52 protein-coding genes (2 of these 52 cut by a window edge) are annotated in these 57450 nt (G+C 63.2%); 30 read left to right on the top strand and 22 right to left on the bottom strand.

Going from position 1 to position 57450, the window contains the following annotated elements; translation table 11 throughout:
- Nucleotides 1-877, top strand: the 3' portion of a protein-coding gene (bla, locus tag ACH79_RS21860) for a subclass B3 metallo-beta-lactamase (protein WP_161852839.1). It extends 14 nt beyond the left edge of the window; only the last 877 of its 891 coding nucleotides appear in the window; its start codon lies beyond the left edge, outside the window; the stop codon is at nt 875-877.
- Between the two features lie 22 nt (nt 878-899).
- Here the strand turns inward: bla and ACH79_RS21865 are convergent, their stop codons facing one another.
- Complete coding sequence (locus ACH79_RS21865; protein WP_161852840.1) at nt 900-1868, bottom strand: SMP-30/gluconolactonase/LRE family protein; 969 nt, start codon at nt 1866-1868, stop codon at nt 900-902.
- Nucleotides 1869-1962: 94 nt separating this feature from the next.
- On the opposite strand from ACH79_RS21865, the gene ACH79_RS21870 reads away from it, so the two are divergent.
- The gene (locus ACH79_RS21870; protein ID WP_161852841.1) at nt 1963-2787 is read left to right on the top strand and encodes an NAD(P)-dependent oxidoreductase; all 825 of its coding nucleotides are present in this window, start codon (nt 1963-1965) and stop codon (nt 2785-2787) included.
- Here the strand turns inward: ACH79_RS21870 and ACH79_RS21875 are convergent.
- Both ACH79_RS21875 and ACH79_RS21880 read right to left on the bottom strand, forming a co-directional pair.
- On the bottom strand, nt 2784-3476 hold the full coding sequence (locus ACH79_RS21875) for a GntR family transcriptional regulator (protein ID WP_161852842.1): 693 nt from the start codon (nt 3474-3476) through the stop codon (nt 2784-2786). The genes ACH79_RS21870 and ACH79_RS21875 overlap by 4 nt on opposite strands.
- A complete protein-coding gene (locus ACH79_RS21880; protein ID WP_161852843.1) occupies nt 3473-3655 on the bottom strand; it encodes a hypothetical protein in 183 nt (60 codons plus the stop codon). Before ACH79_RS21880 ends, ACH79_RS21875 begins: the two co-directional genes overlap by 4 nt.
- A 164-nt stretch (nt 3656-3819) precedes the next feature.
- On the opposite strand from ACH79_RS21880, the gene ACH79_RS21885 reads away from it, so the two are divergent.
- The gene (locus tag ACH79_RS21885) at nt 3820-5526 is read left to right on the top strand and encodes an IlvD/Edd family dehydratase (RefSeq protein WP_161852844.1); all 1707 of its coding nucleotides are present in this window, start codon (nt 3820-3822) and stop codon (nt 5524-5526) included.
- Nucleotides 5527-5658: 132 nt separating this feature from the next.
- Here the strand turns inward: ACH79_RS21885 and ACH79_RS21890 are convergent, their stop codons facing one another.
- Nucleotides 5659-6450, bottom strand: coding sequence for an enoyl-CoA hydratase/isomerase family protein (locus tag ACH79_RS21890; protein ID WP_161852845.1), 792 nt, complete (start codon nt 6448-6450; stop codon nt 5659-5661).
- 271 nt (nt 6451-6721) lie between these two features.
- On the opposite strand from ACH79_RS21890, the gene ACH79_RS21895 reads away from it, so the two are divergent.
- On the top strand, nt 6722-7942 hold the full coding sequence (locus ACH79_RS21895; RefSeq protein ID WP_161852846.1) for an NAD(P)/FAD-dependent oxidoreductase: 1221 nt from the start codon (nt 6722-6724) through the stop codon (nt 7940-7942).
- A 101-nt stretch (nt 7943-8043) separates the two neighbouring features.
- On the opposite strand, the gene ACH79_RS21900 is transcribed toward ACH79_RS21895, so the two are convergent.
- Nucleotides 8044-8964 carry a ribokinase gene (locus tag ACH79_RS21900; RefSeq protein ID WP_161852847.1) on the bottom strand — a complete coding sequence of 307 codons (921 nt, stop codon included), beginning with the start codon at nt 8962-8964 and terminating at the stop codon, nt 8044-8046.
- Between the two features lie 2 nt (nt 8965-8966).
- Nucleotides 8967-9878 (bottom strand): sugar kinase, encoded by a 912-nt coding sequence (locus ACH79_RS21905; protein WP_161852848.1) that lies wholly within the window; start codon nt 9876-9878, stop codon nt 8967-8969.
- Between the two features lie 224 nt (nt 9879-10102).
- Between ACH79_RS21905 and ACH79_RS21910 the strand changes: the two genes are divergently transcribed.
- The 12 genes from ACH79_RS21910 (at nt 10103) to ACH79_RS21965 (ending at nt 21960) form a co-directional block, all read left to right on the top strand.
- Nucleotides 10103-11362, top strand: coding sequence for a Glu/Leu/Phe/Val dehydrogenase (locus ACH79_RS21910; RefSeq protein ID WP_161852849.1), 1260 nt, complete (start codon nt 10103-10105; stop codon nt 11360-11362).
- Nucleotides 11359-12204 (top strand): VOC family protein, encoded by an 846-nt coding sequence (locus tag ACH79_RS21915; RefSeq protein ID WP_161852850.1) that lies wholly within the window; start codon nt 11359-11361, stop codon nt 12202-12204. The genes ACH79_RS21910 and ACH79_RS21915 overlap by 4 nt, the downstream gene beginning before the upstream one ends.
- A 294-nt stretch (nt 12205-12498) precedes the next feature.
- Complete coding sequence (locus ACH79_RS21920; protein ID WP_161852851.1) at nt 12499-13158, top strand: TetR/AcrR family transcriptional regulator; 660 nt, start codon at nt 12499-12501, stop codon at nt 13156-13158.
- 221 nt (nt 13159-13379) lie between these two features.
- Nucleotides 13380-14189 (top strand): ABC transporter permease, encoded by an 810-nt coding sequence (locus tag ACH79_RS21925; RefSeq protein ID WP_161852852.1) that lies wholly within the window; start codon nt 13380-13382, stop codon nt 14187-14189.
- 53 nt (nt 14190-14242) lie between these two features.
- The gene (locus ACH79_RS21930) at nt 14243-15241 is read left to right on the top strand and encodes an ABC transporter substrate-binding protein (protein WP_161852853.1); all 999 of its coding nucleotides are present in this window, start codon (nt 14243-14245) and stop codon (nt 15239-15241) included.
- 167 nt (nt 15242-15408) lie between these two features.
- Entirely contained in the window at nt 15409-16257 is an 849-nt protein-coding gene (locus ACH79_RS21935) for an ABC transporter ATP-binding protein (protein WP_161852854.1), read from the top strand.
- A gap of 11 nt (nt 16258-16268) precedes the next feature.
- The gene (locus ACH79_RS21940; protein WP_161852855.1) at nt 16269-17672 is read left to right on the top strand and encodes a hypothetical protein; all 1404 of its coding nucleotides are present in this window, start codon (nt 16269-16271) and stop codon (nt 17670-17672) included.
- Nucleotides 17669-18820: a Gfo/Idh/MocA family protein gene (locus tag ACH79_RS21945; RefSeq protein WP_161852856.1), complete on the top strand. Its 1152-nt coding sequence runs from the start codon at nt 17669-17671 to the stop codon at nt 18818-18820. The genes ACH79_RS21940 and ACH79_RS21945 overlap by 4 nt, the downstream gene beginning before the upstream one ends.
- Nucleotides 18821-18832: 12 nt before the next feature.
- Nucleotides 18833-20026 (top strand): dihydrodipicolinate synthase family protein, encoded by a 1194-nt coding sequence (locus ACH79_RS21950; protein ID WP_161852857.1) that lies wholly within the window; start codon nt 18833-18835, stop codon nt 20024-20026.
- Nucleotides 20026-20889: a sugar phosphate isomerase/epimerase gene (locus ACH79_RS21955; RefSeq protein WP_161852858.1), complete on the top strand. Its 864-nt coding sequence runs from the start codon at nt 20026-20028 to the stop codon at nt 20887-20889. Before ACH79_RS21950 ends, ACH79_RS21955 begins: the two co-directional genes overlap by 1 nt.
- A gap of 221 nt (nt 20890-21110) precedes the next feature.
- Entirely contained in the window at nt 21111-21413 is a 303-nt protein-coding gene (locus ACH79_RS21960) for a hypothetical protein (protein WP_161852859.1), read from the top strand.
- A gap of 196 nt (nt 21414-21609) precedes the next feature.
- Nucleotides 21610-21960: a hypothetical protein gene (locus ACH79_RS21965; RefSeq protein WP_161852860.1), complete on the top strand. Its 351-nt coding sequence runs from the start codon at nt 21610-21612 to the stop codon at nt 21958-21960.
- 41 nt (nt 21961-22001) lie between these two features.
- Here the strand turns inward: ACH79_RS21965 and ACH79_RS21970 are convergent, their stop codons facing one another.
- Both ACH79_RS21970 and ACH79_RS21975 read right to left on the bottom strand, forming a co-directional pair.
- Nucleotides 22002-22352 (bottom strand): cytochrome c family protein, encoded by a 351-nt coding sequence (locus ACH79_RS21970; RefSeq protein WP_246738061.1) that lies wholly within the window; start codon nt 22350-22352, stop codon nt 22002-22004.
- Nucleotides 22353-22514: 162 nt separating this feature from the next.
- Nucleotides 22515-23858 carry a Spy/CpxP family protein refolding chaperone gene (locus ACH79_RS21975; protein ID WP_246738062.1) on the bottom strand — a complete coding sequence of 448 codons (1344 nt, stop codon included), beginning with the start codon at nt 23856-23858 and terminating at the stop codon, nt 22515-22517.
- 32 nt (nt 23859-23890) lie between these two features.
- Between ACH79_RS21975 and ACH79_RS44090 the strand changes: the two genes are divergently transcribed.
- A complete protein-coding gene (locus ACH79_RS44090) occupies nt 23891-24217 on the top strand; it encodes a hypothetical protein (protein WP_246738063.1) in 327 nt (108 codons plus the stop codon).
- 294 nt (nt 24218-24511) lie between these two features.
- Here ACH79_RS44090 and ACH79_RS21980 read toward each other — a convergent pair whose 3' ends face one another.
- On the bottom strand, nt 24512-25732 hold the full coding sequence (locus tag ACH79_RS21980; RefSeq protein ID WP_161852863.1) for a cytochrome P450: 1221 nt from the start codon (nt 25730-25732) through the stop codon (nt 24512-24514).
- A 303-nt stretch (nt 25733-26035) separates the two neighbouring features.
- Between ACH79_RS21980 and ACH79_RS21985 the strand changes: the two genes are divergently transcribed.
- The 4 genes from ACH79_RS21985 (at nt 26036) to ACH79_RS22000 (ending at nt 32021) form a co-directional block, all read left to right on the top strand.
- Nucleotides 26036-26737: a TetR/AcrR family transcriptional regulator gene (locus ACH79_RS21985; RefSeq protein WP_161852864.1), complete on the top strand. Its 702-nt coding sequence runs from the start codon at nt 26036-26038 to the stop codon at nt 26735-26737.
- 1 nt (nt 26738) lies between these two features.
- Nucleotides 26739-27932 (top strand): efflux RND transporter periplasmic adaptor subunit, encoded by a 1194-nt coding sequence (locus ACH79_RS21990; protein ID WP_161852865.1) that lies wholly within the window; start codon nt 26739-26741, stop codon nt 27930-27932.
- A 118-nt stretch (nt 27933-28050) separates the two neighbouring features.
- A complete protein-coding gene (locus ACH79_RS21995; RefSeq protein WP_161852866.1) occupies nt 28051-31146 on the top strand; it encodes a MexW/MexI family multidrug efflux RND transporter permease subunit in 3096 nt (1031 codons plus the stop codon).
- Nucleotides 31147-31277: 131 nt separating this feature from the next.
- The gene (locus tag ACH79_RS22000) at nt 31278-32021 is read left to right on the top strand and encodes a hypothetical protein (protein WP_161852867.1); all 744 of its coding nucleotides are present in this window, start codon (nt 31278-31280) and stop codon (nt 32019-32021) included.
- 175 nt (nt 32022-32196) lie between these two features.
- Here ACH79_RS22000 and ACH79_RS22005 read toward each other — a convergent pair whose 3' ends face one another.
- The 12 genes from ACH79_RS22005 to ACH79_RS22060 form a co-directional block, all read right to left on the bottom strand.
- Complete coding sequence (locus ACH79_RS22005; protein ID WP_161852868.1) at nt 32197-33084, bottom strand: ABC transporter permease; 888 nt, start codon at nt 33082-33084, stop codon at nt 32197-32199.
- A gap of 3 nt (nt 33085-33087) precedes the next feature.
- A complete protein-coding gene (locus ACH79_RS22010) occupies nt 33088-34029 on the bottom strand; it encodes an ABC transporter permease (protein ID WP_161852869.1) in 942 nt (313 codons plus the stop codon).
- A 28-nt stretch (nt 34030-34057) separates the two neighbouring features.
- Nucleotides 34058-35569 carry an ABC transporter substrate-binding protein gene (locus tag ACH79_RS22015; protein WP_161852870.1) on the bottom strand — a complete coding sequence of 504 codons (1512 nt, stop codon included), beginning with the start codon at nt 35567-35569 and terminating at the stop codon, nt 34058-34060.
- A gap of 23 nt (nt 35570-35592) precedes the next feature.
- Nucleotides 35593-36699, bottom strand: a complete 1107-nt coding sequence (locus tag ACH79_RS22020; RefSeq protein ID WP_161852871.1) for an ABC transporter ATP-binding protein — start codon at nt 36697-36699, stop codon at nt 35593-35595.
- Nucleotides 36696-37685 (bottom strand): ABC transporter ATP-binding protein, encoded by a 990-nt coding sequence (locus ACH79_RS22025; RefSeq protein ID WP_161852872.1) that lies wholly within the window; start codon nt 37683-37685, stop codon nt 36696-36698. The genes ACH79_RS22020 and ACH79_RS22025 overlap by 4 nt, the downstream gene beginning before the upstream one ends.
- Entirely contained in the window at nt 37682-38392 is a 711-nt protein-coding gene (locus ACH79_RS22030) for a DUF1028 domain-containing protein (RefSeq protein WP_161852873.1), read from the bottom strand. The genes ACH79_RS22025 and ACH79_RS22030 overlap by 4 nt, the downstream gene beginning before the upstream one ends.
- A 16-nt stretch (nt 38393-38408) precedes the next feature.
- Nucleotides 38409-40214, bottom strand: coding sequence for a gamma-glutamyltransferase family protein (locus tag ACH79_RS22035; protein ID WP_161852874.1), 1806 nt, complete (start codon nt 40212-40214; stop codon nt 38409-38411).
- 103 nt (nt 40215-40317) lie between these two features.
- On the bottom strand, nt 40318-41316 hold the full coding sequence (locus ACH79_RS22040; RefSeq protein WP_161852875.1) for an ABC transporter ATP-binding protein: 999 nt from the start codon (nt 41314-41316) through the stop codon (nt 40318-40320).
- The gene (locus ACH79_RS22045; protein WP_161852876.1) at nt 41313-42311 is read right to left on the bottom strand and encodes an ABC transporter ATP-binding protein; all 999 of its coding nucleotides are present in this window, start codon (nt 42309-42311) and stop codon (nt 41313-41315) included. Before ACH79_RS22045 ends, ACH79_RS22040 begins: the two co-directional genes overlap by 4 nt.
- Complete coding sequence (locus tag ACH79_RS22050) at nt 42308-43279, bottom strand: ABC transporter permease (RefSeq protein ID WP_161852877.1); 972 nt, start codon at nt 43277-43279, stop codon at nt 42308-42310. Before ACH79_RS22050 ends, ACH79_RS22045 begins: the two co-directional genes overlap by 4 nt.
- A 12-nt stretch (nt 43280-43291) precedes the next feature.
- Nucleotides 43292-44272 carry an ABC transporter permease gene (locus ACH79_RS22055; protein ID WP_057854029.1) on the bottom strand — a complete coding sequence of 327 codons (981 nt, stop codon included), beginning with the start codon at nt 44270-44272 and terminating at the stop codon, nt 43292-43294.
- A gap of 105 nt (nt 44273-44377) precedes the next feature.
- Nucleotides 44378-45973: an ABC transporter substrate-binding protein gene (locus ACH79_RS22060; RefSeq protein WP_161852878.1), complete on the bottom strand. Its 1596-nt coding sequence runs from the start codon at nt 45971-45973 to the stop codon at nt 44378-44380.
- A 196-nt stretch (nt 45974-46169) separates the two neighbouring features.
- Between ACH79_RS22060 and ACH79_RS22065 the strand changes: the two genes are divergently transcribed.
- The 7 genes from ACH79_RS22065 to ACH79_RS22095 all read left to right on the top strand — a co-directional run bounded on the left by ACH79_RS22065 (nt 46170) and on the right by ACH79_RS22095 (nt 55498).
- Nucleotides 46170-47423, top strand: coding sequence for an FAD-binding oxidoreductase (locus ACH79_RS22065; RefSeq protein WP_161852879.1), 1254 nt, complete (start codon nt 46170-46172; stop codon nt 47421-47423).
- 97 nt (nt 47424-47520) lie between these two features.
- Nucleotides 47521-47772 carry a DUF6489 family protein gene (locus ACH79_RS22070; protein WP_057839511.1) on the top strand — a complete coding sequence of 84 codons (252 nt, stop codon included), beginning with the start codon at nt 47521-47523 and terminating at the stop codon, nt 47770-47772.
- Nucleotides 47773-47838: 66 nt separating this feature from the next.
- The gene (locus ACH79_RS22075; RefSeq protein ID WP_246738703.1) at nt 47839-48573 is read left to right on the top strand and encodes a triacylglycerol lipase; all 735 of its coding nucleotides are present in this window, start codon (nt 47839-47841) and stop codon (nt 48571-48573) included.
- A 155-nt stretch (nt 48574-48728) separates the two neighbouring features.
- On the top strand, nt 48729-50273 hold the full coding sequence (locus ACH79_RS22080; protein ID WP_161852881.1) for a wax ester/triacylglycerol synthase family O-acyltransferase: 1545 nt from the start codon (nt 48729-48731) through the stop codon (nt 50271-50273).
- Between the two features lie 9 nt (nt 50274-50282).
- Nucleotides 50283-51278 (top strand): alpha/beta fold hydrolase, encoded by a 996-nt coding sequence (locus ACH79_RS22085; protein WP_161852882.1) that lies wholly within the window; start codon nt 50283-50285, stop codon nt 51276-51278.
- A gap of 161 nt (nt 51279-51439) precedes the next feature.
- Complete coding sequence (locus ACH79_RS22090) at nt 51440-54679, top strand: bifunctional cytochrome P450/NADPH--P450 reductase (RefSeq protein WP_161852883.1); 3240 nt, start codon at nt 51440-51442, stop codon at nt 54677-54679.
- A 144-nt stretch (nt 54680-54823) separates the two neighbouring features.
- Nucleotides 54824-55498 (top strand): spermidine synthase, encoded by a 675-nt coding sequence (locus ACH79_RS22095; RefSeq protein ID WP_161852884.1) that lies wholly within the window; start codon nt 54824-54826, stop codon nt 55496-55498.
- An 85-nt stretch (nt 55499-55583) separates the two neighbouring features.
- Here the strand turns inward: ACH79_RS22095 and ACH79_RS22100 are convergent, their stop codons facing one another.
- Nucleotides 55584-56498, bottom strand: coding sequence for an alpha/beta fold hydrolase (locus tag ACH79_RS22100; protein WP_161852885.1), 915 nt, complete (start codon nt 56496-56498; stop codon nt 55584-55586).
- A gap of 165 nt (nt 56499-56663) precedes the next feature.
- Between ACH79_RS22100 and ACH79_RS22105 the strand changes: the two genes are divergently transcribed.
- Both ACH79_RS22105 and ACH79_RS22110 read left to right on the top strand, forming a co-directional pair.
- The gene (locus tag ACH79_RS22105) at nt 56664-57044 is read left to right on the top strand and encodes a poly(R)-hydroxyalkanoic acid synthase subunit PhaE (RefSeq protein ID WP_161852886.1); all 381 of its coding nucleotides are present in this window, start codon (nt 56664-56666) and stop codon (nt 57042-57044) included.
- On the top strand, nt 57041-57450 hold the start of the coding sequence (locus ACH79_RS22110) for an alpha/beta fold hydrolase (protein WP_161852887.1). 673 nt of this gene lie beyond the right edge of the window; the window shows 410 of its 1083 coding nt (coding positions 1-410); it begins with the start codon at nt 57041-57043; its stop codon lies off the right edge, out of view. The genes ACH79_RS22105 and ACH79_RS22110 overlap by 4 nt, the downstream gene beginning before the upstream one ends.

Raw genomic sequence — 57450 nt, forward strand, 5'->3', positions numbered from 1 at the left:
CGTTGCGCTGATCGCGCTATTGCCGCTTGCCGGGACAGTGCAGGCTCAGACCGTCAAGGATCTGCTCGAAACCCTCAAGGTCAAGTGGAACACGCCGACCGAGCCGTTCAAGATGATCGGTAACGTCTATTACGTCGGAACCGACGGCCTGGCGTCCTACCTGATCACGTCGCCGCAGGGCCACATCCTGGTCGATACGGTGATGCCGGACGCAACCTCGCAGATCAAGGCGAGCATCGAAAAACTCGGCTTCAAGATCACCGACATCAAATACCTCCTCAACACCCACGCCCATATTGACCACACCGGCGGCCTTGCCGAAATGAAGCAGGCCAGCGGCGCGCAGATGATCGCGGGCGAAGCCGACAAGCCGTTGCTCGAAGGTGGCTACTATCCGGGCGCGCAGGAAGAGACGGTGCTCAATTTCCCGCCGGTGAAGGTGGACCGCACGGTACGCGAGGGCGATAAGGTCACGGTCGGTGATGTCACGCTGACCGCCCGCGAAACTCCCGGCCATTCACCGGGCTGCACGAGCTGGGAATTCTCGGTGAAGGACGGCGATGCGACGCGCTCGGTGCTCATCTTCTGCAGCGGCACCGTGGCGCTGAACCGCCTCGCCCCCAATCCGACCTATTCCGGGATCGTCGCCGATTACCGGAGGACGTTCGCGCGGGCCAAGGACATGAAGGTGGATGTGCTGCTCGCGCCGCATCCGGAAATGTACAGGATGCAGGACAAGCGTGCCATGATTTCGGATGGCGCGCCCAGTCCGTTCGTCAATCCAGGCGAGTTCAACGCCTACGCGGCGACGCTGGAGAAGGCGTTTGAAGACGCGCTCGCGAAGCAAACCGCCGCCGCACAGGAAAAGAAGGGCTGAATTGACGCTGGGGCGCGCGAGCCTATCCGCCCGGCGCGCCCTGCGTGTTCACATAGAGCGCGTAGATCGACTGGCTCGCGGCCATGAAAAGGCGGTTGCGTTTCACGCCGCCGAAACAGAGGTTGGCGCAGCGCTCGGGCAGCGCGATGCGGCCGATCATGACGCCGTCGGGGGCGAACACCACGACGCCATCGAGCTCGGGATCGCCCATGCCCCAGCCGCACCAGAGATTGCCGTCGATATCTATTCGAAAACCGTCGGGCGTGCCCGGGCCGGCATCGACAAACACGCGCTTGCTGGAAAGCTTGTCGCCGGATGGCGAGACGTCATAGGCAAGGATCTTGCGGTTGGGCACGCCGCGGGATTCGATGATGTAGAGAATCTTCTCGTCCGGCGAGAAGGCGAGCCCGTTCGGCCCCAGCACGCCTTCGGCGACGATGCTGGCCTTGCCGGTCGCGGCATCGAGACGAAAGACATTGGCGTCGATTTCGGGCTCGGCCTTGTAGCCCTCGTAATTGCCGAGCAGACCGAAAGTCGGATCGGTGAACCAGATCGAGCCGTCGGATTTGACGACGACGTCGTTGGGCGAGTTCAGCCGCTTGCCGTCGAAGGAATCGATCAGCACCGTGATCGAGCCGTCATATTCGGTGCGGGTCACGCGGCGGCCGCCATGCTCGCAGGTGACGAGCCGTCCCTGCCGATCGCGGGTATTGCCGTTGGCGAAGTTCGACGGCTTGCGGAAGATGCTGACCGCGCCGGTCTCCTCCTCCCACTTGATGATGCGCTGGTTCGGGATGTCGCTACACAAGAGATAGCGCCCGTCACCGAACCACACCGGGCCTTCGGCCCAGCGCAGGCCGGTGGTCAGCCGTTCCACGGACGAGAGCTTCAACCAATACTTCTCGAAGCGCGGATCGAGTGCACGGATGGCCGGATCAGGGTAATAGGTAGCCGGGCGCCAGCCGGCTGAATGCGATGCTGCATCGGACATTTGCTGTTCTCGTTGGTGCGTTCCCAGAGCGTTTGGGTTAGCTATCATTACCTGCTAATGACCGCAAATCGGTTGCGAGACCAAGAGGAAACAAATGCCACGCATATTGATGACTGGCGCTGCCGGCGGGATCGGCACATCCCTGCGCAAGCTGTTGCCGCCGATCTATCCCGACCTGCTGCTGAGCGATTTGAAGGCGCCAGCCGATCTCGGCAAGGACGAAAAGTTCAAGGCGGCCGATCTCGCCGATATGGCGCAAGTCGAGGCGATCTGCGAAGGCGTCGACGGCATCCTGCATTTTGGCGGCTACTCGGTCGAAGGTCCCTGGGATTCGATCCTGCAGTCCAACATCATCGGCGGCTACAACCTGTTCGAGGCCGCGCGGAAAAAGGGCGTCAAGCGCGTGGTGTTCGCCTCGTCGAACCACGCGGTCGGCTTCTATCCCCGCCATCACCGGATCGGCACCGACGTCACCGCGCGCCCCGACAGCCGCTACGGTGTCAGCAAGGTGTTCGGCGAAGCGGTAGGCGCGCTCTATGCCGACAAGCACGGGCTCGGCGTCACCTGCTTGCGGATCGGCAATTTCGGCGAGATGCCGCTCGACCATCGCCGGCTGTCGATATGGCTGAAGCCGGAGGACCTGGTGCAGCTTTGCCGCATCGGGCTCGATCATCCCGACATCCATTTCGAGATCTTCTACGGCGCCTCCTATAACGAGCGCGCCTGGTGGGACAATCACCGCGCCTATGAATTGGGCTATCGCCCGACCGGCAGGGCTGAGGATTTCCGCGAACATGCGATGGCCGAGCAGGCCAAGCTGAAGCCGGACCCGGTCGGCGATTACTACCAGGGTGGCACGTTCTGCAGCATGGAGTTCGACGGGGACAGGGATCGGATCGTGGATTGGAGCAAACGCTAGCGCTTGCTCTCATCCGCGGCGATCCGCCCGAGATAATCCGACTTGCTGAACTGCATGTGATCGACACAGAGCTGCGCCAGCGCCCAGCTGTCGCGGCCCTTCAACAGCTCGATCATCAATTCGTGCTGGCGGCGCGACAGCGCCAGGCCGTCACGGTCGGCGAGATTCTTGGCGCGCATCGGCAGCGTCAGGTTCATGTAGTCCTGCAGCGAGCGCACCAGATAGGGGTTGCCGCAGGCGGAAAACAGCGCGACGTGAAAGGCATCATTGGTCTCGTGGATGCCGCGCAGATCCTGCGCGTCGGCCTTGGCGCAATATTGCCGCTGCAGTTCGTTCAACTGCTCGATCAGGCCGGCGGGGGTGGGCAGGGTGATCATCAGCGCCGCCTGCCGCGTCAGCATTTCCCGCACCTCGTAGATCTGGCGAACCTCCTCGGCCGAATAGAACCGCACCGTGGCGCCGATGTTTTTCTCGCGCAGCACGATGCCCTGGCGTTCGAGCTGGAACAGCGCCTGGCGGACAAAATGCCGGCTGGCGCCGTAGCGCTGCATCAGCGTGTCCTCGACCAGCCGCAAACCCGGCGCGAAGCGGCCGAAGATGATGTCCTCTTCCAGCCGGCGGATGACCTCCGCCTGCTCCTCCTCGCGCGTCGGCGCGGAAGTCTCGGTCAATGATTCCTGCGGCTTCATCGCGAGGCCTCCCAGCCCGACAGCCGATAGCAATCCTCGACCCGCCGCAAGGTCTCGAGATTATCCTGCGGCGCCGTCTCGAAGGGCGAGTCGTCGCGAAGCGCGGTCACGAAATGCGCGATCGTCCGGCTATTCGAACCTTGATACTCGACTGCGAGATCGCGCAATGGTTGGATCATGAGCGCGTTTCCAGTTTGGACCGGAAATCAGCATGCACGCGCATTATTGTCAATAATGCTGCTGTTTATCGACGATATGCTCGCCTCGAAGGGTCGAGTGATCGAATATTGACAATAATCCGCCAGGCTCCTTAAGTGTCCCAGGAAACGACAGGAAGAAAAAAATGGCCGACGGACTTCGCAAGGGACTGACGAGTTATGGCGACGCTGGCTTCTCGCTGTTCCTGCGCAAGGCCTTCATCAAGGCCATGGGCTATTCCGACGATGCGCTCAATCGGCCGATCGTCGGTATCATCAATACCTACAGCGACTACAATCCCTGTCACGGCAACGTTCCGCAGATCATCGAAGCCGTGAAGCGCGGCGTGATGTTATCGGGCGCGATGCCGATGGTGTTCCCGACGATTTCGATTGCTGAGAGCTTTGCGCATCCGACCTCGATGTATCTGCGCAATCTGATGGCGATGGATACCGAGGAGATGATCCGCGCCCAGCCGATGGACGCGGTGGTGGTGATCGGCGGGTGCGACAAGACCCTGCCGGCGCAGATTATGGCCGCGGTGTCCGCCGATCTGCCGACCGTCGTCATTCCCGTGGGACCGATGGTGGTCGGGCATCACAGGGGCGAGGTACTGGGCGCTTGCACCGATTGCCGGCGGCTGTGGGCAAAATATCGGGCCGGCGAAATTGATGATATCGAGATCGAAGATGTCAACGGCCGGCTCGCGCCATCGGTCGGCACCTGTATGGTGATGGGCACCGCCAGCACCATGGCGTGTGTTACCGAGGCGCTGGGGCTGTCGCTGCCGATGAGCGCAACGATTCCTGCACCGCATGCCGAGCGATTTCGTTCGGCGGAAGCAAGCGGCAGGGTGGCGGCCGCGCTGGCCAAGGCAAAGGGGCCAAAGCCCAGCGAATTGCTGACGCCCGCGTCGTTCCGCAATGCGCAGGTGGTGCTGCAGGCGATCGGTGGCTCGACCAATGGCCTGATCCATCTCACCGCGATCGCCCATCGCTCGCCGCACAAGATCGACCTCGAAACATTCGACAAGCTCGGCCGCGAGGTGCCCGTGCTCGTCGATCTGAAGCCGTCGGGCGAGCATTACATGGAGCACTTCCATCATGCCGGCGGCGTGCCGAAATTGATGGCGCAACTCGGCGACCTCATCGATCTCGACGCAAAGACAATTACGGGGCAGACGCTGCGCGAGGTTGTGGCTGAAGCGGAAGATGTTCCGGGACAGGACGCGATCCGTCCGCGCGACAATCCGATCAAGGCTGAAGGCGCAATGGCGGTGCTGCACGGCAACCTTGCGCCGCGCGGGGCCGTCATCAAGCAATCAGCGGCGAGCCCGAAACTGCTGCAGCATACCGGCCGCGCCGTGGTGTTCGAATCCGTCGAGGATATGACGCTGCGGGTCGACGATCCCGATCTCGACGTCAACGCCGACGACGTGCTGGTGCTGCGCAATGCCGGCCCCAAGGGCGCGCCGGGCATGCCAGAAGCCGGCTATCTGCCGATTCCGAAGAAACTCGCACGCGGCGGCACCAAGGACATGGTGCGCATATCGGACGCGCGCATGAGCGGCACGGCGTTCGGCACCATCGTGCTGCATATCACCCCGGAATCGGCCGTCGGCGGCCCGCTCGCGCTGGTGAAGAACGGTGACATGATCCGCCTCGACGTCGCCAAGCGCAGCATCGACCTGCTTATCGATGATGCCGAACTTGAGAAGCGCCGCGCGGCGCTCGCGCCGGCCGCGACGCCCGATTGGGCGAGGCGCGGCTATGCGCATTTGTTCAACGAGACCATTTTGCAAGCCGACGAGGGCTGCGACTTCGACTTCATGCGCGGGCAGGGGAAGGACTAGCTCGGTGGCGTCATGCCCCGCGAAGGCGGGGCATCCAGTACGCCGAGGCGCTGTTGAATTGAGAGAGCGCAGCGTACTGGATCATCCGCTTTCGCGGATGATGACAGTTGAGCGGACGGCATCAATGCGCCGCTACTTCCCCTTGCTGGTGAACTTCTTCACGGCGACGCGGAAGTCTTCGGTCAGCATGGCGTCGATGATCTTCGCTTCCTCGGCATCGAGCTGCTGCTTTACCGGCGTCACCGCGGCCTGATAGACCAGCGACTTGGTGCCGGCGATCGCCGCGGGCGGGTTCTGCGCCAGCCGCTCGGCGAATTTGCGTGTTTCCGCTCTTAACTCCGCCGCCGGTACGACGCGGGCGACCAGGCCCCATTCATAGGCCTGCTGCGCGGTAAAGCTGTCCTCGGCCAGAAGTATCTGCAGCGCGCGGCGGGTGCCGACGGTGCCGACCATGCCGACTGTGCTGCCGCCATCAGGCGAGACGCCGATCTTGGCATAGGCCGGCGTGAAGCGGGCGTCGTCGGCGGCGATGCAGAGGTCGGTGACGAAGGCGAGCCCCATGCCGGCGCCGGCGGCGGAGCCGTTGACGCTGGAGAGAACGATCTTCGGCATCCGCCGCAGCGTCTCGATGAAGGCATGGTAGTGCTTCAATAGCTCGCCGACCACGGGCGCCACTGTATCGTTGGCGGCGGCGGCGCCAATGGTCTGCAAATCGCCGCCGGCCGAGAAGGCGCGGCCTTCGCCCTCGATCACCAGCACGCGGACAGCGTCATTGCCCTCGACCTCCGCGCCGAGCTGTTCGAGCTTCTGTGCGATCGACAGATTGATCGAATTGAAGGCCGCGGGGCGGTTGAGGGTAATGGTCGCAATCGGGCCCTCGATCCTGAGCAGGGCAGGGGCGGCGGTATCATCGGAAGTCGACATGGCAAGGCCTCGGGGCGCGAGGGTGGGCCGGCATTTAAATAGAGAAGTCAGGAGGTGACAATCCCCGGGCTGGACCGGCAAAAATGCGGCAAAGGCCGCCCTCAGGGCCACCGACGCCCTTGCGTCTCCTCGTGCCATGAGGTCAGATAGCATCTGTCATCGTTCGGGACGGACACGAGCGCCGCGCCCAGGGGACGAGACAGGCAAGCCAAAATCACTGGAGAGGAAACGACATGGGTCATTCCCGTGTGCTCGAACGTAGGATGTCCCTATGACGGCAGGAACAATTGTCATCATTGGCGCGGGCCACGCCGGCTATCAGCTTGCGGCCTCGCTGCGCCAGCACGGCTTTTCCGAACGCATCGCGTTGTTGAACGATGAGGGCCATCTGCCGTACCAGCGGCCCCCGCTATCCAAGGCCTATCTGAAAGGAACCGGCGGGCCCGACAGCCTGATGTTCCGACCGGAAAAATTCTATTCTGATCAGAACATCGACCTGATCTCCGATCGTGCGGTATCGATCGACCGCGCGGCACGCAAGGTGGCGCTCGCCTCCGGCACATCGCTCGACTATGGCCATCTGGTACTGGCGACCGGCGCCCGCAATCGCCTGCTCGATATTCCCAACGCCAATCTCGACAGCGTGCGCTATTTGCGGACGCTCGACGAAAGCCAGTCCCTGCGTGACTACATCACGGAAGGCCAGCGCGTCGTTGTCATCGGTGCCGGCTTTATCGGGCTGGAGTTCGCAGCGACGGCCCGGGCCAAGGGTCTCGAAGTCGACGTCGTCGAGCTTGCCCCGCGCGTGATGGCGCGCGCGGTGACGGCCGAGATCTCGGAGTTCTTCCAGTTGCGGCATACCGCGGCCGGCATTCACATTCATCTGGGTGTGCAGGTCACCAGTATCGAGAGCGACGGCCACAAGGTCACCGGCGTCAGCCTCAGCGATGGCCGGCACCTGAAAGCCGACCTGATCGTGGTCGGCGTCGGCGTGTTGCCCAATGTCGAGCTGGCGGCGCAGGCCGGCCTGCCGGTGGCGTCGGGGATCATCGTCGACGAGCATCTGCTCACCGCCGATCCCGATATTTCGGCGATCGGCGATTGCGCGCTCTATGAAAGCCCGCGCTTCGGCGGCTCGCTGCGGCTGGAGTCGGTGCAGAACGCCACCGACCACGCGCGCTGCGTCGCGGCCCGGCTGACCGGCGATGCCAAACCCTATGATGGCGTGCCGTGGTTCTGGAGCGATCAGGGTCCCGACAAGCTGCAGATGGTGGGACTGACCACCGGCTACGACCGCGTGGTGGTGCGCGGCGATCAGGCCCAGGCCGCGTTCTCCGCCTTTTGCTACAGGGATGGACGTCTAGTCGGCATCGAATCCGTCAACCGCGCGGGCGATCACATGTTCGGACGACGTCTGTTTGCCGTGAACGGATCAATCACGCCGGAGCAGGCGGCGGACACTGGCTTCGACCTGAAGAGTGCGCTGACTTAAGCCGGATTTGTCGGGTGGGCAAAGGCGCATTTGCGCCGTGCCCACCATCACGCGCTTCGCAAGAGTGGTGGGCACGCTTCGCTTTGCCCCACCCTACGAAGTCAGGTGCGCTTTGCGAGTAGTTCATCCACTTCGGCCGCCGCCGGCATCGACGGCGCGGCGCCCATTCGCTGCACGCAGATCGACGCGGCGGCATTGGCGTATGCGAGCGCGTCGCGGATCGGCGTTCCATTGGCAAGCTGCGCGGCGAGGGCGCCGACGAAGCAATCGCCGGCGCCGGTGGTATCCACGGCCTTAACAGCGCGTCCCGCAATCAGCGAAGGCTCGCCGCCGATCAACGCCAGCACGCCGCGCTTGCCCAGCGTAACGCAGATGATGGTGTCCGGGCCGGTTGGAAGGCGCCGCGCTGCCTCAATGAAGCGGGCAGGCTCGTCAGTGTCGTGAAGCACGCTCTGCGCAAGAAGCCCAAGCTCGGTTTCATTGAGAATGAGGATATCGACGAGTTCGAGCAGCCCGGGAGCACAGGCGAGCGCCGGCGCCGGATTGAGGATGGTGGTCGCCCCGGCCCCGCGCGCCCGTTTGAAGAAGGCGGCGATGGTCGCTTGCGGAATTTCGAACTGGCTCACCGCGACGTCGCCCTTGGCGAGCGCAGGCGCGGCAACGTCGTCGGCGCTGACCAGTGCATTGGCGCCGGGCACCACCACGATGGTGTTATCGGCGTCGGCGATGGTGATGACGGCCGTTCCAGTGTGGATATCCGCGGTGTCCTGGACCAGCGCGAGGTCGACGCCTTGCGCGGCGAGGAACGTCCGCAATTGCTGGCCGAACGCATCTACGCCCAGCCGGCCGATCAGCGTCGACGGCGCGCCGAGCTTGGCTGCGGCCACCGCCTGGTTGGCGCCCTTGCCGCCCGGAAAATAATGCACGGCTTGGCCGGCGACGGTCTCGCCGACCTTCGGATGCCGGTCGGCTGTCGCCACCACATCCATGTTGATGCTGCCGGCGACGAAGACGCGCCCCATCTCTAATCCCAAAATTCCTTCTTGCGCCCGATCTGGAATTCCTGCTTGACGGCATCGATGTCGGCAAGCGTCGGTAGTCCAGCCTCGTTGCCGAGGCGCTGGATCTTAAAGGTCGAGGCTGCGCGCGCAAACTCGAAATGCTCGTGCCAGCCTTTCGAGGGATTGTTGAGATACGAAAACACGTAGGCGCCATGGAATACGTCACCAGCGCCGTTGGTATCGAGCACGCGTTCGCGCGCGATCGGCAGCGCCGGCAGCTTGCGGACCGCGCCGGTCTCGTCATACCAGAGCAGGCCTTGCTCTCCCATGGTGACGCCGCCGACCCGGCAGCCGCGGCTCTTGAGATAATCGAGCATCGCTTCCGGCGTCTTGTCCATCTGCTCGCACAGCCGTTCGGCGACGATGGCGACGTCGATGAATTCCAGCAGTTCATGGGTGTTGGTGCGCAGGCCGCCGCCGTCGAGCGAGGTAAGAATGCCGTCCTCGCGGCAGAGCTTGGCATAATGGATGGCGGCATCCGGCTGGTGGCCGTCGATATGCAGCGCGCGGCAGCCCTTCAGGTTCAGCATCGGGAAGGGATGAATGTGCTCGTCGTCGCGGCAGCGCACGATGGCGCGCTTGCCTTCCTTCGGCATGATGAACGACAGCGAGGAGGAATTGACCTTGCGCGGGTGGATCGAGATTCCGTATTTCGCGGCCATGTCCTGAAACATGCGGCCTAGCCAGTCGTTCGCGACGGTGGCGATCAGGTCGGGCACGATGCCGAGCTTGGCGCAGCAGAACGCTGCGGTGACGGCGTTGCCACCAAACGACACTGCATAGGCGGAGGCCACATGTTTTTCGTCGCCGGTCGGCATGTGGTCCGTGATGAAGGTAACGTCGATATAGGTCTGTCCGATGAAGAGAGCCTGCATTCGTTTTCCGTCATGAGCTGAGGGGTGGTCCCGGCCCGGCGCACACACATTAGCACCGGTTATCGGATGCATTCGCCGAAATTATTCGCAACCGTGCCGTCTTTGCAGCTTGAGATGGGAGTATGAGGAGAATACGACCGTCCTTAGGGGCTCGGGTATAGGTCAGTATAACGGCTGACGGCTGCCCGGGTTTCCCGGCGGTGCGACAAAAGTGGAGGGAATTGATGACCGTTTATTCCGGTCCCGTATTCGATATGGCGGTTAACCAATTTGGCGTCATCGCCAACCATCTCGAAATCCCGATGGACGAGCGCGACCGGATCCTGATGCCGAAGCGGGCCATCACCGTCTCCTGTCCGATCCACCGCGATGACGGCACGGTCGCGGTGTTCGAGGGCTACCGGGTGCAGCATCACCTCACGCTCGGCCCCACCAAGGGCGGCACGCGATTCGCACCATCCGTCGATATCGGCGAGGTCGCAGCACTTGCGATCTGGATGAGCTGGAAATGCGCACTCGTCGGGCTGCCTTATGGCGGCGCCAAGGGTGGCGTCAACGTCGATCTCTCCACCATTTCCAAACGCGAACTGGAAGCGCTGTCGCGGCGCTACATGCAGGAGATGATTCCCTTCGTCGGTCCGCATACCGACGTGATGGCGCCCGACATGGGCACCAACGAACAGGTGATGGCCTGGTTCATGGACACCTATTCGATGTATCAGGGCCAAACCGTAACCGAGATCGTCACCGGCAAGCCGGTCTCGTCGGGCGGCACGCTCGGCCGGCGCGAAGCAACGGGGCGCGGCGTCGCCTATCTCGCCAGGCGCGTGCTGAAGGAGCTGTCGATCAATCCGGGCACCGCCACCGCCGTGATCCAGGGGTTCGGCAATGTCGGCTCCTATGCGGCGCTGGAGCTGCAGCAATACGGGTTGAAGATCATCGCCGTCAGCGATCACACCGGCGCGCTGCATGATCCGGCCGGGCTCGATATTCCCGCGCTGATGCGGCACGCTGGCACACACGGCAGCATCGCCGGCTTCTCCAACCAGATGACTTTCGATCCCGAGGCAATTCTCACGCTGCCCTGCGACGTGCTGGTGCCGGCGGCGATGGAGCGCGTCATCGATGCGAACGTCGCCGAAAACCTGAAATGCCGCGTGCTGGCGGAAGGCGCCAATGGTCCGACCACGCCGGAAGCCGATCTGGTGCTGGAAAAGCGCCAGGGTGAAGTGTTCTTGATCCCCGACATTCTCTGCAATTCCGGCGGCGTGGTGGTCAGCTACTTCGAATGGGTGCAGGATCTGCAGCAATTGTTCTGGGAGGAAGAGGAAGTGACGCGGCGCGAATACGCCATCCTCGATCGCGCCTTCGATACCATGCTGGCGCGTGCGAAAGCGGACAAGATCCCGCATCGGACCGCGGCGATGGCGATCGGCGTGGAGAAGGTCCGCGCCGCCAAGAACACGCGAGGCCTGTTCCCATGATCACCGGCCTCGATCACGTCGTCGTTCTCACGGGCGACATCAACGCGGCCTCCGCGGCTTACCGGACCTTGTTTGCCCGCGCGCCGGCCTGGCAGAACAGCGGCGATGGCGCCGACCGTGTCCTGTTCACACTCGATAACACGACGCTGGAGTTGATGGCGCCGAGTGGCGAGGGGGCAGATGCGGACCGCATTCGCGCGGTGCTGGCGGCCCAGGGTGAGGGACTCGCAAGCATCTGCTTCCGCACCAGCGACATCACTAGGATGCATCGCAGGCTCGACCGGCTCACGCTGAAGCCTGATGCCATTGCCGACGTCGAAAGCCGCGATGCGGCCTCGGGCGCGACGCTGACATGGAAGCGGACCCGCGCGGCGACCGAAGTCACGCGAGGCGTCCGCCTGTTCTTCCTCGAGCGCGACCAGGAACGACCGCTGTCAGTGCGAACCACGACCGCCTCGATCACGGCGATGGACCATGTCGTGGTCTCAAGTTCGGACCCCGAGCGGGCAGCCGCCCTCTATGGCGCGCGGCTTGGCCTCGACATGGCGCTCGACCGCTCGCACCCCGATTGGGGCCGGCTGATGTTCTTCCGCTGCGGTGACCTCATCGTCGAAGTAACGCACCGGCCGGGCAAGGAGGCAGATACGTCCCAGGACCGGCTGCGCGGCCTGTGCTGGCGCGTCGCCGACATCGACGCCACCCATGCGCGGCTCGTCCAGGCCGGTGTCGACGTCTCGGAAGTCCGCACCGGCCGCAAGCCGGGAACGCGGGTCATGACGGTGCGCAGCAGCACCTGCAGCGTGCCGACGCTGCTGGTGCAGCCGTCGGCGGGGAAGCCGTAGATCTTCCCTCTCCCCTTGTGGGAGCGAGACGAGCGAAGCTCGCTCTTGGGGTGGATCGAATGAGCGTCAGCTCATTCGAGGCGGGTGAGGGGTCTGTCTCCGCGGATAGAGACCCCTCATCCGCCTTCGCTATCGCGAAGGCACCTTCTGCCACAACAAGGGGAGAAGGGAAGAAGGCCGTCGCCACGTTCTCAAACGCTTCCCTGCATGCTACAGCTTGCTCTGCACGAGTATCGAGCGACTGATTTGGCAAAGGCAAAACGCGTTCAGAAATGGCAGCGGGACCCGGAGGGGATGCGGCTTCGCATTCTCGAGGCGGCCAAGCAGGAATTCGCCGCCCATGGCCTCGCCGGCGCGCGCGTCGACCGCATCGCGGCCAATGCCGGCGCCAACAAGCGCATGCTGTATTACCACGTCGGCAACAAGGAAGACCTCTATCTCACGGTGCTCGAAGGCGCCTATGAGAAGATCCGTTCCGAGGAGCGCGGGCTCGATCTCGAGCATCTCGATCCGCCCGAGGCGATCGAACGGCTGATCGACTTCACGTGGAATTATTTTCTACGCAACCCGGAATTCCTGGCGCTGCTCAATACCGAAAACCTTGCCAAAGCGCGCCATCTGAAGCGTTCGACCAAGGTCAAATCGATGCACTCGCCATTCGTCGAGATGATCCGCACCGTGGTGCGGCGCGGCGTCGAAAGCGGCGATTTCCGCGTCGCCGTCGATCCGGTGCAGCTCTACATATCGATCGCGGCGCTATGCTTCTTCTATCTCTCCAACAGCGCCACGCTCTCGGTGATCTTCGGCCGCGACCTCCTGAAGAAGGAGGCGAGGGACGAGCGGCTGGCGCATATGGTGGCGCTGGTGCTGGCGGCGCTGACGGGGAAGTCGACGGCGGATTTCGGCAAGGCCGTGGGGCAGGGCGTGCGGTCGCCGGCGCATCAGCCGGTTTGACTTTTTCGTCCCAGCGAAAGCAGGAACCGATACGCCGCGCCCCCTAGATTCGAGGTCGGTAGTCCTTGATCCTGCTGTAACAATTGACATCGGTGGTTATGGGTTCCTGCTTTCGCAGGAACGACGACGCGAGCGCAAATTGCCGCACGAAAACCCGCTTGCCAGTATTTATCCAACGAGTTAATTTCCCGCCCGAAAAGAAGATCGACAGGGAGTGGGACGTGGCCGAGCTGAAGCGCGAGAGTGGCTTGTCGAAAGCGCTGAACGCGGCGTGGGTTCGGCCGTTTCTGTTCCTGCTGTTCATCGTGATGATGTGGGACGTCACCATCCGCCTGTTCCAGATTCCGGCCTATCAGATCCCGGCTCCCGGCGACGTCGTGGCGGTGCTGCGGACCGAGTGGCCGGAACTGCTGCGGCAGTCCTGGCCCACGACCTATGCCACCATCTGCGGCTTTCTGCTGTCGGCGGTGTTCGGCATTCCCGTCGCCATGCTGATCGCGGGATCAAAGACGGTCGAAAGCTATATCTATCCGCTGCTGGTATTCTCGCAGTCGGTGCCGAAGATCGCGATCGCGCCGCTGTTCGTGGTCTGGTTCGGTTTCGGCATCATTCCGAAAGTGATCTCGGCGTTCCTGCTCGGGTTTTTTCCGGTGGTGGTGTCGGCGGTGCAGGGCTTCAAATCGGTCGACCCTGATATGGTCGATCTTGCGCGAGCCATGCAGGGCAGCCGCTTCCGCGTATTTTGCGCCGTCAATCTGCCGCATGCGATGCCGGCGATCTTCTCCGGGCTGAAGGTCTCGATCACGCTCGCCGTCGTCGGCGCCGTTGTCGGCGAGTTCGTCGGCTCCAATTCAGGCATCGGCTATGTGATGCAGCGCTCGATTGGAACGTTCGACCTGCCGACGATGTTTGCCGCGCTGGTGATCCTGGCGCTGCTCGGCGTGGTCCTGTTCTGGGTCGTCGACCGCATCGAACGCCTCGTGATTCCCTGGCATGTCAGCCAGCGCGACGACATCATTTTTGCTTCGTAGGCCAAGCCAACAAACGGTCCGCTCAAGGGCCGCATCACCACGGGAGGATGACCATGATACGAACGATAACGGCGATCTCCGCCGCCCTGATCTGGACCGCGCTTTCGGTGCTTCCGGCATCGGCCGCCGACAAGGTCGTGCTGATGCTGAACTGGTACGTCTATGGCGAGCACGCGCCGTTCTACTACGGCAAGGCCAAGGGCATCTATGCCGCCGAGGGCATCGACCTCGAGATCCAGGAAGGCCGCGGCTCGGCGGCGACCACGCAGGCCGTTGCGGCCAAGACCGCCAATTTCGGCTATGTCGACGTGCCCACCATGATGCGCGCGGCCGTGAAAGGCGCGCCGATCGTCGCCACCGGCGTGCTGCTGCAGACCAGCCCGATGTCGGCGATGGGGTTTGTCGAAAAGAACATCAAGAAGCCCGAGGACATCAAGGGCAAGACGGTGGCGATCACGCCGGCCGACTCGATGACGCAGATCTGGCCGCTGTTCCTGAAGAAGACCGGCCTGAAGGAAAGCGATTTCCAGACGGTCGCCGGCGACGGCCAGACCAAGCTGAACGCCGTCATCAACGGCCAGGCTGACCTGCTGCTCGGCTATGTCATGGACCAGTCGATGAAGATCAAGGACGCCACCGGCAAGGACGTCAACGCGATCAAGTTCGCCGACTACGGCATCAACATGGTCTGCTCGGGCGTCGTCGCCAACACCGAGTTCGTCAAGGCCAACGCCGATCTCGTCAAGCGCTTCATGTCGGCGACGACGAAAGCCGTCGAAGCCGCAGAGAAGGATGCCAAGGGCGCCGCACAGGCGATCCTCGACGCCAACCCGAAGGGCGGCAAGATAGAAACGCTGACGCAGGGCTTCGAGTTGACGATCCCGCTCTACCGCACGGCCGAAACCAAGAACAAGCGCCCGTTCCAGGTGACCGACCAGAACATGACCGACACGGTCAACCTGATGGTCGAATATGGCGGACTGGACGCCAAGGCCAAGGACAATCCGAAGGCGTTCTATACCAACGACTACCTGCCGCAGGGCGGTTCGTGAGCGGATATTTCGAAAGAAGTCCCGTCATTGCGAGCGAAGCGAAGCAATCCATGGCGCCGCAAAGCAAGTGTGGATTGCTTCGTCGCTTCGCTCCCTTGCGCAAACGCTTCGCGCTTGTTGCAGGCAATGACGATTCCCTATCACCGCTCCCGAATGGACTTAGCTGAATGAACCCCGCGACGAAACCAACCGAGTTCGATCAACCAGCCGCGCATCTGCGTCTGGTCTCCGATCGCGCCGGCAGCATGGCGTCGGGCATTACGCTCTCCGGCGTCTCAAAGACCTATCGCTCGCGCGACGGCGACGTGCCGTCGCTGCGGCCACTGGATTTCCATATCAACGAGGGCGAGTTCTTTGTCGTGGTCGGCCCGTCCGGCTGCGGCAAGTCCACGCTGCTCAAGATGATTTCCGGGCTGCTCGCGCCTTCGACCGGCGAAATCCTGGTCGAAGGCGAGAAGGTGACAAAGCCGCATGGCAATGTCGGCATCGTGTTCCAGAACGCGCTGCTGCTGCCATGGCGCAACATCCTTTCCAACGTGATGTTGCCGATCGACATGAAGAAGCTGCCGCGCGACGAATATCTGCCGCGGGCGAAAGCGCTACTGAAGCTCGTCGGTCTCGAAGGGTTCGAAAAGAAACTGCCGTGGCAATTGTCCGGCGGCATGCAGCAGCGCGCCTCGATCTGCCGCGCGCTGGTGCACGATCCCAAGATCATGCTGATGGACGAGCCGTTCGGCGCGCTCGATGCCATGACGCGCGAGAAGATGAATGTCGAGCTGATGCGAATCCAGCGCGAAACCGGCAAGACGGTGCTGCTGATCACGCATTCGATTCCGGAAGCCGTGTTCCTCGCCGACCGTGTGCTCGTCATGACCGAGCGGCCCGGCGCGATCGCGGCGATCTACGACGTGCCGCTGCCGCGCCCGCGCTCGCTGGACGCAATGGCCGATCCCGCCTTCACCGAACTGGTGCAGCGGATTCGCAAGCACTTCTTCACCCAAAGCGCGCTGGACTGAAAGCTGGCTTGATGCCGTATCGTTTGGCCGTACGAGACATCTCCTTTTTTGAACGTCCGGTCACTTTCGCCCGGCCGTTCCGGTTCGGTGCGGTCGTCATCAACGCAACGCCGCAGGCTTTCGTGCGCGTTGAGATCGAGGTCGAAGGCAAGGGGACGGCAACGGGGGCCAGTGCCGAATTTCTGGTGCCGAAATGGTTCGACAAGCGGCCGCATCTCTCGCCGCAAGAGACTGTAACCGAGTTGCGACGCACGCTGATGATCGCGCGGGATTTCTATCTCGCACATATGACGTTTGAGACAGCGTTCGGCCTACACGCCGCCTGTATCGGCGCACAGATCGAGGCCTGCGCCAAAGAAGACATCCCGCCGCTGGCTGCGGCGTATGGCCCGGCCGAAATCGACAAGGCAATCCTGGATGCGCTGCTGCGCTGCACGGGTGCAAACTTCTTCGACGGTATGGCCGCGAACATTGCCGGTATCGATGCGCGCTTGTCGCGCGATCTCGGCGACAATGACGTGACGCAGTTTCTCGCAGGCCGCAAACGGCTGGAGCGCGTCGCGATCCGGCACACGGTTGGCATGGACGACAAGGTCGAAGGCGACGGCGGGGTTGCCGACAGACGAGAAAATGCCGGCGCGCGCTATTTCAAGCTCAAGCTCAACGGCGATCCCGCACACGATGCGGATCGCCTGACCCGGATCGGCAAAGAACTCGCATCACTGCCGTACGATTACCGCGTCACACTGGACGCTAATGAGCAATATGCCGATCTCGCAGTCTTGAGCGCTCTGGTCGAACGGCTTGATCGTGATCCCGCGCTGCGGCCGATCGCATCGAAATTGCTCTACATCGAACAGCCGATGCCGCGAGACATCACGAAGGCCTCGCCACTCGGTGCGTTGGCGCGCTGCGACTTCATTGTCGACGAAGCCGACGATTGCTACGACGCGTTCCCGGTGGCACGGGCGCTCGGCTATCGCGGCATCTCCTCGAAGTCTTGCAAAGGGATTTACAAGTCGGTGATCAACGCCACCCGCGCGGCCAAATGGAGCGCGGGCGGTGAACAATGCTTCATCGCAGGCGAAGATCTCACCTGTCAGGCCGGCCTTGCCGTGCAGCAGGATCTCGCACTCGGCGCGCTGATCGGCGTCACCCATGCCGAGCGCAACGGCCACCATTATGTCGATGGCTTTGGCGATACGCCTGCCACGGAGGCGGAAGCGTTCCTCGCAGGTCATCCCGATCTCTATGCCCGCGACGGCGAAAAAATCCGGCTCGCGATCGATGACGGCGATCTCCTGACGGGATCGCTGACGACACCGGGCTTCGCCACTGCCGTGCATCCGGACTGGTCCGCGATGTCGCCGCTCGCAGAGCCCACAGCAAAAATTTCTCTGGAGAAAGCAGTATGACGACCAAACGCCTCGGCCTGATCATGAACGGCGTGACCGGCCGGATGGGGCTCAACCAGCATTTGATCCGCTCCATCATCGCGATCCGCGACCAGGGCGGCGTGCTGCTATCCAACGGCGACCGCATGTTGCCCGACCCGATCCTGATCGGGCGCGACGCGGAGAAGGTCGAGAAGCTCGCCAAGCGCTTCAACGTGGAGCGATGGTCGACCAATTTCGACAAGGCGCTTGCGGACACGAACGATAGCATCTTCTTCGATGCCGCGACCACGCAGGCGCGTCCGTCGCTGCTGACCAAGGCGATCGAGGCCGGCAAGCACGTCTATTGCGAAAAGCCGATCGCGACCAATCTCGAAGAGGCGATCGCGGTGCTGAAGCTCGCCAACGCCAGGGGCGTCAAGCATGGCACGGTGCAGGACAAGCTGTTTCTGCCGGGCTTGAAGAAGCTCGCTTTCCTGCGCGATTCCGGCTTCTTCGGCCGCATGCTCTCGGTGCGCGGCGAGTTCGGCTATTGGGTGTTCGAAGGCGGCTGGCAGGAGGCGCAGCGGCCGTCGTGGAATTACCGCAGCGAGGACGGCGGCGGCATTATTCTCGACATGGTCTGCCACTGGCGCTACGTACTCGACAATCTCTTCGGCGAGGTCGAGAGCATTTCCTGCCTCGGCACGACAGACATCCCCGAACGTTTCGACGAGAAGGGCAAGAAGTACACGGCGACCGCCGATGACTCCGCCTATGCCACTTTCCGCCTCAAGGGCGGCGTGATCGCGCATATCAATATGAGCTGGGTGACGCGGGTCTATCGTGACGACCTCGTCACCTTCCAGGTCGACGGCACGCACGGTTCAGCGGTCGCGGGCCTGACGGATTGCGTGATCCAGGCGCGCCAGGCGACGCCACGGCCGGTATGGAACCCGGACGAAAAGCGGACCCATGATTTCTATGCCGACTGGCAGAAGGTTCCGGAGAACGTCGTCTACGACAACGGTTTCAAGGAGCAGTGGGAGATGTTCATCCGCCACGTCTGCGAGGACGCGCCTTACAAGTTCACGCTGCTGGAAGGCGCCAAGGGCGTGCAGCTTGCCGAATGCGCGCTGCAGAGCTGGCGCGAGCGGCGCTGGATCGACGTTGCCCCGATCAAGGTGTGAGGAGGCCTAGCCATGAACAAGCCCGTCCTGCCGATGTCCTCGTTGTCACTAAGGCTGCCGACGGCGGATCGTTCGATCGAGACGTATCGCCTGGCGGCGTCGCGGACGTTTCCGGCAAAGCTCGAAGGCACGCTCAACCGCGTGGCTTTCTCGGCCGCGCACGTGGTTGCGGATCCGTTTGTCGATAACGATCCCTGGCTAAGCGCTGCCATCGATTGGGACCGGACGATTGCGTTCCGCGAGCATATCTGGGAGCTCGGCCTTGGCGTCGCCGAAGCGATGGACACCGCGCAGCGCGGCATGGGGCTGGACTGGCCGACGTCACTGGAGTTGATCCAGCGCTCGGTGAAGGCGGCCAAAGCGAAGGGCAACGCACTGGTGTTCTCCGGCGCCGGCACCGATCACCTCGCGGTGGAAGACGCGAAGTCGATCGATGACGTCATTCGTGCCTATGAAGAGCAGATCGCCGCGGTCGAGAAAGCCGGCGGCCGTATCATCCTGATGGCCTCGCGCGCGCTGGCGAAACTCGGCCGCAGCGCCGACGATTACGCCACGGTCTATAACCGTGTGCTGGGGCAAGTGCGGGAGCCCGTGATCATCCACTGGCTCGGCGACATGTTCGATCCGGCGCTCGCAGGCTATTGGGGCACCGCCGATCTCGACAAGGCGATGGATACGGCGGTCGCCATCATCAACGCCAACGCTGCCAAGGTTGACGGCGTAAAAGTCTCGCTGCTCGACAAGCAGCGCGAGATCGACATGCGCCGGCGGCTCGACAAGAACGTCAAGATGTATACCGGCGACGATTTCAATTATGCCGAATTGATCGCGGGCGACGCGCAGGGCTTTTCCCACGCGCTGCTCGGCATCTTCGACGCCATCGCTCCCGCGGCTTCCTATGCGCTGTCGCGGCTCGCAGCCGGCGACGATGCCGGCTTCCACGACGTATTGGGGCCGACGGTGCCGCTCTCGCGCCATATCTTCCGGGCGCCGACGCGATTCTACAAAACTGGCATTGTCTTCATGGCCTATCTCAACGGCCATCAGGACCATTTCACCATGGTCGGCGGGCAGGAGAGTACGCGCTCGACGCTGCATTTGGCCGAACTGTTTCGTTTGGCCGACAAGGCCGGCCTGCTCTCCAACCCTGAACTGGCGACACGGCGCATGAAGACGGTGCTGGCAACGCGCGGCATCGAGCCCTGATGCGCGATTTCTCGAGCGATCATCGCTGGCTGTCGCTGAACACGGCGACGGTACGCAAGCAGGGCGATCTCGTCGCCATCATCGACGCCTGCGCGCGGCACGGCATCCGGGCCATCGACCCCTGGCGCGACCAGGTCGCATCGGTTGGCCTCGACCGCGCGGTGCGGGCCGTCCGCGATGCCGGGCTTGAATTGTCGGGCTATTGCCGCGGCGGTATGTTCACCTCCGATGCGGCGCGCCGCGTCGAGGCGCGCGACGACAATCGCCGCGCCATCGACGAAGCCAAGGCACTGGGCGCGCCCTGCATCGTGCTTGTTGTCGGCGGCCTGCCGCAATATTCGCGTCCGGGAAGCGCTGTTTCGAAGGATATCGCGGCGGCACGCACGCAGGTTCACGACGCCATCGCCGAAATGCTGGAATATGCGCAGCAGGCCAACATGCCGCTTGCGATCGAACCGCTGCATCCGGCCTATGCCGCCGACCGCGCCTGCGTGAACACGACCAAGCAGGCACTGGATATTTGCGACCAACTCGATCCGCAACGCACCGGCGCGCTCGGCGTGGCGCTCGACGTCTATCACATCTGGTGGGATCCGGAATTGATGTCGCAGATCGCGCGCGCCGGAAAAGATCGCCTGCTCGCGTTTCACGTCTGCGACTGGCTGGTGCCGACCAAAGACATCCTCAACGACCGCGGCATGATGGGCGACGGCGTCATCGACATCAAATCCGCGCGAGCGGCGGTCGAGGCACAGGGCTTTGCCGGTTATTCCGAGATCGAAATCTTCTCCAACGACTGGTGGGCGAGGCCGATGGACGAGGTTTTGAAGACCTGCATCGAGCGGCATCGGACGGTGGTCTAACGGCCGCCAATCGAAGCCTTTGTTCGCTGTCTCAATGGCGGACGGTGATGTCTCGTATGTGAACTGACACGCCTTCTGGTTGTGATAGTGTCGCGTCAAGAGACAGCGCGCGGTTCCAGATTTAACCTTTTGCGCGGCTATTTAGATTAACAAAGGGTTACCGTTGCGCCCCCGCGAACTCCGGCGCTAGCTACACCGCACGGAGAACGTCTCCGCGAGCGATGAGCGACAACATGAAAATCCTTTACGCAATTGCGACCCTCACCCTGCTTTCGACCTCGGCGCAGGCCTGGCAGATCGTGGACCGCTGCACCCACAGCAGGTACTTTGGCAGTGTGTGCACGAGGTCTTTTATCGACGACCCGGTGCGCAACCAGGCGCAAGAGCTGGAAGACGAAAAGGCAAGGCGCGCCAGCATCGAGAAGTGGGAAGCGTTCTGCAAACCGAAGCGCACCTACGACAATGAAGGCGTGGTCCGCCTGGTCTACGCTCGCAAGGGGTGTGAGTTCGGCCGCAGCGAGTAATTGTCCGTTTCCGCTCCTCGCATTCAGCGGGGAGCATCCCGGGCCTTTGCTCGGTGATGCCGTGGCCTTGCTGCGCCCGAAAGACAGCTAAATCTTTATCGACCAAATTGCGATCCGGTTAGTCACGCCGCTTTACGACGCCTCAATGCTTGTCGGCCATTGCTGACGTACGGCATTTATTCAAGAGGCAGCATCAATGCGCGTGTTCATCGCAATCTCGATTGTCGTCGCTTCGGTATCGTCTGTGTCCGCACAGACCGTGGATGCCGCCCAGATCCAAGCGGCGAGGGCTGCAGCGGCCGCCTGGGCTGCGGCAAGTGCCTACGCGCCGATGTACGGCCGGCAAAGCAATTTTTACGTCGGTGGCAGCAGCACCATGAAGATCACGCCCCGGACGGCCGAAGACTTGAAGGCCGATGAAGTCGGCCAGGCGGCATGGAATGAACGCTGTCGGCCGATCGTGGTCGAAGACCGCGAGGGGCTGCGGCGCGTGAGATATGCCGAACGGGATTGCGATCTCTCCCGCTTCAACACCGCCGGCAATTAGCTGCGCGCGGAATTGACCGGCGCGCTGGCTGCGCTGCATCGCTATCGGGCTTGGGCAAGGAAGGCGACGATTTTCTTTCTGTCGTCGCTCGATGAGAGGCCGCCGTACGGCTTCATGCTGTTGCCGGGTACGACCTCATCGGGATTTGCAATGAAGCGGTCGAGCTTCTCCTCGTCCCAGACAAAGCCAGCCTCCTTCATTGCGCCGGAAAACGCGTAATCCGGCAGCGATCCTGCTTTCCGTCCGACGATCTTGTACAGGTTGGGGCCAAGCCGATTGTCGCCCTCTCTCACCAGGTGGCAGGTTCGGCAGGCATTGTTAAACGCCTGTTGTCCTGAGGCCTCCTCCGTGCCTTGCGGCGCCTGAGGCAGGGCGGAAGGCGATGCAAGCATGTACGCCGTTCCGCTCAATGCCATTATCAGGATCAACCGGCGCCGGTGTCGCGCACGTTTGTCTTGCCGGCTGGATGCTGGCCGGCCGAGGGGCGTAATGGAGTGCCATGGCCTCATTCGATCACCTCGTTAGCCAAGGGATTGGTCAAAGTTGCGGTCACGTCAGGGGCTTGCGATCTGCCGCAGCGTGTTGAAGCGGGCCTTCTGTTCGCTGCCCAGCGTGGCATAGAACTTGTCCAATGCTTCCTGCACCCAATCGGCTGCCTCGATCATGGCCTTGAGCCGCTTCTCCATCGCGTCCAGCCGCCCGACCGGGGTAAGCGGCACGTCGTCCGGGCAGACAGCTTGCAGCCCTGCAACCGCCTTCTTGGTCACGTCGCTCAAGCGGTCGAGCGCTTCCTTTTGCTCGCCTGCCGGCCGTACGACAGCCTCGATCCGTTCGATCGGCATTTGGGTGAGGCTGGATTTCGGATCGCCGCAGCCCTCGGCTTGAGCACTCGCTTGCTGCTGCGGGCGTTCGCCGAGGCTCGGACCGAGCGCGTTGAAACGTGCCTTTTGCTCGTCGTTCAGCGAATTATAGAACTTCTCAAGTGCCGGCCGTACGATGGTTATCGCGTCGAGCGTCGCTTTTACGCGGTTCGTCATCGCTCGCAAGCGGCCAGGTGGCGTCATCGCATAGGAATCGGCGCAGGATTCCTTGAACACGTCGGCCGCCTTTGCCGCAGCGGTCTTCAATTCATCGAGCAGGGCACGCTGCTCGGGTGTCGGCCGTACCGCCCGCGTGATCTCTGCAATCGGCCAGGCGGTCACGCCCTTGCCTGGATCTCCGCACAATTGCCGGAGAGTCTGCGGGCTCACGCTTGCGCGTCCGCGCGCTCGAGAATCGGTGATCGCCGCACCTGGTTCAGGATATCGGGCATAAGCGGAATAGGGGCTGTCCGTACCCCAGAATACCGTGTCGACGAAGTCGTCGTAAGCGTAGGCCCAATAGCCGGGGTCGTAGGCGGTGGGCCAGAACGTATATTCGAAGATGTCGGAATAGGCATAGGGCCAGAACACCGGGCCGAGCCAGGCCACAAACGCTGCGCGGTGGCCGCGCCGCCAGGCATGGCGGGGCGCCCAGCCGTTCTCCCGCGCGGTGAGCTCCGCGCGTGCTTGCAGGGCATCATTGCTGCGGAACTGCGCGGCAAACCGTCCGCGTGCGGCAGCCTGCACAGCGGCAGCAGCGGCGGATCGTTCAGCCGAAGGCGGTGGTGCCAGCCGCTGCAGGCGCGCCTGATCGCTTTGCTGCATGCGCTGTTCGCGCTGGAGCAGGCGGCTCTGTGTCTGCAGCAACCGCTCCTGCGCGCGTTGCGCCTGGCGGCCTTCCGGCTTTTGCGACTGCAATTGCTGTACGCGCTGCTGCAGGCGATCGATGCGGCCTTGGCGCTCCGTGCTCTGGCGCGACAGCACCTCACGCTGCCGTTCCTGGACCATTTGCTGTCGCTGCTGGATGCGCTGCTGCACACGCGTTTCGATCTGTTCCGTTCGCGACGGCCGTGCCTCCGCACCGGGAGATGCGCTCGGGCGCGATGGCGCAGCGATGCGCGGCTCGGGAGCTCTCGTCATGGCCGGTCGCTGCGGCGGTGCTGCACGCTGGATTTCGGGGCGTGGCCCTGCAACGCGCGGTGCGGCCGGTCGCGGCGGTGCGGCGATACGCGGTGGAGCATGATGCGGCGCCATGGCTGGGCGCTGTGGCGCGGGAGCCGCACGGAACGCCGGCGCCGCGGGCCGCGCCATTGCCGGAGGTGCCGCAGGCCGGGCCATTGCCGGAGGTGGTGCAGGCCGGGCCATTGCCGGAGGTGGTGCCACTGGGCGAGCCATAGCCGGCGGTGGTCCCGCCGGTCGGGCCGCTGGCGCAGCCCCGCCACCTGGCCCGCCACCTTGGCCATGACCTCTGCCCTGTTGGGCGGACGAGCCGGTGCTCAACGCGATCGCGGAGACACCAAGGAAAAACACGGCAACGCGAACCCCGAGCGGAAGCATGGTCGCAACTCCCTCGTGCTTCGTCGCCCGCAAAGCTAACGCGCATGCGTAGGAATCGTTCGCTAGGAGCCTATGACTTATTTTGCGATCTTGTGACTTTTGCGATCTTGTGACGCGGGAGCGGCGCTATAGCCTTAGCCGACCGTGCAGGGCACGCTCAGAAATCCGCGGAATCTCACCCGGCCGCCGCGGACCGGTTCGCCGTCGAGCGCATAATCCGGAAAGCGCGCGAGGAAACGCGAGATCGCAATCGCGCCCTCGAGCCGCGCCAGCGCCATCCCGGCGCATTGATGCGCGCCGGTGCCGAAGGCGAGATGCCGGTTCGGCGCGCGGCTGACATCAAGACGTTCGGGGTCGGCGAACTGCGCGGGATCACGGTTGGCCGCGCCGATGCACAGCGTCACCGGCGTGCCCGGTGGCATCTTGATGCCGCCGAGCTCGAACGGCTCGACTGTCATGCGGTTGCCGAGCTGGTTGGAGCTCTCGAACCGCAGCATTTCCTCGACCGCGGTCTTGATCAGCGACGGGTCCTCGATCAATCGTCGCTTCTCGCCGGCGTGCTGCAGCAGCGCCACCAGCCCGTTGCCGATCAGGTTGGTGGTGGTCTCGTGGCCGGCATTGAGCAGGAAGATGCAGTTGTGCAGCAGCTCCTTTTCGGTGAGCCGCTCGCCATTGTCTTCGCCCTGGATGAGCCGGGTCAGCACATCGCGGTCGGGATTGCCGGGCTTTGCCCGCCGCCGTGCCACCAGTACTTCCAGATAGGCAAGAAAATCCTTCACCGCCTTGTTGCCGCGGGCGAAAGCATCCGGGCCGATAACCGGCTCCAGCGCGCCGAGGATGGCGAGCGACCAATCGCGCAAGGGGCCGCGCTCCTCCTGCGGAACGTCGAGCAGATTGCCGATCACCTCGATCGGAATCGCGGTCGCAAAATCCTCGATCAGATCGACCTTGCTTTTGGCCGCGATGGTGTCGAGCAGCCGGTCTACCAGCCTGACCAGATCTGGCTCCATGCCGGCAATCGCGCGTGGCGACAGCGCGCCCATGATGAGGCGGCGGACGCGGGTGTGGGCAGGAGGATCGTTGAAGACGAGGCTGGTGGTGTGGTGCTCGTAGAGCAGGGAGTCGCCGTACTTCGGCGAGAACTCCTTCTTCTTGTCCGACGAGAACGCCTTGGTGTTCTTGTAGGCCGTGACCAGATCGTCGTAGCGGGTCAGGAAATACGAGCCGTTCGGCAGCCGCTTGACCGGCTCGTTCTCTCGCAGCGCGCGATAGGTCGGGTAGGGGTCCACGTAGAACTCCGGCGTCAGCTTTTCGAGGTCGAAGGTCGCCGCCAGTTCGCGCGCATTCAGGTTCATGGCTCGCCATACCCTTTTGGGAGGTCGGGACAAATCGGCAAATTAGTCGCATGTGCAACTATCTTAGTTGCCGTTGCAGGGGCGTCAAGCGGGCGCGCTGCTGCCAACCGGGCGTCTCCGCGGCTCGCTTGGGTTGCGGCCCATCCGGAATGAGCCGGAAGGGTGCGCGTCGAATTCCGGGAAAAAATCGTGGCTGAACAAGGTGATGAGGCTGTGTCTTTGACGCCACCCCGGGACAGAATCCGCTTGGTGCGCTGCAATAGATCCTTGACTTCGTCAAGGTGAGTGATTACTCACGCCCTCATGTCCACCCTGCGTATGACCAGTGACTTGCGGCGCCAATTGATCCTGAGCGCTGCCAAGCGATGCTTCGCCCGTAACGGCTTTGCCGGCACCACGACCAAGAGCGTGGCGGCCGCCGCGGCTATTTCGGAAGGGCTGTTGTTCAAGCACTTCCCGTCCAAGGCCGCGCTCTATGCCGAAATTCTCGCCGAAGAATGCGAGGCCGATCCGGATTTCGCGCACCTGCTCGGCCAGGAGCCTTCCACTGCCACACTGGTCGAACTGGTCAAGGGCATGGTTGACCATTTCATCGAGGTATCGAACGGAGAGGACCAGGAAGAGGCGCAGCGGCTGCGGCTGATGACGACCAGCCATCTCGACGACGGCGAGTTCGCGCGCCTGCTCTACGACAAGATCAGCGGCCTGATCGGGCCGGTATTCACCGCATCGATCGAAAGTGCGGTCGCGTCTGGCGATGCGGCGCGGATCGGCAGCGATCCGCTCAACCTGTTCTGGTTCGCGCATCACACCGTGCTGATGGCGGCGCTGACGCGGCTTCCGGCCGTGCCCTGTCTTTCCTACGGCAACGCCGCCGATCTCGAGCGGCAACTTAGTCAATTCATCCTGCGCGGCATCGGACTTACCGAGGCCGCAATTGCTTCTCATCTGGACAGCGGGCTGTCACCGAATTCGGGACAATCGGTAACTGCGGAAAGTGCATGACATGAATATCCTGACTGAACCCAAAATTTCGGGCAAGCCGATTACCGAGAAGCCGCACAAGCGGCCGGTCCGGATGGTGCGCTGGTTCATCATCATCGGAACGCTGCTGGCTCTGCTGGTCGGCGGCCTGGTGTGGTTCAACTACTTCCGCGGCAAGATGATCGCGCAGTTCTTCGCGGGCATGAAGCCGCCGCCGATCAGCGTCAACGTTGCCACAGCGAAGTCCGAAACGATTCCCAATCTTCTGACCGCGGTCGGCGATCTCGCCGCCGTGCATCAGGTCAACGTGACCTCCGACGTGAACGGCCGCATCACCGATATCCTGTTCAAGGCGGGCACCAGCGTGAAGGCGGGTACGCCGTTGGTGCAGTTGTTCGACGGTCCCGAGCAGGGCGACCTCGCCAACTTCAAGGCACAGCAGCGCGTGGCGCAGATATCGCTGGATCGCGCCAAGCAACTGGCCGAGCGCCAGGTCGGACCGCAAGCGACGGTGGATAACGCCCAGGCTGTGTTCGACCAGGCCAGTGCCGGCATCGCCAAGACGGAAGCCATCATCTCACAGAAGCTGGTGCGGGCTCCCTTCGACGGTGAACTCGGCGTTCGCAGGGTCGAGGTCGGACAATATCTGACCGCCGGGACGCAGATCGTCTCGTTGACCGATCTGTCGGTGCTGTTTGCGAACTTCACCGTGACGGAAAAGGATTCCGGCCAGCTCAAGGTCGGGCAGATCGTCCGTATCGCGGTCGATGCCTATCCGGGCCGCACCTTCGAGGGCAAGATCACCACCATCGAGCCGCAGATCGCGACCGAAACGCGCAACATTCGCGTGCAGGCGACGATCCAGAATCCGGACAAGATCCTCAAGCCCGGCATGTTCGCGACCACCACCGTGGTGCTGCCGGACAAGCCGCCGGTGGTCACCGTGCCCGAAACCGCGATCGACTACACGCTCTATGGCGACTCGGTCTACCTCATCAGCGAGAAGAAGGAAGAGGATGGCAAGACCAGCCTCTCGGTGACGCGGACCTTCGTGCAGACCGGCAACCGCATCGAAGGACGCGCCGAAGTCCTGAAAGGGTTGAAAGATGGCGACCGCGTCGTCGCGGTGGGCCAGCTCAAGCTGCAATCGGGAGCGGCGGTGACGCTCTCGAACGATCCGGTGCCGCCAATTCCGGCGAAGCCGCCGCGCTACTGACACGCCTGGTAACTCACGATCGCGCGGCCCAAGGGGGCCGCGCTGGCGAAAGACGGGCAGCGGTGTTCTCGAATGATGCCGCGCCCCGAAATGCTGAACTCAGCGGGATAATCTACAGATGGCCTTCACCGATATTTTCATCAAGCGTCCGGTCCTGTCGGTCGTCGTCAGTCTGCTGATCCTGCTGATCGGCCTGCGGGCCGCTAGCGTATTGCCGATCCGGCAATACCCGAAGCTGTCGAATACCGTGGTCACCATCACGACCGTGTACCCGGGCGCATCTGCCAATCTGATCCAGGGTTTCATCACCACGCCGATTGAGCAGGCGGTCGCCTCGGCCGAGGGCGTGGACTACATCACTTCGTCGTCCGTGCAGGGCACGAGCACGATCCAGGTTTACGTCAAGCTGAATTTTGACCCGAACCAGGCGCTGACCGAAGTGCTCGCCAAGGTGAATTCGGTCAAATATCTGATCCCGAAGGAATCGAACGATCCCATCGTCGTCAAGACGACCGGTCAGACCACGGCCGTGATGTATCTCGGATTCTCCAGCGACGAGCTCTCGGGTTCGGCGATATCGGACTATCTGACGCGCGTGGTGCAGCCGGTACTGTCGACTGTCGATGGCGTGGCGTCCGCCGATATTCTCGGCGGCCAGACTTTTGCGATGCGGTTGTGGCTCGATCCGGTCAAGATGGCCGGGCGCGGCGTATCGCCAAGCGATGTCTCGCAGGCGATCGCCGCAAACAACTTCCAGGCCGCGGCCGGGCAGTCCAAGGGCTACTTCATCGTCTCGAACGTTCAGACGAATACGGACCTGCGGAACCTCGAGCAATTCAAGAAGATGATCGTCAAGTCCAAGGACGGCGGCTTCGTGCGGATCGAGGATATCGCGACCGTCGAGCTTGCCGCCCAGAGCTCGGATGCGAGCGTCGCCTTCAGCGGCGAGCGCGCGATCTTCATCGGCGTGCAGGCGACGCCGCAAGGCAACCCGCTGACGCTGGTCAAGGGCGTGCGCGCGTTGATGCCGGAGATCGAACGCAACCTGCCGCCCTCGATGAAGATGAAAGTGGCCTATGACTCCACCAAGTTCATTCAGTCGTCGATCGACGAGGTGAAGAATACGCTGATCGAGGCGGTGCTGATCGTCGTGGTCGTGATCTTCCTGTTCCTGGCCTCGTTCCGCTCGGTCATCATCCCGGTGGTCACGATTCCGCTGTCGTTGATTGGCGTCTGCAGCCTGATGCTGGCGATGGGCTTCAGCTTCAATCTTCTGACGCTGCTGGCGATGGTGCTGGCGATCGGACTCGTGGTCGACGACGCCATCGTGGTGGTGGAGAACATCCATCGACATCTGGAGGAAGGCAAGACGCCGGTGCAGGCGTCGCTGCAGGGCGCGCGCGAAATTGTCGGACCCGTGATCTCGATGACGATCACGCTTGCCGCGGTCTATGCGCCGATCGGCTTCCTCGGCGGCCTCACCGGTTCGCTGTTCCGCGAATTTGCCTTCACGCTGGCGGGCTCGGTGATCGTATCGGGCGTGATCGCGCTGACGCTGTCGCCGATGATGTGCTCGGTGCTTCTCAAGAGTGCGGATGAGGGCCGGTTCGCCAGGCTGGTCAACAGGGTGTTCGGTGGGATGACGCGCTGGTACGGCCGTCAGCTCGACCGTTCGCTCGATTATCGCCCGATCACCGGACTGTTCGCGCTGACGATCCTCGGTCTGGTCGGCTTCCTCTATATGAACACCTCCAAGGAGCTGGCACCGGAAGAGGACCAGGGCATCGTGTTCTCGGTGACCAAGGCGCCGAAATACGCCAACATCGACTATGTCGACTTCTATGGCGACAAGCTCGACAAGGCGTTCGCCAAGTTTCCCGAAACCGACCTGACTTTCGTCCTGAACGGCATCAACGGCCCGCAGGGCGGCATTGCCGGCATGCTACTCAAGCCGTGGGACGAGCGTAAACGTTCCTCGATCCAGCTGAAGCCGCTGGTGCAGGCTGAAATCGGTAACATCGAAGGCGTCCAGGCATTTGCGTTCAACCTGCCGCCGCTTCCGGGCGGGCCGGGCGGCCTGCCGATACAGATGGTGATCAATTCGACCGCCGGGTTCCAGGCCGTCTACGAGCAGATGGCAAAGCTCAAGGAGGCCGCGCGCAAGAGCGGCATGTTCATCGTCTCCGACAGCGACCTCGAGTTCAACCAGCCGGTGGTGCGCGTCTCCATCGACCGTTCCAAGGCGAGCGACCTCGGCATCAACATGGCGCAGGTCGGCAGCACGTTGCAGACGCTTTTGGGCGGCAACTATGTCAACAGGTTCAACCTCGAGGGACGATCCTATCAGGTGATCCCGCAGGTCCCGCGCGGCATGCGGCTGTCGCCGGAATCGCTCGGCGGTTACTATGTCCCGACCAATACGGGACAGCTCGTGCCGCTGTCGACCATCGTGTCGATCGAGACCGCTACCGATCCAAATTCGCTCACGCACTACAACCAGCTCAACTCGGCGACCTTCTCTGCGGTGCCGATGCCGGGCGTGACGGTCGGGCAGGCCGTGGACTTCCTGGAGGGCGAAGCCAAGAAGCTGCCTGCCGGGTTCGGTCACGATTATCTGGCCGACTCCCGCCAATATGTGCAGGAAGGCAACCAGCTCGCGATCACCTTCGGCTTCGCGCTGATCATCATCTTCCTGGTGCTGGCGGCGCAGTTCGAAAGTCTGCGGGATCCGCTGGTGATCATGATCAGCGTGCCCATGGCGATCGTCGGTGCGCTGATTCCGCTGTTCTTCGGCGTGGCGACCATCAACATCTACACCCAGGTTGGGTTGCTGACGCTGGTCGGGCTGATTACCAAGCACGGCATTCTGATGGTGGAGTTCGCCAACGAATTGCAGCTCAAGGAAGGCCTCGACAAGCGTTCGGCGATCGAAATGGCGGCCCGCATCCGGCTGCGTCCGATTCTGATGACGACGGCGGCGATGGTCACCGGCCTGATCCCGCTGCTGACGGCAACCGGTGCTGGCGCCGCCAGCCGTTTCTCGATCGGCCTTGTCGTCGTATCCGGCATGTCGATCGGCACGCTGTTCACGCTGTTCGTGCTGCCGGCGGTCTATGTCTGGCTGGCCACGGACCACCAGGCCAAGGCCGACTCGCAGCGGACCAAGGAGATCGCCGATTTCGATCTCGGCACGCAGGGGCTCAAGCCGACCTGAGCTTTTTCGCCGGGAATGATCGCGGGCGACGGCAGCGGAAATCGCTGCCGTCGCTTTTTTATATCGGGAGGATGCGGCCCCGGCGACGCCGTCGGCGCTCCATGCTAGGAAACAGAAAAAAGGGAGCCAGCATGACCAGTGAATTTGCAGCCGGAAACTACCGCTTCATTCCAGCCGTGTTTCAATATTCCGGCGGCGTGGCGGCCAATCCCGGATATGAGATCGAGCGGGTGCGCTTCGACAAATGGGTGCCGCTCGCCGAGGGATTTGCGCAGATCGCAAAATATATCGAGGCCGCAGGCAGGCCGCTGACGTCGTTCTGCGCCTGCGAGCTCCGATCGCCGGCCGCATTCACCGACGAGGGTTTTCGCAATTTCAACCTGCACTACGTCAAGACGCTGGCAGAGTGGGGCGTGTATGACGGGACGACCAATCCGGTGGCGCGCAGCAATGTCTGCCCGGAGATCGATCCGCCGGCCGAGCCGTCGTTCCACGCCTTTTCGTTCACGCGGCCGAGCCAAAGCACAGCGCCGAGCTTCGTGATCGCGGGCAGCGGCGAGTCGCAGGAGGGCAACGCCAGCTATGCCGAGCGTACCGTCCGTTACCGCGATATCAGCCCCGACGGCATTGCCGAGAAGGTTCGCTACGTTGCCGGCGTGATGGAGCGGCGCATGGGCGAGTTCGGGGTCGCCTGGAAGGACGCGACAGCGGTGCAGACCTACACCATCCACGATTTCCATCACGTCTTCGCTGACGCGCTCGTGCGCCGCGGCGCCGCGCGCGCGGGCCTGACCTGGCATTTCGCCCGGCCGCCGGTGATCGATCTCGAATATGAGATGGATTGCCGGAGGGTGCTGCGGGAGGTGGTTATTTAGCATCCGCGCGGCGACGGAAGTTTGCTCCCTCGCCCCGCTCTTGCGGGGAGAGGGTCGGGGTGAGGGGCTCTATCCGCGAATGCTGCGATTAATTGATGGACCTGTACCCCCTCACCCGGATCGCGAAGGGCGATCCAACCTCTCCCCGCAAGCGGGGAGAGGTTGAGGAATTGCCCTACCGCTCCCTCGGATCCAGCGCATCGCGCAGGCCGTCGCCGACCAGGTTGAACGACAGTACGACCAGGAATATAGCCAGTCCCGGCCAGATCGCCATCCACGGCGCGTTGGTCAGAAAGCGCTGCGCGGCATTCAGCATGCTGCCCCAGGACGGTGCGGGCGGCTGTTGGCCGAGGCCGAGGAAGGACAACGCGGCTTCCGCGATGATGGCGGCGGCAATCGACAGCGTCGCCTGCACCAACAGCGCCGGCATGATGTTGGGCAGGATGTGAAACAGCGCGATGCGCCAGCGCGGATTGCCCATGGCGCGCGCGGCCTCGACATAGTCCTCCACCTTGACGCTCATCACCTGGCCGCGGGTCAGCCGCACGAAGATCGGCGTCGCCGATATGCCGATCGCGATCATGGCGTTGCCGAGGCTGGGGCCTAAGAATGCAGCGAGTGCAATCGCGAGGATCAGGAACGGGCAGGCCAGCATCGCATCCGTGATGCGGCTGATCAGGGCGTCGATGAAGCCGCCGCGATAGCCCGACAGCAGGCCGAGCGGCACGCCGATCGACAACGCGATGCCGACTGAGATGGCGCCGGCCAGGAGCGACGCCCGCGCGCCATAGATCACACGGGCGAGAATGTCGCGGCCGAGCTCGTCGGTGCCGAACCAGTGCAGCGCGGAAGGCGGCTTGCGCACCAGCGACCAGCTTGTCGCGATCGGTTCATAAGGCGAGATCAGCGGCGCAAACAGCGCGAGCAGCACGAAAGCGCCGATCACGACGAGGCCAGCCACCGCGCCCTTGCGCTTGAACAGCCGGCGCAGCGCGCGTCGCGCCGGGCTCTCCAACTCGTCGGATGTGGCCAACTTTATCGTGCCGAGGGCAGCGTCGGTCATGGCCTAGGCCCTCAGCCGGGGATTGACGAGCACATAGGCGATATCGGCAATGAGATTGAGCGTGATGTAGATCGTCGCGGTGGTCAGCACGACGCCTTGCACGACAGCGTAGTCGCGGTTGAACACGGCGTCGACGATCAGCTTGCCGAACCCCGGAATCGAGAAGATCTGCTCGGTCAGCACCGCGCCGGACAACAGCGTGCCGAGTTCAAGCGCGCCGAGCGTGATCACCGGCGTAAGCGCGTTGCGCATGGCGTGCTTGAGAATGACCGAGCGTTCCAGTAGTCCCTTGGCGCGGGCGGTGCGGACGTAGTCGCTTTCGAGCACCTGCAGCATGGCGCTGCGGGTATGCCGCATCAGGATCGCGGCAATTGCATTCCCCAAAACGAAAGCCGGCATGATGGTGGAGGCGATACTGGCGCGAAAATTCTCGGTCAGCGGCACATAGCCCGACGCCGGCAGCCAGCCGAGCTGGATCGAGAACAGGAAGATCAGCATGATGCCGAGCCAGAAATTCGGCGTCGAGATCCCCCACAGCGCGAAAAAATTGGCGCCGTAGTCCCAGGCCGTGCCTTTCTTCACCGCCGATACGATGCCGGCAGGAATGCCGATCAGGAAGGCAATGACGATCGCCATCGACGCCAGTTGCATCGTCACCGGCAGTTTTTGCGCGATCAGTTCGCGCACCGGCACCTTGTTGCGCAGGGATTCGCCGAAATCGCCCGACAGCACGCCCTTGACCCAGTAGACATATTGGATCGGCACCGGCTGATCGAGCCGGTACTGCTGGCGGATTTGCGCGATGACGTCAGGGTCGCGTTCCTCGCCCGCCATCACCAGCGCCGGATCGCCCGGCAGCAATTGCTGCAGCGAGAAGATCAGGACCGACACGAAGAACAGCGTCGGGATGAGCTGGACGATGCGCCGCGCGAGGAAATTCAGCATGGCATGGTCCGTATACCGTATGCACCACTCACTTCAGCTTCAACCCGACCACGCGCACAAGCCCGTCCGGGATCTGCTTGTAGCCTTCGAGCTTCGTCGTATGCGCGATCAGGATGCGACGGTGATAGATGTAGAGCAGCGGCTTCTCGTCGAGAACGATCTTTGCCAGCTTCTCGTAGATCGCCTTGCGCTGCGCCTGATCGGTGACCAGGCGGCCTTCGTCGAGCGCCTTGTCGGCGTCCTTGTTGGACCAGGCGCTGTAGTTCTGCGGCGCGTCGGTCTTCTGGAAGATATAGGAATTGCCGTCCGGATCGATCCGGCCGCTCCAGGCCAACAGGTAGGCCTGGTATTCTCCGGCCTCGGCCTGCTTCAGCGAGGTCGCGAACTCGGTGACCCTGAGCTTCATGTCGAAACCGGTCTCCGCGGCCATCGATTGGATTACCTGCGCGGCAGCCTCGGTTTCCGCGCCCTTCGACACCATGAAGTCGACGCTGACCGGCGTCGTGACGCCTGCTTCCTTCAACAGCGCCTTGGCCTTGGCGACGTCGCGCTTCGGTACCGGGAAGGCCTTTTGGTAATAGGGATGATCCGGATTGATCCACTGGTTTCCGGGCTTGAATTCGCCGTTGGACACCACCTCGCTGATCGCCTCGCGGTCGAGCGAGAGGTCGAGCGCCTGGCGCACCTTGGCGGACTGGCTGAGCGGTCCCTTGGCCTTGTCCTTGCCGACGTTCAGCGTCACGCCCTGATAGCCGAGCTCGATTGCGGTTGAGAGCCTGAGTTTCGAATCGCTCTTGACTTCCTTGATGTCGGTCGCGAGCAGGCGCTCGATCAGATCAAGGCCGCCGGATTTCAAATTGGCAAGACGGACCGTCGCGTCCACCAAAGGCAGATAGACGATGCGGTCGATATGGATATTGTCCTTGTTCCAGTAGTCGGCGAACTTCTCGAACACCATGCGATCCTGCTGCACGCGCTCGACGAATTTGTAGGGGCCGGCGCAAACCGGGCGCAGGCCGAACTTGTCGCCGGCCTCTTTGGCTGCCTTGGGCGACACCATCATCCCGGCGCGATCGGTGAGCTGCGCGACCAGCGGCGAGTAGGGCGCCTTCAATGCCAGCTTGATGGTGAGGGGATCGACGACGTCGATCCGATCGACCGCCGCCAGCTCCGGCTTTCGGAACGAGCCCGGAAACGTCAGATGACGTTCCAGTGAAAATTTGGCGGCCTCGGCATCGAAGGCCTCGCCGTCGTGAAACTTGACGCCGGGCCGGAGCTTGATGGTGACTTCCTTGCCGTCGGCCGATGTCTCGTGGCTCAGCGCGAGCTGCGGCACGATATTGAGCTTGTCGTCGATGTCGAACAGCTTGTCGCAGAATGATGCGAACACGATCCGGCCGACGTAGGTGCGGGCCATGGTCGGATCGAGGATATCGGGATCCTCGGCGAGCCCGATCCGCAGCGTGGTCTGGGCCTGAACGGTCGGGCCGAACGACAGCAGCAGCGCCGCCGCAGTGACTGCCAAACGAAAGATTTTCATTGCTGCCATCCCCTTATCCACGATTACGCAATTGGCTGTGTCCCTGACATATCAACCCCGGCGCGGCCTGCACCTTCCGTGCCACCGCTGAAGGCGGCGACCAATTTTTCCAGCACCGGCGAAAAATCGCCATCGGCGGGAACGATGGATTCGGATGCCGGCAGCTCGGCTATACGGTGACACGCCGTGGCGTGGCCTGTGGCATCGGCGAGCAGGGCCGGAACTTCGGTGCGGCAGCGCTGGATGACGTAGGGGCAGCGGGTATGGAAACGGCAGCCCGAAGGCGGATTGAGCGCACTCGGCATCTCGCCCTCCAGCACGATACGGCTGCGTTTGGCCTGCGGCTTGGGTACGGGGATAGCAGACAGCAGCGCGCGGCTATAGGGATGCCGTGGCGCGGCGAACAGCGCGTCAGCCTTCGCGGTCTCGACGATGCCGCCGAGATTCATCACGGCGACGCGGTCGGCGATGTGCTTCACGACGGCCAGATCGTGGGAGACGAAGATATAAGCGAGGCCGAGCCGGTCCTGCAGGTCGCGCAAGAGATTGAGGATCTGCGAACGGATCGAGACGTCCAGCGCCGATACCGGCTCGTCGCAGATGATCAGTTTTGGCTCCACGGCGAGCGCCCGCGCGATCGCAATGCGCTGGCGCTGGCCGCCGGAAAATTCGTGCGGATAGCGGCGGGCGAAGCGCGGCTCCAGCCCGACCAGCCGCAACAGCTCTTCCACCCGCTCGCGCCGCCGCGCGGCCGGCACCAGATCGTGCAACGCCAGCGGCTCGCTCAGGATCTGGCTCACCGTCATGCGCGGATTCAAGGAGGCGTAGGGGTCCTGAAAGATGATCTGCGCATCGCGGCGGAAGGCGCGCAACTGGTTGGCGTTGAGGGCGCCGAGGTCGCGGCCTTCAAAGCGAATAGTGCCCGCATCCGGCTCGATCAGCCGCAGCACCAGCCGGCTTACGGTAGACTTGCCACAGCCGGATTCGCCGACCAGCGCCAGCGTCTTGCCGGCTTCGACGGTGAAGCTGACGCCGTCGACCGCCTTCACATGGGCCGTGGGCCGGCCGAACACCGAGCGCGCGGCAACGAAATGTTTTACCAGGTCTTCGACTTCGAGCAGGACCGTCATGACACCAGCCGCTCCAGCGGCGCACGGATGCAGCGCGAGGCGTGGCCGGGACTCACGATTGCCAGCGGCGGCGGCGCGGCGGTGCAGGGCTCGACGACAAACGGACAGCGCGCGGCGAAGCGGCAGCCGGGCGGCAGATTCGCCATGTTCGGTACCATGCCCTCTATGGTTGCCAGATGCGAGGCGCGGCGGTCGAGCCGCGGGATCGAGCCGAGCAGGCCGATCGTGTAGGGATGCTGCGGGTTGGCAAAAAGCTCGTCGACGGGCGCACGCTCGACGATCTCGCCGGCATACATCACCGCCACCTCATCGCAGACTTCGGCGACCACGCCGAGATCGTGGGTGATCAGGATGATCGCGGCGCCGCTGGCGGCCTTCAGCTCACGCATCAGGTCGAGGATTTGCGCCTGCAGCGTGACGTCGAGCGCGGTGGTCGGCTCGTCCGCGATCAGAAGGCGGGGGTCGCAGGCTAGCGCCATCGCGATCATTACGCGCTGGCGCATGCCGCCGGAGAGCTTGTGCGGATATTCGTCAATGCGCTTGTCGGGCGAGGGGATGTGCACGCGCCGCAACAGCTCGATGGCGCGGTCGCGCGCCTGCCGCCGCGACCCGCCGCGATGGCGCAAAATCGTCTCGATGATCTGGTCGCCGATGGTAAAACTCGGGTTGAGCGAGGTCATCGGCTCCTGAAAAATCATCGCGAGCCGGTTGCCGCGCAGATCGCGCAGCGTGTCGTCGGGAACGTCGAGCAGATCAAAACCGTCGAAGCGGATCGAACCCGAGACTTCGGCGGAGCGTTTTGACAGCAGCCCCATGATCGCGAGCGAGGTTACGCTCTTGCCACAGCCGGATTCGCCGACGAGGCCGAGCGTCGCGCCGTTGGCGACGCTGAGGTCGACACTATCCACTGCGTGGGTGGTGCGGCCATCGTCGCCATGGAAGACGACGCGTAGTTTCTCGATCTCGATCAGCGGGCCCGCGGTCATGCCTTGCCCGTGGTCGCGGCTTGAACGCTGGCGTCAATGACCGCGCGGTCGGTGATCCCGGCCGGGTTCTTCCGTGTCGGCAGGAAGGGACGGAAATGCACCCAGCGCTCACGGCTGACCTGTTCGAGACGTTCGAGTTCGGCAAGCGGATCGGTGTGGTCGTCAACGCGTAGGTCGAGATCGGACCATTCCTCCTCGCCATGGATCAGAAGCGCGGCGGATTGCTTGCCGCGCTTGTCGCCGCCGGCGGCTTCACCGGCTTTCATGGCCGTGATCAGCCGCTGCGCAAAGGGCAGGCTGGCATTGGCGGCATAGGTTTTCGCGGTGTCGTCGAGCACGGCCGCGCCTGCCAGCATGTTGCCGGCGAGGGAAAAGCCGTCGCCCTGGATATGTCCGCACCAGTCGACACATTCGCGGCCGGTGTGCGCGGCAATGCGGCCCTTGATATCCATGACATGGAGCTGCCGGGCCTCGCGGCCGTCATCCGTGGCGATCAGCGTATCGATCACCTCGCGCGGGCTGCGCCCTTCGCGGAGCAGCTTCACGCCGTCGATCCCGTAATAGGGATTGACAAGGGCCTGCGTGGCGATGCCGCCGATGCCGGGGACGATATGCGGCACGCGCGCGCCGACCGCAAAAAACCGGGTTGCGACGGCGATGCCGATCTGGCCGGTTGCGGGATCGCGGGCGATGATCGACCAGGTCATCTTGTCTCTTCTCTAATTATCGTCCAGCGGCGTAGCCCTGCATGCCCCGGGGATTGGCGGCGGCGCGGCGGCGGCGGCCGACCCTGGAGGCTGCGGTGAGGCGGCCTTCCGACCATTCGGGACCGATCTCGACGACATGGCCGCGGCCCTTCAGCGTATCGACAGTCGCCTTCGGCACGCGGCTTTCGAGGACGAGCACGCCGGGGCGCGCGGTGCGCGGCCAGAACGAGATCGGGAAATGTTCGGAATGCCAGGCCGGCGCGTCGATCGCTTCCTGCAGGTTCAGTTTGGCGTGGACATGTCGCAGGAAGAATTGCGTGGTCCATTGGTCCTGCTGATCGCCGCCGGGCGATCCCCAGGCCATGTAGGGTTCGCCGTCGCGCAGCGCCATGGTGGGCGAGAGCGTGGTGCGCGGGCGCTTGCCCGGCGCGAGCGCGGCCGGGTGATCTTCCTCCAGCCAGAACATCTGCGCGCGGCTGCCGAGACAGAAGCCGAGCTCGGGAATGACCGGCGAGGATTGCAGCCAGCCCCCGGACGGCGTCGCCGAGACCATGTTGCCGGCCTGGTCGATGATATCGAAATGCACGGTGTCGCCGCGCACCTCGCCGAAGCGGCCGACGGTCGGCTCGCCCGCGCCCATGGCGCCGACCGCCTCGCGATGGCCTTCGGCACGGCGCAGCTTGACGACCGATCCAAAACCTTCGACCGAGCCGGGGATGAAATCGAGCGAGGCCTTGTCTCTCGAGATCAGCTTGCGGCGCTCGTCATTGTAGGCGTCCGACAACAACGTCGTGATCGGGATGTCAGTGAAATTGGGATCGCCGTAAAACTTCTCGCGGTCGGCGAAGGCGAGTTTGGCGCATTCGATCTGCAGATGGATGAAGTCGGGACCGGCCGGATCGAGCCCGTCGAGCTCAAAGCCTTTCAGCAACGCGAGCTGTTGCAGCATCACCGGGCCCTGGCTCCAGACGCCGGGCTTGCACACGGTGTAGCGGCCATAGTCATAAGTAAGCGGCGCCTCCACGCTCGGCTGCCAGCGCGCCATGTCGTCGGCGGAGAGCACGCCGCGATGCGGCGAGCCAGAGACGTCCATCACTTCCTGGGTGCGGGAGAATTTGTCGATCGCTTCCGCCACAAAACCCTGCGACCAGGATTGTCGCGCGCGCTCGATTTGCGCCACGCGGTCGCTGCCCGCGCTCTCCGCTTCTTTCAGGATGCGGGCATAGGTTTCCGAGAGTTTCGTGTTGGTGAACAGTGTGCCCGGCCGCGGCACTTCATTGTTCGGCAGATAGACCGCCGCCGATGTCGTCCAGTGCTTCCTGAACAACTGCTCGACCACCTGGATGGTTGCGGACGCGCGCTCGACCAGCGGATAGCCGTTACCGGCATAGGCAATAGCGGGCTCCAGCACATCGCGCAGCCGCATCGTGCCGTAATCGCGCAGCAGCAGCATCCAGGATTCGAACGTGCCGGGCACACAAGCCGCGAGCAGGCCGGTGCCGGGCACCATCTCCAGGCCTTCGCTCTTGTAATGCGCGATGGTGGCCTTTGCAGGCGCGGGACCCTGGCCGCAGATCACCTCGGTGCGCCCGCGTTTGACGTCGTGGACGATGATCGGCACGTCGCCGCCGGGACCGTTCAGATGCGGCTCGACCACCTGCAGGGTGAAGGCGGTGGCGACGCCGGCATCGAACGCGTTGCCGCCTTTTTCCAGGATGCTCATGCCGACAGCAGTCGCGATCCAGTGGGTGGAGGTAACCACGCCGAAGGTGCCTTCGATTTCCGGTCGAGTGGTGAAGGGATCGGGATTGATGTTGCTCATGGGAGTCCAATGCCGTGCTGGTATCGCGATGCCGACGCACTTGACCACAGGCGAGGCCGAATGCCAACCAGTGGCATGCCACGCATTGCACCCATTCCCGTGGTCATACCACGGCGGCAGTCTCAACCGGATGGTTGACGGCGTGGCAGGCGACGCCGTCGATCAGGGCGGGCGCTTCCTTCCGGCAGAGATCGAACGCCAGCGGGCAGCGCGGGTTGAAGGCGCATCCCGGCGGCGGGTCGATCGGATTGGGAATCTCGCCCTTGACCGGAATCCGCTGGCGGCCGGACATCGCCAGATCAGGAACGGCGCCCAGCAGCATCTTGGTGTAGGGCATCCGCGGATTGGCGAACAATTCGCGGCCTTCGGCAATCTCGACGATACGGCCGAGATACATCACGCCGATCCGGGTCGCCATGTGCCGGACCACGGCAAGGTTATGGCTGATGAGGAGATAGGTCAGGCCGAATTTGTCCTGCAGGTCTCGCATCAGATTGAGGATCTGCGCCTGCACGGAGACGTCGAGCGCCGAGGTCGGCTCGTCGCAAACAATGAATTCGGCATCCGAGGCCAGCGCGCGCGCAATCGCGATGCGCTGGCGCTGGCCGCCGGAGAATTCATGCGGATATTTCAGCCCGTCGTCCGGATGCAGGCCGACGACACTCAATAATTCGCCGACGCGCGAGCGAATGTCGCGCTCGCCCTGGATCAGGTCGAAGGCGCGGATCGGCTCGGAGACGATGGCGTCGACCCGGAAGCGCGGATTGAGGCTCGCATAGGGATCCTGAAAAATCATCTGGATACGGCGGCGCAACCGCTGTCGCGCCTGGGCCTGCCTCGGATTCGTCATCGACACGCCGTCGATGACAACTTCGCCCGAGCTCGGCGGCAGCAATCCCACCACCATCCGCGCCACGGTGGTCTTGCCCGAGCCGGACTCGCCGACGAGGGCGAATGTTTCGCCCTTCCGGATATCGAACGTCACGCCGTCGACCGCCTTCAGAAATTCCAGATGGCCGCCTTCCAGAACGCGGTTGAGCCACGGTTTCGAGACGTCGAACACGCGGCGCAGATTTCTCACATCGACGTAGGAGGCCGTCATGCCGCGGTCTCCTTCGCGGTTTCGTTGGGCGCCGTATCGTAGAGATGGCAAGCCACGGCATGCGACCCCTGCTTGAGCGGCTCCGGCCGCTCGACGCGGCAGCGATCGAACGCAAAGGCGCAGCGCGGATTGAACGAGCAGCCCGGCGGTATGGCCGACAGCCGCGGCATCGAGCCCGGAATTTGCACCAGCCGCTTCTCTTCGCCCGCAAGCGTCGGGATCGCACCCATCAATCCCTTGGCGTAGGGGTGCAGCGGATCCTGCACGACGTCCTGCACCGGGCCGATTTCGGCGATCCGGCCCGAATACATCACCGCGACGCGGTCGGAGGTCTCGGCGATCACGCCCATGTCGTGGGTCACCAGCATCACGGCCGTGCCGTGGTCGCGTCCCAGCCGTTTGATCAGCGAGATGATCTGCGCCTGCACGGAGACGTCGAGCGCAGTCGTCGGCTCGTCGGCAATGATCAATTCCGGCTCGGCGCAGATCGCCAGCGCGATCACGACGCGCTGGCGCATGCCGCCGGAAAATTCATGCGGATAGGCGTCGATGCGTTTTTCCGGCGCGGGAATTCCGACCTCGGCCAGCAGATCGATCGCGCGCTTGCGCGCCGCGGTCTCCGACAGGTCCATGTGGGTCCTGATAGTTTCCACGATCTGGTCGCCGATCCGGTACAGCGGATTGAGGCTGGTCAGCGGATCCTGAAAGATCATCCCGATCCGCTTGCCCCGGATGCGGCGGATTTCTTCCGGCGGCAAATGGTCGATCCGCGTTCCCGACAGGTAGATCTCGCCGGCTGCGATGCGGCCGGGCGGATCGATCAGTCCGATTACGGCAAGGCCGGTGACCGACTTGCCGGCGCCGGACTCGCCGACCACGCCGAGCACCTCGCCCTTGGCGATGTCGAAGGACACGCCGTTGATCGCGCGCAGCGTGCTGCGGCGGGTGAGGAATTCCACCTCAAGGTTGCGCACGGAAAGGACAGGAACGGTCATCGGAGCTTTGGATTGAGCGCGTCGCGCAGCCAGTCGCCGAGCAGGTTGATGGAGAGGATCAGCCCCGCCAGCGCGATGCCGGGGAAGGCGACGATCCACCATTCGCCGGCGAACAGATAGTTGTTGCCGATCCGGATCAGGGTGCCGAGCGAGGGCATGGTGTCGGGCATGCCGGCGCCGAGGAACGACAGCGTTGCCTCGGTGATGATGGCCAGCGCCAGATTGATGGTCGCGATCACCAGGATCGGCCCCATCGTGTTCGGCAGCACGTGCCGCAGCATGATCTTGGGCGCGGGCAGGCCGATCAGCTGCGCGGCGGCAACATAGTCCTTGCTCTTCTCGACCATGACCGAGCCGCGCACGGTGCGGGCATATTGCACCCAGAAGCTCAGGCCGATCGCGACCACCAGCACCGCCAGCGTGCTCATGGCGTCCAGCCGGTTACCGAACACGGACTTGGCAACGCCGTTGACCAATAGCGCGATCAGGATGGCGGGGAAGGTGAGTTGGACGTCGGCGATACGCATGATCAGCCCGTCGACCGCGCCGCCGACATAGCCCGCGACGAGGCCAAGCGTGATGCCGAGCGTGCCGGCCAGGATGACGCCGAGCACGCCGACCACGAGCGAAATCCGCAAGCCATAGAGAATCGCCGAAAACACGTCGCGGCCCTGCTCGTCGGTGCCGAGCAGGAACGGGCTCTGGCCCTCGGCGGTCCACAGCGGCGAGATCCGGGAGTTCATCAATTGCAATTGCGCCGGATCGAACGGGTTCTGCACTGACAATTGCGAAGCAAAGATCGCCAGCAGGAAGAACAGGACGGTGACGGCGGCCGCGACCATCGTCATGCGGGAACGGCGGAACGAATAAAAGATGTCGCTGTCGAGCCCGCGCTTCAGCCAGTTCGTTCCGGAACGCGCCGCTGCTGCGTTCGGTTCAACTCGGTGTGGGACGACGGCGTCGGACATCGGATCGCTCGCTTATGCCGGACGGCTAATGGTCGAGCGCAGGCGCGGATCGACGATGGTGTAAAGGATATCGACCACCAGATTGATGGTGACGAAGATCAGCGACACCATCAGCAGGTAGGCCGCCATGATCGGGATATCGACGTTTTGCACGGCCTGCACGAACAACAATCCCATACCCGGCCACTGGAAGACGGTTTCAGTGATGATGGCAAATGCAATAACCGAGCCAAACTGCAGCCCCGCAACGGTGATGACGGGAACCAGCGTGTTCTTCAGCGCATGGCCGAAATGAATGGCGCGCGTGGTCAGGCCGCGGGCGCGGGCGAAACGGATGTAATCGGTACGGAGTACTTCGAGCATTTCAGCGCGCACCAGCCGCATGATCAGGGTCATCTGGAACAGACCGAGCGTGATCGAGGGCATGATCAGCGCCTTCAGTCCGGACAGCGTGAGCAGTCCGGTAGTCCACCAGCCGATCCGCACCACATCGCCGCGGCCGAATGAAGGCAGCCAGCCCAGCGTCACCGAGAACAGATAGATCAAGAGAATGCCGATCAGGAACGTCGGCAGCGAAATTCCGATCAGCGATACCGCCTGGAAGAACTTTGTGAGAATCGTATCGCGCCGCAGCGCCGAATAGACGCCCATCAGGATGCCGAACACCATGGCGAGAACGGTGGCGCAGGCGGCGAGCTCCAGCGTCGCCGGCATCCGCTCCATCAGCAGGTTCGAAACCGGCTGACGAAATTGATAGGAGACTCCGAACTTGAACTGTACGGCGTTGCCGAAATAGCGCGCGAACTGCACCGGCACGGGATCGTCAAGCCCGAGCGATTTGCGCACCGCTTCGCGTTCGGCGGCCGGCGTATCCAAGGAGACGATCTGGTTGACGGGGTCGCCGGCGAAACGGAACATCGAGAACGCAATGACGCCGACCGCGATCATGACGCCGATGGCCTGGATAGCACGGCGAAGAGTGAAAGCGAGCATGAATTCCTTTCACTGCTCTTTAGATGCGGCGGCGGACGTCGCTGTCGCCTCGATAAAGAAAAGTCCCGGAAGCCATAAGCCGCCGGGACCTGTGTTGCAGCCCAACTAGTCCTGTTTGGTGGCCCAGTACAGCAGGACCTGATTGTCGGCGCGCTGGCTCAGCTTGACTTTTTTCGACACGCCCCACGCCAGCGCCTGCTGATGCAGCGGGATGTATGCGAAGTCCTTGGCGCCGATCGCGTAGGCGTCCTTGATCAGGAGATCGCGCTTGTTCATGTCGGACTCCTGCAGCACCTTGTCGGTGAGTTCGTCAAGCTTCTTGTTGCAGTAGCCGCCGAGATTGGCCTCGCCGCGCGCCGATTTCGGATCGTCGCGGCAGCCCATGATGTCAAACAGGACGTTGTGGGAATCGAGCGTGCCGGGGGTCCATCCGAGCAGATAGAACGAGGTCTGATAGCCGCCGGGCTTCAGCACCTTGGCGAAATACTGCGCCTTGGGCTGGGCCAGCAGCGTCACCTTGACGCCGATGCGGGCCAGCATGCCGACGACCGCCTGACAGATCGCGGCGTCGTTGACATAGCGGTCGTTGGGGCAGTCCATCGTAACTTCGAAGCCGTCGGGGTAGCCGGCTTCGGTCAAGAGCTTCTTGGCGCCGTCAGGATCGAGTTTCGGGCGCGTGAAGTCACCGGACAGCTTGAACAATTGCGGTGCGATCATCAGCGGCGAAGGCGTCGACAGGCCACGCATGACGCGGGTCTTGATCAGTTCGATGTCGACGGCCTTGAAGAAGGCCTCGCGCACCTTGATGTCCTTGAACGGGTTCTTGCCCTTGACGTTGGAGTAGAGCAGCTCGTCGCGCACCTGATCCATGCCGAGGAAGATGGTGCGAAGTTCCGGTCCCTTCAGCACCTGGGCGTTCGGGCTGGAATCGACCCGCGTGATGTCCTGGATCGGAACCGGCTCGATGACATCGACTTCGCCCGACAGCAGTGCGGCCACGCGCGTGGCGTCCGAGCCGATCGGCGTGAACACGATTTCCTTGAGGTTATGCTCCGGTTTGCGCCACCAGTTTGGATTGGCCTTGAACACGGTCTTGACGCCGGGCTGATGGCTTTCGATCGAGAAGGCGCCGGTGCCGTTGGCATTGAGCGAGGCGAAGCTCGGCGTCGTCGCCGCGGCGGGCGTGGGCTCGACGGCATTGTTCGCCTCGGCCCATTTCTTGCTCATGATGTACCAGGTATCCCATTGCGAATTGAGGATGGGATTGGGTGAGGTCAGGACGAAGTCCACCGTGTGGTCGTCAACCTTCACGACCTTGGCGTCGGAGGGAATGCGGGTCTGCAGATTCGAGCCCTTCTTGCGGACCCGTTCCGCCGAGAAAACGACGTCGTCGGCGGTGAAGGGGTCGCCGTTCTGGAATTTCACGCCCTTGCGCAGATGGAACCGCCAGCGGGTCGGCTCCGGCGTTTCCCAGCTCTCGGCCAGCGCCGGGATGATCTTCAGGTCCTTGTCGCGGGCGGTAAGGCCTTCGAAGACGTGAGCGAGATGGGCGTGGGTGGTGCTCTCGTTCAGCGTGTAGGGATCGAGCGACTTGAGGTCGCCCTGGTTGGCATAGCGCAGGGTCTGGGCCGATGCGGGCGCCATTGCCAGCGCAAGGATCGAAGCCGTGGCCGCTGCAAGCAAAGTCTGACGTACCGACATTTGTTCGATTTCCCCGCTTGATCAGCAATTTCTACAATTAGCCGCCGATATTGCCGACCCATGTTGCCAAAGTCCAGCCACCGCGCAAAGCACGATTTCCCCGCACTGCGTGCCGATTTGCGCGGCGGTGCGGCATTGACTAGTTTCACCTTAAGACGTGCGTGTAAGCACGTTACATTGAACTTTCGGAGTGCAGATGGCGGAACTGAAGGCCGACGTTCTCGTCCTGGGTGCGGGCATGGTCGGCGTCAGCGCCGCTTTGCACCTGCAGAAGCGCGGCCGGAACGTGGTTCTGATCGACCGGCACGACATCGCCGGCGAGGAGACCAGTTACGGTAATGGCGGATTGATCGAGTGCGCCTCGGTTTTTCCCTATATGTTTCCGCGGGACGTAGGCCAGATCCTGCGCTACGCTTTCCTTCGCGCGCCGCAGGTGAGCTATCATTTCAGGGACTTGCCGGCCTTCCTGCCGTGGCTGACGCGGTATTTCCTCGCGTCGTCGCCCAAGCGTGCACTGCACAGCGCGATGGCCGAATTGCCGCTGATCCAGCGCAGCCTGATCGAGCATGAGGCGCTGATTGCGGAAGCCAATGTGCCGGAACTGTTGCGGCGGACCGGCTGGATCAAGCTGTTTCGCTCCGAGGCGACGTTTGCGGATGCGGTACAGGATCTCAAGCGCGCCGGGCAGCATGGTGTCACCGGCGAGGTGCTGGATGGGCCCGCCATTATCGCGCGCGAACCGCATCTGACCGGCGATTTCTCCGGCGCCATCCATTTTCCCACGCCGGGATTTGTGCCCGACCCCGGTGGGCTGGCCAAGGCCTATGCGGCATTGTTCGGCCGCAAGGGCGGGCGATATCTCGTCGGCGACGCCCGAACGTTGGAGCCGTCCGGCGGACGGTGGCGGGTGGCGACGCTGGAAGGCTCCATTACGGCGCGCGAAGTCGTGGTGGCGATGGGGCCGTGGTCGGACCAGGTGCTCCGGCCGCTGGGCTATTCGATCCCGCTACAGGTCAAGCGCGGCTATCACCTGCATCTCAAGCCGCGCGGCAATGCGGTCTTGCATCATCCCGTGCTGGATACCGATCTCGGCTATCTCTTGGCGCCGATGAACCGCGGCATTCGCCTGACCACCGGTGCCGAGTTTGCCCACCGCGATGCACCGCCAACGCCGGTCCAGGTCGAACGGGCGCTGCCGCGGGCGCACAAATTGTTCCCGCTGGGCGAGCCGGTCGACGCCAAGCCCTGGATGGGCGCGCGGCCCTGTCTGCCCGATATGCTGCCGGTCATCGGCAAGGCCCCCCGCCATGACGGGCTGTGGTTCGATTTCGGCCACCAGCACCATGGTCTGACGCTCGGCCCCGCCACCGGCCGCCTGCTGGCCGAAATGATGACCGGCGAGACCCCGTTTGCCGATGTCCGGCCGTTTGCCATCGAACGGTTTGGTTGACCATATCGGGAATAGAGGGGGCGGGGGGCCGGGTCTTGTCCTTGCGTGACTCGGGACATCGTGGCGATACTGCAAGGAGCCAGCAAGAGGAGCGGTCATGAAAGTTAACGTCGAAATCGATTGCACGCCGCTGGAGGCCAGGCAGTTCTTCGGATTGCCCGACGTCTCGCCGATGCAGACCGCCGTGATGGACAAGATGCAGCAGCAGGTGATGGCCAACATCGAAAAGGTCTCACCGGAGTCGCTGATCCAGAGTTGGTTCACGTTCGATCCCAAGATCGCCGAGCGATTTCAGGACATGTTCGTGACCATGGCCGGCCTTGGCGGCATGACCAAGAAGGATAAGTAAGTGACGGTCGCGGAGAGCGCGGCTGCAACGGAGGAGCAAAGGCTTCGGCCACCCAGCCTGTTTCTGATGCTGGCCGAGACGAGGGCGCTGTTCGAACTGAACTCGAGCCTGTTGCTGTCGCCGCTCTTGATGCGCGCGCCGCGCGGCGACGGACATCCGGTGCTGACGCTGCCGGGCTTTCTTGCCAGCGATCTTTCGATGGCGCCGATGCGGCGCTACCTGAAAGAGCTCGGCTACGACGCCTATGCGTGGAACATGGGCCGCAATTTCGGCGGCGTTGCTTCCAAGCGCGGTGCGTTGCGCGAGCTCCTGCGGCGCATTCATGACCAGACCGGTCGCAATGTCAGTCTGGTCGGCTGGAGTCTCGGCGGCGTCTATGCGCGCGATCTCGCGCTGCAGATGCCGGACATGGTGCGCTCCGTGATCACGCTCGGTAGCCCGTTTGCCAACGACATCCGGGCGACCAACGCGACGCGTCTGTATGAGGCGCTCTCGGGAGAGACGGTCGACGACAATCCGGAAATCCGTCAGGCGATCGCCGGTGACCTGCCGGTGCCAGCGACCTCGATCTATTCTCGGACCGACGGCATCGTGAACTGGCACACCAGCCTGTTGCGTCCCTCGGAAACCGCCGAAAACATCGAGGTGTACTTCGCCAGCCATATCGGGCTCGGCGTCAACCCCGCGGCATTATGGGCGGTGGCCGACCGTCTGGCGCAGACGGAGGGCGAATTTAAGCATTTTGACCGATCAGGACCATTTGCCATTGCCTACGGCCCCCCTGAAAATGCACAATCGTAAGTTAAACGCCCTGAGCTAGGGCATGATCCCGAAACATCCCGCCCTGCAATTGATGCGGGATGGCTAGCGGTTTTCGGATATGCTCCAATAACAAAGACATTCCAGACGCCAGAAGCGCCGCCAAGGCGCCGCGTTATCTACTGCGGGAGGAAAGCATGGCGGACGCAAAGAAACTGTCTTCGCTGGACGCGTCGTTTCTGTATCTGGAAACGCCGGAAATGCCGATGCATGTCGGCAGCATGGCGATCTTCCGCCTGCCCGATGGCTACAAGGGCGACTTCTTCGAAGAGTTCAAGGCCATGATTGCCTCGCGGCTGCACATCGCGCCGATCCTGAAAGCGCGCCTGGAGAAGGCTCCGCTCGACATTGATCATCCCTCCTGGGTCGAAGACGATCAGTTCGACATCGACCGCCACATCTTTCGCGCCAGCCTGCCGGCGCCGCGCGATCGCGCGACGCTGGAACGCATCGTCGGCTGGATGCATGCAAAACTGCTCAACCGCGCCCGCCCGCTCTGGGAGTTCTATGTCTTCGAAGGCATGAAGGACAACGAGATCGGGCTGTACTCCAAGATGCACCATGCCTGCATCGACGGTGGCGCCGGCGCAGCGCTTACCAGCATGATCTACGACATCACGCCGGTGCCGCGTGAAGTCGAACCGCCGAGCGCGCGCAGGGTGGCGCAGGAGCCGCGCGACATCGCCGCCAACCTGATCGATTCTTACCAGCAGCTCTGGACCCAGCCGTTCGACGCCAAGGCGGCGCCAAAGAGTCTCGAACTGCCGCGTACGGGAAAAAGCGATCTCGGCTCGATCCTGTTCGACAACGCCATGTTCCAGATCGAAACTGCGGTGAAGTTCGCAAGCAGCGTGCCGACGATGCTGAAGTCTCTCTCCGACGTGGTCGGCAAGATTTCCGATCCGAAATCGCGCGATAGTCTGGCCAGCATGGCCTCGCCGCCGACCATGCTCAACAAGACGATCTCGTCGGAACGCAGCTTTGCCGGCGTCTCGATCTCGCTGTCGCGCGCAAAGGCGCTGGCAAAGGCGTCCGGCGGCAAGCTCAACGACGTCGTGCTGGCGCTGTCTTCGGGCGTGGTGCGGCGCTACCTGCTCAGCCAGGGCGGTCTGCCGAACAAATCCCTGACGGCGGCGGTGCCGATCTCGCTGCGCGAGGAGGGCAATGCCGACGCCAACAACCAGGTGTTCGGCATGATCTGCTCGATCGCCACCAATATCGAGGATCCGAAGGGACGGCTGGAAACCATCATCGCGCAATCCACCAAGTCGAAGGAGATGTCGCATCCGCTGCGAGCGCTGATGCCGCAGGTCTCCAACCTCTCGATGCTGGGCGCGCCGATCGTGACCCAGATATTGGCGCTGCTCTACAGCCGTTCCAACCTTTCCGACGTGCTGCCGCCGGCAGCCAACATCACCGTATCCAACGTCCCCGGACCGCGGCAGACGCTGTATGCCGCCGGCGCAGAGCTCCTGCACATCTTCCCGGTGTCGATCTCGACGCATGGCATTGCGCTCAACATCACCGTGCAGAGCTACCGCGACCAGCTCGATTTCGGCTTCATCGCCGGCGCCAACATCATTCCGCATGTCCAGGTCCTCTGCGACATGCTTCCGGTCGAATTTGAAGCGCTGGAGGCGGCATACGCACCGCCGCCGAACATGACCAGTGCAGCTGAATAGGAAGTTGACATGATTGAAATGCCGCCGCTGCAGTTCGCCCACGTGAACGGCATTCGCATGGGCTTCTACGAGGCGGGGCCCCAATCCGATAAGCCGCCGATCGTCCTCTGCCACGGCTGGCCGGAGCTGGCGTTTTCCTGGCGTCACCAGATCAAGGCCTTGAGCGAGGCCGGCATCCGCGTGATTGCGCCGGATCAGCGCGGCTATGGCGCGACCGACCGGCCTGAAGCGGTCGAGGACTACGACATCGAGCACCTGACCGGCGACCTCGTCGGCCTGCTCGATCATCTCGAGATCCGCAAGGCGATCTTTGTCGGTCACGATTGGGGTGGCTTCATCGTCTGGCAGATGCCGCTGCGGCATCTCGATCGCACCGCGGGCGTCGTCGGTGTCAATACCCCTCACATGGATCGCGCGCCGGCGGATCCCATCGAACTGTTCCGCATGCGCTTTGGCGACCAGATGTATATCGTGCAGTTTCAGGACCCGGCGCGCGAACCCGATCGAATATTCGGCAGCCGAGTCGAACAGACCTTTGATGCCTTCATGCGCAAGCCGGTGCCACGCCGCGACACTACGCCCGCAGACCAGCCGGTCGCCGGTGTTGGCGCCTCGCCCAGGCTCAACCTGGCGTTTCCGCAAATGATCGCCGGCTACGACGCCAAACATGATCCGCGCACGCCGATCCTGAGCCCGGAAGAAAAGAAGGTGTTCGTCGATACCTTCACGAAAACCGGGTTTACTGGCGGCATAAATTGGTACCGCAACATGTCGCGCAATTGGCAACGTTCGGAGTGGCTGGACCACACCGTGCGGGTGCCATCGCTGATGATCATGGCCGAAAACGATCACGTGCTGCCGCCATCGGCCGCCGATGGCATGGAGAAGCTCGTGCCAGATCTGGAGAAGTATCTGGTGCGCGACAGCGGCCATTGGACGCAGCAGGAAAAGCCGGACGAGGTCAGCAGCAAGCTGATCGAATGGCGCAGGAAAAGATTTGGGTAGGTCCGCATAACAAGCCGTCATTGCGAGCAGCGCAGCGACGAAGCAATCCATTCTTTCTTTTCGCCGAGCGATGGGTTGCTTCCGCCTTCGCTCTACGGGCTACGGCGGACAAGTCGCTTCGCTCGCAATGACGGTTGAGGCAGGCAGGAGATACTTCGACAATGGCGTCCCCTAACAAATTGAGTCCGATTCCGCATCCGCCGAAGAAACCTGTCGTCGGCAACATGCTGTCGCTGGATCCGAACGCGCCGGTGCAGCACCTGGTCAAGCTTTCCAAGGAGCTCGGGCCAATCTTCTGGCTCGACATGATGGGTGCGCCGATCGTCATCGCCTCCGGCCACGACCTGATCGACGAACTCTCCGACGAGAAGCGCTTCGACAAGACCGTGCGCGGCTCGCTGCGCCGTGTCCGCGCCGTGGGCGGCGACGGGCTGTTCACAGCCGACACGTCAGAGCCGAACTGGAGCAAGGCGCATAACATCCTGCTGCAGCCGTTCGGCAACCGCGCGATGCAGTCCTACCATCCGAGCATGGTCGATATCGCCGAGCAGCTCGTCAAGAAATGGGAACGGCTCAACCCCGACGACGAAATCGACGTCGTGCAAGACATGACGGCGCTGACGCTCGACACCATCGGGCTATGCGGTTTCGACTACCGTTTCAATTCATTCTACCGGCGCGACTATCATCCGTTCGTGGAATCGCTGGTGCGCTCGCTCGAAACCATCATGATGACCCGCGGCCTGCCGCTGGAAAACCTCTGGATGCAGAAGCGGCGCAAGACACTGGCCCAGGACGTCGTCTTCATGAACAAGATGGTCGACGAGATCATCGCCGAGCGCCGCGGCAATGCCGAAGCCGCCGAAGGCAAGAAGGACATGCTGGGCGCCATGATGACCGGCGTCGACCGCGCCACCGGCGAGCAGCTTGACGACGTCAACATCCGCTACCAGATCAACACCTTCCTGATCGCAGGTCACGAAACCACCAGTGGCCTATTGTCATGCACGATCTACGCGCTGCTCAAGCATCCGGAAATCCTCAAGAAGGCCTATGAGGAAGTCGACCGGGTACTCGGGCCCGATATCAACGCAAAACCGACCTATCAGCAGGTCACGCAGCTCACCTACATCACGCAGGTGTTGAAGGAGGCGCTGCGGATGTGGCCGCCGGCGCCGGCCTACGGCATCACGCCGCTCAACGACGAGACCATCGGCGGCGGCAAGTACAAGCTGCGGAAGAACACGTTCATCACGGTCTTGGTGATGGCGCTGCATCGCGACCCCAGTGTCTGGGGTCCGAATCCTGATGTCTTCGATCCCGAGAATTTCAGCCGCGAGGCTGAAGCCAAGCGCCCGATCAACGCCTGGAAGCCGTTCGGCAACGGCCAGCGCGCCTGTATCGGCCGCGGCTTTGCGATGCACGAGGCGGCGCTGGCGATCGGCATGATCCTGCAGCGCTTCAAACTGATCGACCACCACCGCTACCAGATGCACCTGAAGGAAACGTTGACGGTCAAGCCGGATGGTTTCAAGATCAAGGTGCGTCCGCGCGCCGACAAGGATCGCGGTGCCTTCGCCGGCCGCGCTGCGGTCGCGGTGGCCGCGGCGAACGCGGCGGCCCCGCAGGCACGAACCCGCCCCGGACACAACACGCCGCTACTCGTGCTCTACGGCTCCAACCTCGGCACCGCGGAAGAGCTGGCAACGCGAGTTGCAGACCTCGCTGAGGTCAACGGCTTCTCGACCAGGCTCGGCGCACTCGACGATCACGTCGGTAAATTGCCGGAGGAGGGCGCGCTGATGGTGTTCTGCGCTTCCTACAACGGCGCTGCCCCTGATAACGCGACGCAGTTCGTCAAATGGCTGGACAGCGGCCTGCCGAAGGATGCGTTCGCCAAGGTGCGCTATGCCGTGTTCGGCTGCGGCAACAGCGACTGGGCGGCGACCTATCAATCCGTGCCGCGCATCATCGACGAGCAGTTGGCCGCACATGGCGCGCGCAGCCTTTATGGCCGAGGCGAGGGCGATGCCCGCAGCGATCTCGACGGCCAGTTCGAGAAATGGTTCGCGGCAGCGGCGCCTGCGGCGATGAAGGAGTTGGGCGTCGATTCCAGTTTCGCCCGCAGCGCCGACGATGCGCCGCTGTACGCGATCGAGCCGGTGGCGCCTTCGGCCGTCAACACGATCGTTACCCAGGGCGGCGTCGCGCCGATGAAGGTGCTGGTCAATTCCGAACTGCAGAACAGGGCCGGCGCCAATCCTTCCGACCGTTCGACCCGGCATATCGAGGTGGAATTGCCGCCCGGCATCACCTACCGCGTCGGCGACCATCTCAGCGTGGTGCCGCGCAACGACCCGGCGCTGGTCGATTCCGTCGCGCGCCGTTTCGGCTTCTTGCCGGCCGACCAGGTCAGGCTTCATGTCGCCGAAGGCCGCCGCGCGCAATTGCCGGTCGGTGACGCCGTTTCAGTCGGGCGATTGTTGACGGAGTTCGTGGAGCTGCAGCAGATCGCAACCCGCAAGCAGATCCAGATCATGTCGGAACACACGCGCTGTCCAATCACCAAGCCGAAGCTGCTTGCCTATGTCGGCGACGATGCCGCGTCGACAGAGCTTTATCGTTCGGACGTCCTCGCCAAGCGCAAATCGGTGTTCGATCTGCTGGAGGAGCATCCGGCCTGCGAACTGCCGTTCCACTGCTATCTCGAAATGCTGTCGCTGCTGGCGCCGCGTTATTATTCGATCTCATCGTCGCCCTCGTCCGACTCGGCGCGCTGCAGCGTCACCGTCGGCGTGGTGGAAGCGCCGGCGAGTTCGGGACGCGGCGTCTACAAGGGCGTCTGCTCAAACTATCTCTCCGGCCGCCGCGTCGGTGATACCGTTCATGCCACCGTGCGCGAGACCAAGGCCGGCTTCCGTCTGCCGGATGATCCTTTGGTGCCTGTGATCATGATCGGCCCCGGCACGGGGCTGGCGCCGTTCCGCGGCTTCCTGCAAGAGCGCGCGCATCGCAAGGCGCAAGGCGCCAAGCTGGGGCCGGCGCTGCTGTTCTTCGGCTGCCGCCATCCCGAACAGGATTTCCTCTATGCGGATGATTTGAAGGCCTTCGCCGCCGATGGCATCGCCGAGCTGCACACCGCGTTCTCGCGCGCCGACGGGCCAAAGACCTATGTGCAGCACCAGGTGGCGGCGCAGAAGGACCGCGTCTGGAACCTGATCGAGCAGGGCGCGATCGTCTATGTCTGCGGCGACGGCGGCAAGATGGAGCCGGACGTCAAGGCGGCTCTGGTCGCGATCTATCGCGAAAAGTCGGGCGCGGACGCCGATGCCGGCCTGCGCTGGATCGACGATCTCGGCACGGAGAACCGCTACGTGCTGGATGTGTGGGCGGGTGGGTAGGTTCGTAGAGTGGGCAAAGGCCCTCTTGCGCCGTGCCCACCATTGTAACCTCGGCTTCGCTTGCAATGGTGGGCACGCTACGCTTTGCCCACCCTACGGTTCATCGCGAGCCGCGCCATCGCGCAATCATGCTAAAAGCCCCGCATGATTCCCTGGGAAAAGATCGACACCGCCCGCATTCCCGGCACCGACGATGAACTCCGCCTGAAGCGGCGGGGCGAGGAATTCTCGATCATGCTCGGCAGCAACGAGCTGATGAACAGCCGCCTGTCCGGCTCGGAAGAGGCGCTCGCCACGCTCGCAGCAAAGAAGATCGAGAAGGTCGCCAGCCCGCATATGCTCATCGGCGGCCTCGGCATGGGCTTTACCCTGCGCGCCGCGCTCGCGGTTCTCGGCGGCAAGGCAAGGATCGAGGTGGTGGAACTGGTCCCGGCCGTCGTCGCCTGGGCGCGCGGTCCGATGGCCGAAATCTTCGGTGACAGCCTGAATGATCCGCGCGTCACCGTCCGCGAGGCTGATGTCGCCGAAATCATCCGGTCGCATCGGTCGAAATTCGACGCCATTCTGCTCGACGTCGACAATGGACCGGAGGGGCTGACCCGCAAGGGCAATGATGCGCTCTACAGCGCAAGCGGATTGAACGCGGCGCGCACAGCGCTGCGGCCGGGAGGCGTGCTGGCGGTCTGGTCTTCCGGCCCCAATGCGGCGTTCACAAAACGCCTTCGCAGCGCGGGCTTTGACGTCAACGAAATCAACATCCGCGCTACCGGCAAAGGCCGCGGCGTGCGTCACATCATCTGGATTGCAAGCAAATCGTAGCCCGGGTGGAGCGCAGCGCAACCCGGGGGCGTACCGATGCTGGTCGAATCCCGGATTACGCTGCGCTCCATCCGGGCTACGAATACTACGCCGCCTTCGCCGCCGCGCCATGCGCGTGCTTGTCGATCGCGTCGATGATCTGCGGCCACATCGGGATCGGCAGTGCGTGGCCCATGCCTTCGATCATCAGCAGCTTTGCGCCGGGGATGGACGCCGCGGTGTCCTTGCCGCCTTCGGGCCGCACCAGCGGGTCGACGGTGCCGTGAATGACCAGCGTCGGCACCTTCACCTGAGCCAGCCGTTCCTTGCGGCTGCCCGAGGCCAGCACCGCCCGCAACTGCCGACCGACGCCGGCGGGGTTGAGACCGCGCTCATAGGTGCGTGCGGCGCGCGCCGGATCGAGCGCCTCGTCCTCAGGAAAGGAGCCGACGCGCAGCACTTTCCAGGTCTTGGCGAAACGCTCGAAATATTCTTCCTTCGATGTTGGCGGCGGCGCCATCAGCACGGCGGCAGCCTCGCGCGTCGGCGGCGGGATCTTGGGATTGCCCGTGGTGGACATGATCGACGTCAGCGAACGCACCCGCTGCGGGAACGAGATCGCGATTTCCTGCGCGATCATGCCGCCCATCGACGCGCCGACGAGGTGCGCGGACTGGATGCCGAGCACGTCCATCAGGCCGACGGTGTCCTTGGCCATGTCGATCAGTCTGTAGGTCGAGGCCACCGGGATCTTCAGGAACCGCTGCTTCAAGAGTTCGAACGGCGTCAGCCGCTTGCCGCCAGTAAAATGTGAGGACTTGCCGATGTCGCGATTGTCAAAGCGGATGACGCGAAAGCCGCGCCCGGCGAGCTGGCGGCAGAAATCGTCATCCCAATGGATCATCTGGGCGCCGAGGCCCATGATCAGGAGCAGCGGTTCCGAAGCCGGATCGCCGAAGATCTCGTAGCAGATGTTGATGCCGTTGGCGCGGGCGATCTGTGGCGGCTGATGGGCGAGCATCGCGTGTGTCTTCCCTCACTCAAGTGATACCGGAGCAACTATGGCATGCTTTCCCGCACCGCAGAAGGCTTGGCAGCGGTTGACCGGCCCGCCGCAACGGTGTGGTATGGGCCAAATACAAGCGAAGCGTGGCAAGCGCTCGTAACCGTCAGGGAGAGGGCGCCAATGGCCGATAAAAGCAACGATCCTGCCGTGATCTGGCAGACCATGATCGGGGAGATGGAAAAGGGGTTCAACTCCTTTGCCAACCAGGCAATGGCGTCGCCCGAGTTTTCCAAGGTCATGAACCAGGTCGGTGGCGCCACCGCGGGCGCGCAGAAGCAGCTCGGCGAGCTGATGGAAAAGTATCTCTTGGCGATGAACCTGCCGAGCCGGGCGCAGATGGTCGGCATGGCCGAGCGCATCCAGGCCATCGAAGGTCAGCTCAATGAGATCAAGGTGCTGCTGCAGCAGGTGCATCATAATTCGCTCGCTCCGGAGAGCGGCTACGGCACGCCACGACCGCCGCGCACCAAGCGTCCGCCATCGGAGGGTGAGCAAAAATGAACGCTCCCACCGGTCTCGATTTCGCCTCCATCTCGGAGCGGGTCCAGTCCGAGGTGCAGCGCGCGATCCAGCGCAGCATCAAGGGCGTTGAATATTTTTCTTCGTCGGGTCCCTCGCTCGGTTCGACGCCGAAGGACATCCTGGCCGTTCGCGGCACCATGAACCTCTACCACTACCGCCCCATTGCGGATGAAATCTACCGCGTGCCGATCCTGATCGTGATGGCGACCACCAATCGCGGCTACATCCTCGACATGGTGCCCGGCCAGAGCTTCATCGAGTTTCTCCTGAAGCGCGGCTACGACGTCTACATGCTGGATTGGACCGCGCCGAAGCCGGAAGAGAAAAGCCTGCGGATGGAGGACTACGTTCTCGACTTCATTCCGGATTGCGTCCGCCGCGTGCA

Source organism: Bradyrhizobium sp. CCBAU 051011 (assembly GCF_009930815.1).
In the GTDB taxonomy this organism is placed as follows: domain Bacteria; phylum Pseudomonadota; class Alphaproteobacteria; order Rhizobiales; family Xanthobacteraceae; genus Bradyrhizobium.

Bases quoted from the DNA above. Each gene is read 5' to 3' on its own strand.
- ACH79_RS21940 (WP_161852855.1), top strand. From the start codon at position 16,269: ATGCCGTATCGTTTGGCCGTACGAGACATCTCCTTTTTTGAACGTCCG.
- ACH79_RS21965 (WP_161852860.1), top strand. From the start codon at position 21,610: ATGCGCGTGTTCATCGCAATCTCGATTGTCGTCGCTTCGGTATCGTCT.
- ACH79_RS22045 (WP_161852876.1), bottom strand. From the start codon at position 42,311: ATGACCGTTCCTGTCCTTTCCGTGCGCAACCTTGAGGTGGAATTCCTC.
- ACH79_RS21990 (WP_161852865.1), top strand. From the start codon at position 26,739: ATGAATATCCTGACTGAACCCAAAATTTCGGGCAAGCCGATTACCGAG.
- ACH79_RS22020 (WP_161852871.1), bottom strand. From the start codon at position 36,699: ATGACGGTCCTGCTCGAAGTCGAAGACCTGGTAAAACATTTCGTTGCC.
- ACH79_RS21920 (WP_161852851.1), top strand. From the start codon at position 12,499: ATGCGGCTTCGCATTCTCGAGGCGGCCAAGCAGGAATTCGCCGCCCAT.
- ACH79_RS21875 (WP_161852842.1), bottom strand. From the start codon at position 3,476: ATGAAGCCGCAGGAATCATTGACCGAGACTTCCGCGCCGACGCGCGAG.
- ACH79_RS22090 (WP_161852883.1), top strand. From the start codon at position 51,440: ATGGCGTCCCCTAACAAATTGAGTCCGATTCCGCATCCGCCGAAGAAA.
- ACH79_RS22060 (WP_161852878.1), bottom strand. From the start codon at position 45,973: ATGTCGGTACGTCAGACTTTGCTTGCAGCGGCCACGGCTTCGATCCTT.
- ACH79_RS22000 (WP_161852867.1), top strand. From the start codon at position 31,278: ATGACCAGTGAATTTGCAGCCGGAAACTACCGCTTCATTCCAGCCGTG.
- ACH79_RS22035 (WP_161852874.1), bottom strand. From the start codon at position 40,214: ATGAGCAACATCAATCCCGATCCCTTCACCACTCGACCGGAAATCGAA.
- ACH79_RS21945 (WP_161852856.1), top strand. From the start codon at position 17,669: ATGACGACCAAACGCCTCGGCCTGATCATGAACGGCGTGACCGGCCGG.
- ACH79_RS22010 (WP_161852869.1), bottom strand. From the start codon at position 34,029: ATGCTGAATTTCCTCGCGCGGCGCATCGTCCAGCTCATCCCGACGCTG.
- ACH79_RS21910 (WP_161852849.1), top strand. From the start codon at position 10,103: ATGACCGTTTATTCCGGTCCCGTATTCGATATGGCGGTTAACCAATTT.
- ACH79_RS22055 (WP_057854029.1), bottom strand. From the start codon at position 44,272: ATGCTCGCTTTCACTCTTCGCCGTGCTATCCAGGCCATCGGCGTCATG.
- ACH79_RS21890 (WP_161852845.1), bottom strand. From the start codon at position 6,450: ATGTCGACTTCCGATGATACCGCCGCCCCTGCCCTGCTCAGGATCGAG.
- ACH79_RS22095 (WP_161852884.1), top strand. From the start codon at position 54,824: ATGATTCCCTGGGAAAAGATCGACACCGCCCGCATTCCCGGCACCGAC.
- ACH79_RS21865 (WP_161852840.1), bottom strand. From the start codon at position 1,868: ATGTCCGATGCAGCATCGCATTCAGCCGGCTGGCGCCCGGCTACCTAT.
- ACH79_RS21900 (WP_161852847.1), bottom strand. From the start codon at position 8,964: ATGGGGCGCGTCTTCGTCGCCGGCAGCATCAACATGGATGTGGTGGCG.
- ACH79_RS21960 (WP_161852859.1), top strand. From the start codon at position 21,111: ATGAGCGACAACATGAAAATCCTTTACGCAATTGCGACCCTCACCCTG.
- ACH79_RS22100 (WP_161852885.1), bottom strand. From the start codon at position 56,498: ATGCTCGCCCATCAGCCGCCACAGATCGCCCGCGCCAACGGCATCAAC.
- ACH79_RS21935 (WP_161852854.1), top strand. From the start codon at position 15,409: ATGAACCCCGCGACGAAACCAACCGAGTTCGATCAACCAGCCGCGCAT.
- ACH79_RS22030 (WP_161852873.1), bottom strand. From the start codon at position 38,392: ATGACCTGGTCGATCATCGCCCGCGATCCCGCAACCGGCCAGATCGGC.
- ACH79_RS21980 (WP_161852863.1), bottom strand. From the start codon at position 25,732: ATGAACCTGAATGCGCGCGAACTGGCGGCGACCTTCGACCTCGAAAAG.
- ACH79_RS21995 (WP_161852866.1), top strand. From the start codon at position 28,051: ATGGCCTTCACCGATATTTTCATCAAGCGTCCGGTCCTGTCGGTCGTC.
- ACH79_RS22075 (WP_246738703.1), top strand. From the start codon at position 47,839: ATGCTGGCCGAGACGAGGGCGCTGTTCGAACTGAACTCGAGCCTGTTG.
- ACH79_RS21870 (WP_161852841.1), top strand. From the start codon at position 1,963: ATGCCACGCATATTGATGACTGGCGCTGCCGGCGGGATCGGCACATCC.
- ACH79_RS22025 (WP_161852872.1), bottom strand. From the start codon at position 37,685: ATGACCGCGGGCCCGCTGATCGAGATCGAGAAACTACGCGTCGTCTTC.
- ACH79_RS21950 (WP_161852857.1), top strand. From the start codon at position 18,833: ATGAACAAGCCCGTCCTGCCGATGTCCTCGTTGTCACTAAGGCTGCCG.
- ACH79_RS21895 (WP_161852846.1), top strand. From the start codon at position 6,722: ATGACGGCAGGAACAATTGTCATCATTGGCGCGGGCCACGCCGGCTAT.
- ACH79_RS22005 (WP_161852868.1), bottom strand. From the start codon at position 33,084: ATGACCGACGCTGCCCTCGGCACGATAAAGTTGGCCACATCCGACGAG.
- ACH79_RS21930 (WP_161852853.1), top strand. From the start codon at position 14,243: ATGATACGAACGATAACGGCGATCTCCGCCGCCCTGATCTGGACCGCG.
- ACH79_RS22080 (WP_161852881.1), top strand. From the start codon at position 48,729: ATGGCGGACGCAAAGAAACTGTCTTCGCTGGACGCGTCGTTTCTGTAT.
- ACH79_RS21885 (WP_161852844.1), top strand. From the start codon at position 3,820: ATGGCCGACGGACTTCGCAAGGGACTGACGAGTTATGGCGACGCTGGC.
- ACH79_RS22070 (WP_057839511.1), top strand. From the start codon at position 47,521: ATGAAAGTTAACGTCGAAATCGATTGCACGCCGCTGGAGGCCAGGCAG.
- ACH79_RS22065 (WP_161852879.1), top strand. From the start codon at position 46,170: ATGGCGGAACTGAAGGCCGACGTTCTCGTCCTGGGTGCGGGCATGGTC.
- ACH79_RS21970 (WP_246738061.1), bottom strand. From the start codon at position 22,352: ATGCTTGCATCGCCTTCCGCCCTGCCTCAGGCGCCGCAAGGCACGGAG.
- ACH79_RS22105 (WP_161852886.1), top strand. From the start codon at position 56,664: ATGGCCGATAAAAGCAACGATCCTGCCGTGATCTGGCAGACCATGATC.
- ACH79_RS21905 (WP_161852848.1), bottom strand. From the start codon at position 9,878: ATGCAGGCTCTCTTCATCGGACAGACCTATATCGACGTTACCTTCATC.
- ACH79_RS21880 (WP_161852843.1), bottom strand. From the start codon at position 3,655: ATGATCCAACCATTGCGCGATCTCGCAGTCGAGTATCAAGGTTCGAAT.
- ACH79_RS21985 (WP_161852864.1), top strand. From the start codon at position 26,036: ATGTCCACCCTGCGTATGACCAGTGACTTGCGGCGCCAATTGATCCTG.
- ACH79_RS21955 (WP_161852858.1), top strand. From the start codon at position 20,026: ATGCGCGATTTCTCGAGCGATCATCGCTGGCTGTCGCTGAACACGGCG.
- ACH79_RS22040 (WP_161852875.1), bottom strand. From the start codon at position 41,316: ATGACGGCCTCCTACGTCGATGTGAGAAATCTGCGCCGCGTGTTCGAC.
- ACH79_RS22050 (WP_161852877.1), bottom strand. From the start codon at position 43,279: ATGTCCGACGCCGTCGTCCCACACCGAGTTGAACCGAACGCAGCAGCG.
- ACH79_RS22015 (WP_161852870.1), bottom strand. From the start codon at position 35,569: ATGAAAATCTTTCGTTTGGCAGTCACTGCGGCGGCGCTGCTGCTGTCG.
- ACH79_RS21915 (WP_161852850.1), top strand. From the start codon at position 11,359: ATGATCACCGGCCTCGATCACGTCGTCGTTCTCACGGGCGACATCAAC.
- ACH79_RS22085 (WP_161852882.1), top strand. From the start codon at position 50,283: ATGATTGAAATGCCGCCGCTGCAGTTCGCCCACGTGAACGGCATTCGC.